Consider the following 56,107-nt stretch of genomic DNA (forward strand, 5'->3'; position numbering starts at 1 on the left):
TCTATTGAGAAAGAGCTGGAGTGGGTGCGTCAGGGCGCGAAAGGCCGTCAGTCTAAGGGCAAAGCCCGTCTGGCACGCTTCGAAGAGCTGAACAACACCGAATACCAGAAACGTAACGAAACCAACGAACTGTTTATTCCGCCTGGCGCACGTCTGGGGGATAAAGTGGTTGAAGTCAGCAACCTGCGCAAGTCCTACGGCGACCGCCTGCTGATCGACGACCTGAGCTTCTCCGTACCGAAAGGCGCTATCGTTGGCATCATCGGTCCGAACGGCGCGGGTAAATCAACCCTGTTCCGCATGATGTCCGGTCAGGAACAGCCTGACAGCGGCTCTATCACCCTGGGTGAAACCGTGAAGCTGGCTTCCGTGGACCAGTTCCGCGACGCAATGGATAACAGCAAAACCGTGTGGGAAGAGGTTTCCGGCGGTCTGGATATCATGCGTATCGGCAACACCGAGATGCCAAGCCGCGCTTACGTTGGCCGCTTTAACTTTAAGGGCACTGACCAGGGCAAACGCGTGGGCGAGCTGTCCGGCGGTGAGCGCGGTCGTCTGCACCTGGCGAAGCTGCTCCAGGTTGGCGGCAACGTTCTGCTGCTTGATGAACCTACCAACGACCTGGACATCGAAACCCTGCGCGCGCTGGAAAACGCCCTGCTGGAGTTCCCGGGCTGCGCGATGGTTATCTCGCACGACCGCTGGTTCCTGGACCGCATCGCAACCCACATCCTGGACTACCAGGACGAAGGTAAGGTGGAGTTCTTCGAAGGTAACTTCACCGAATACGAAGAGTACAAGAAACGCACGCTGGGCGCAGACGCGCTGGAGCCGAAGCGTATTAAGTACAAGCGTATTGCGAAATAAAAGCAAAACGGCAACTTCGGTTGCCGTTTTTTATGTTTGTACCCTCTCCCCGTGGGAGAGGGCCAGGGTGAGGGCATCAGGCCGCACAGTGTTTAGGCCGGGTAAGGCGAAGCCGCCACCCGGCTTTTTTATTTGCCCACGTAATACCGCTTCACCTCATCAAACTGCATCGCAAAGTCGATATAGCTCATCAGCGCAGGCGAATTGAGCTTACGGCTCGGGTAGGCCAGCCAGAGATCGTTTCCCTCAACGCTCCACGCCGGCAGCACCTTCACCAGCGCGCCCTTTTCGATCTTATCTTCCAGCAGGAATGCGGGTAACAGCGTGATCCCCGCCCCGGCAATGGCGCATTCCCGGGCGTACACCAGGTTATCCGTCATGTGGGCGTTATCCGGCAGGTAGCGGTAATCCTCATTCTCGCTTCGCAGAAGCCACTCTGACCATGCCCGGTGCGTAATGCAGCGGTGATCCACCAGCTGTCGGGGATGGATTAACGGCGCCCGACGCGCCAGGTAGTGGGGCGAGGCCAGCATGTAGCGCGGACAGTGCCCAATCATGCGGCCAATCAGGGAAGAATCCTGCGGTTTGCCGGTGCGCAGCGCCACGTCAAAGCCAGACTCGAACAGATCCACCACGTCGTCTGAGATCGACACATCCAGCGACACGTCCGGATAGCGAAGCTGGAACTCGGCATTCATATGCGCCAGCAGCGTCGCGCCAATTCCCGCCGGACAGGTGATCCGCAGCCGCCCGCTGGGGTTTTCGCGCAGCCGCTGAATGGCATACTCCGCGCGCTCGCTGGCCGCCAGCATCTCGCGACAGTGCACCAGATAGTGCTCGCCTGCAAACGTCAGGCTGATCCTGCGCGTGGTGCGATTCAACAGACGGATCCCCACCTGCTGCTCCAGCTGGCTAATCCGCTGGCTGACGCTGGATTTCGGCAGTTCCGCCTTCTGCGCCGCCGCGGTAAAGCTGCCCATCTCGGCCACCAGCGCAAACAGCGCCATATCCTGAAGCTGTTTAAACATGATTGTTCACCCTGTACGAACGCTGAGTTCTGGATTGTCCATCTTATCATGCAGCTGACCACTTAATAGACTAGCCTCAACAAAACGCATGCCATTGAGGAGCACACCATGTCAGTGAAAGCCATTGCCGTTAACCCGGAAAATCCGTCCACCTTCGTTGAAATCACTCCGCCGATGCCGCAGCCCGGTGAACACGATCTGCTGGTGGAGGTAAAAGCCGTCTCCGTAAACCCGGTGGACACCAAGGTACATGCAGGCATTGCCAAAAGCGGACTGAAGGAGCCGCGCATTCTCGGGTGGGATGCCAGCGGTATCGTACAAGCCGTTGGGGCTGGCGTCACCGGATTCAAACCGGGTGACGAAGTGTGGTACGCGGGGGATATCACCCGTCCGGGCAGTAATACCACGCACCAGCTGATCGATGCGCGCATTGTCGGGCACAAGCCTGCAAGCCTTGACTGGGCCGCCTCGGCAGCACTGCCGCTGACGGCGCTCACCGCGTGGGAAGGCCTGTTTGAACGGCTGAAGATTCAGGATGCCGACGCAGATAAAACGCTGCTGATAATTGGCGGCGCGGGTGGAGTCGGATCGCTGGCGATCCCGTTTGCGAAGCACAACAGCAAGGTGAAGATCGTCGCAACCGCTTCACGAGAAGATTCCGCCCGGTGGTGTCGCGATCGCGGGGCTGACATTGTTGTAAATTACCGCGACCTGAAGGGAGAACTGGCGAAACAGGGGCTCACCTTTGTGGATTACATTTTTATCCTCAACGATACCGACGGGCACTGGGATGCGGTCAGCGATCTGATTGCCCCTCAGGGAGACATTTGTTCCATCGTTGAAAACGCGCATCCGCTGAACCAGGACAAGCTGAAGTCCAAATCTGCCGCCCTGCACTGGGAGTTTATGTACACCCGCAGCATGTACCAGACTGCGGATATGGCGCGTCAGGGTGAGATTTTAGATGAGGTGGCGAAGCTGGTGGATAACGGCGTGGTGGAAAGCTCGCTCAGCGAAACGCTGCACGGGCTAAGCGTGGAAAGCATTACCGAAGCGCACCGCAGGGTACTGGAGGGGCATATGCGTGGGAAGGTGGTGGTTGAGTATTGAGTGGACTGATTCCCTCACCCCGGCCCTCTCCCTTTGGGAGAGGGAGATTAAAGTCCCCTCTCCTGGTGGGAGAGGGGAAGTTATTAACCCTGCTCCCCCATCATCTCCTTCACCAGCTCGACGCAGCGCAGGAAGCGGGAATCGTAGTCCGACTCTTCCACATGCACAAACTCAACGTTGTTCTCGTTAAGCATCTCTACCAGCATGGTCTGGAACTCCCGCCTGTCCACCGAGCTGCCCAGGCTGCGCATGCCGTCGGCAACCCATGGGGTGTTGTTTTCCAGCAGGATCACCAGATCAAAGCGGTATTCGTCAATCAGCGCCTGCACAAACGGGTGCTCGCGCCCTTCGTACTTTTTGCAGAACGCCTGCGTGGTGACGAAATCGGTATCAATAAAGGCGACTTTATTGGCGTATTTCACCGCAAAATCAATGTACTGGGCATGACCGAGCGCGATTTTATCGTAGTCGGAATACTGCAACGCCATCTCGTCGCCGCCAAGGTGTGAGAAGACGTAATCGCGGCCATACTCCCACGCACTGGTGGTATTGAAGATGTTAGCCAGCTTATTTACCAGCGTCGATTTCCCGCTCGACTCGCCGCCGAGGATCGCCACCGTACGCACGAAGAACGGCTTCACCTCGGTCGGGATGTAGTCCCAGTAACGGAACGGGTTCTCGCGGATCTGCGCCCCGCTGATGTTCATGAAGGTGCGTTTAGGATCGATCAGCACCGTCTCGATGCCCAGATGCTCGCGAAACTGCGGCGCGTCGGACTCTTCAGAGGTGTAGATCCAGTTAGGCGCAATGCCCTTCTCTTCCATAAACGCTTTGATGCCGTTGCTCCACACGTCCCAGCCGTGCGGATACGGCTCCATGCCCTCTTCGTTAAAGGCATGAATACGAATATTTTTCTGATATTTAAAGGTCTGAAGCAGCCAGCGCAGGCGGTCCGGCACGGTGGGCTGCTGCGACATGGCGCTGTCTTCAAACAGCTGGCGATCGCGGGTTTCATCATAACCCATGATGATATGCAGTTCGTCGACCTGGCTACAGGCGCGCTGGATCAGATAGATATGCCCGGTATGCAGCGGGTAGAACTTACCGAACACCACGCCAATGTTCTTTTGCATCCGCGGAAATTCAAGCCCCAGAAAACGGTGCAGCGCTTCCAGCTTCTGCGCGCTGGGGCTTTTGATTTTGGCGTTCAGCAGTTGGCTCAGGTAGCCCTTGGTCATGCCGCTGGCGTCCGCCACCTGCTGCAACGTGCAGCCCTTCTGGCGGATAGCGGTCTTGATGTAGTCAAATGATGACATAAATTACGGTGCCTCCTGCAAAATCGAATACGTAATTATAAGTCGTCAAAGACATTTAACGCATCTGCAAGTTTTTTAACGCCAAAAACCTGCATCCCTTCCGGAATTTTTTTCGGCACGTTGGCGGCCGGAACAATCGCGCGGCGGAAGCCATGTTTTGCCGCTTCGGAGATACGCTCCTGACCGCTCGGCACCGGGCGGATCTCGCCGGCCAACCCTACCTCACCAAATACCACCAGATCCTGCGGCAACGGTCTGTCGCGCAGGCTGGAGACCATTGCCAGCAGCAGCGCCAGGTCCGCGCTGGTTTCCGTAACCTTCACCCCACCAACCACGTTGACGAACACATCCTGATCCGCCATTTGCAGACCGCCGTGACGGTGCAGCACCGCCAGCAGGATCGCCAGGCGGTTCTGTTCCAGACCGACTGCCACGCGCCGCGGGTTGCCCATCATCGATTGATCCACCAGCGCCTGAATTTCAACCAGCAGCGGACGCGTCCCCTCCCACAGCACCATCACCGAACTACCGGACGTGATCTCGTCGCCACGGCTCAGGAAGATGGCCGACGGGTTGCTGACTTCGCGAAGCCCCTGCTCGGTCATGGCAAACACGCCCAGCTCATTCACCGCGCCAAAGCGGTTTTTATGGCTGCGCAGGGTACGAAAACGGGAATCCGCATCGCCATCGAGCATCACCGAGCAGTCGATACAGTGTTCAAGCACTTTCGGTCCCGCCAGCGAGCCGTCTTTGGTCACATGACCAACCATCACAATCGCCACGCCGCGCGTTTTGGCAAAGCGCGTCAGGTAGGCCGCGGTTTCACGCACCTGCGCCACGCTTCCCGGTGACGACTGAATGTCAGCCATATGCATCACCTGAATGGAGTCAATCACCATCAGCTTCGGCTGCTCTTCTTCGGCGATCATGCAGATCTGCTCGATGCTGGTTTCCGAAAGCATATTCAGATTGCCGGTCGGCAGGCCGAGGCGGTGCGCGCGCATCGCCACCTGCTGGAGTGATTCTTCCCCCGTGACGTACAGGGTTTTCATCTGTTCGGCTAGCTTGCAGAGCGTTTGCAGCAGCAGGGTCGATTTACCCGCGCCCGGGTTACCGCCGATCAGAATGGCGCTGCCCGGCACTACGCCACCGCCGAGCACGCGGTCAAATTCTTTGAATCCGGTGGAAAAGCGCGGCAGCGCCTCAAGGCTGATATCCGAAAGTTTTTGTACCTTCGACACGCCTGCATTGCCCGCATAGCCGCTCAGCCGTTCATTGCGGGCCACGCTCGGCGAAGCCGCCACACCACGCACTTCGGTGATGGTGTTCCAGGCATGGCAGGCGCTGCATTGCCCCTGCCAGCGCGGATAATCCGCACCACATTCATTACAGACAAATGCGCGTTTTGGAGCTTTCGCCACGGTTTACCTCGTTATTTCTGTGCGGTCTGCGCGCCGGGTGGCGCTGACGCTTACCCGGCCTACAAAAGCAGGCCGCTATTTTTGATTAATGCTGCCGGAGAGAATGCAGAACACCCCCATCAGATCAGCATGACGGATAGTGACTTCCGTCTTTTCATTCACTTTCGGCTTGGCATGGTAGGCAATACCCAGCCCGGCAACTTTGATCATCGGCAGATCGTTCGCGCCATCGCCGATGGCGACGGTCTGCTCGACCGGAATGGCATATTTCTCCGCCAGACGCGTCAGCGTATTGGCTTTGTACTGCGCATCCACGATGTCGCCGATGACCTGTCCGGTGAGTTTGCCGTCCATGATCTCCAGCTCGTTTGCCACCACGGTGGTCAGACGCAGCTTGTCACGCAGGTAGTCGGCAAAGAAGGTGAACCCGCCGGAGGCAATCGCCACTTTCCAGCCGAGCGTCTCCAGCTTGAGCACCAGCTGCGTCAGCCCAGGCATCAGGGGCAGTTCATCGCGCACCTGACGCAAAATGTTAGCATCGGCCCCCTTCAGGGTCGCCACGCGCTGTCTCAGGCTGGCGGTGAAATCCAGCTCGCCGCGCATCGCGCGCTCGGTGACTTCCGCCACCAGCTCGCCGCTGCCCGCCAGTTTAGCAATCTCGTCAATACATTCGATCTGAATGGCGGTGGAGTCCATGTCCATTACCAGCAGGCCGGGCGTTTTCAGGTGCGGAATTTTGCCGAGGGGGGCAACGTCCAGCCCGGCGTCGTGCGCCAGACGCGTGGCGCGCTGCGTCAGGGAACCCGCCAGGCGAATAACCTGATAATCTTCCACGCACCAGGCCGCAACGATGACCATCGCTGCGCCCAGTTTGGTTTGATACTGGGTGAGGCGTTGCTTATCCAGGCCGCGTCCGTACAGCAGCCAGCCGCTACGGCCAGCGTGGTAATCGAGAGGCATCACCTCATCGCCACTTAAAGAGAGCGGCAATCCTGGCCATAAAGAGACATCCGTTGGCAGGTCGCACCAGGTAATGTTCGGCATTGAAGCTCCTGTAATTTCGTTCGCGCCGGAAGGTTCCAGAGGGAAAATAACGCATGAGGCTACCCTGTAACCATCACTTCTGGCAACATTAAGCCGTAAATTTTAAGCAGGTGGAATATGGCTCGCGCAAAACTGAAATTCCGGCTTCATCGCACCGTGATTGTCCTGATCTGTCTCGCACTATTAGTGGCGCTGATGCAGGGGGCATCCTGGTTTAGCCAGAATCACCAACGACAGCGTAACCCGCAGTTTGAGGAACTGGCCCGGACGCTGGCGCGCCAGGTGACGCTCAACGTTGCGCCGTCTATGCGCACCGAAACGCCGGATGATAAGCGAATAGCCCAGGTATTGCGCCAGCTTACGGAAAACAGCCGCATTCTGGATGCAGGTGTGTACGATGAACAGGGCGACCTGATTGCCCGCGCGGGTGAGCATGTCGACGTGCGCGACAGGCTGGCGCTGGATGGCAAAAAAGCCGGTGGTTACTTCAACCAACAAATCGTCGAACCCATTCAGGGCAAGAATGGTCCACTCGGCTATTTACGTCTGACACTCGACACCCACACCCTGCCAACCGAAGCCAAACAGGTGGATAACACCACCAATATTTTGCGCCTGATGCTACTGCTCTCGCTGGCGATTGGCGTGGTACTGGCACGTACGTTGCTCCAGGGCAAGCGCACCCGCTGGCAGCAGTCGCCGTTCCTGTTAACCGCCAGCAAGTCGGTTCCCGAAGAGGAAGAGAGCGAGAAGAAAGAATAGTGATAAAGTAGGCGGATGATTCGGAAAAGGAACTCTGCCATGTCGACGTTACGCCTGCTAATCTCTGACTCTTACGATCCCTGGTTTAACCTGGCGGTGGAAGAGTGCATCTTCCGCCAGATGCCTGCCACCCAGCGCGTCCTGTTTCTCTGGCGCAACGCCGATACGGTCGTTATTGGTCGCGCGCAAAATCCGTGGAAAGAGTGTAACACCCGCCGTATGGAAGAGGACAACGTCCGCCTGGCGCGCCGCAGCAGCGGCGGCGGTGCGGTGTTTCACGATCTGGGCAACACCTGCTTTACCTTTATGGCGGGCAAGCCGGAATACGACAAAACCATCTCGACCTCCATTGTGCTTAACGCGCTCAATTCACTCGGCGTGACGGCTGAAGCCTCGGGACGTAACGATCTGGTCGTGAAAACGCCTGAAGGCGACCGGAAAGTGTCAGGCTCAGCCTACCGCGAAACGATGGATCGCGGATTCCACCACGGCACATTATTGCTGAATGCCGATCTGAGCCGTCTGGCAAACTATCTGAACCCGGACAAGAAAAAGCTCCAGGCTAAGGGAATTACCTCCGTGCGCGGTCGCGTGGCGAATCTGGTGGAGCTCCTGCCGGGGATTACCCATGAACGCATTTGCGATGCGATCCGCGAGGCCTTTTTCAGGCATTACGGTGAACGCGTAGGAGCCGAGGTGATTTCTCCGGATAAAACCCCGGATCTGCCAAACTTCGCGGAAACCTTCGCCCGCCAGAGCAGCTGGGAGTGGAATTTCGGTCAGGCACCGGCGTTTTCACACCTGCTGGATGAGCGATTTACCTGGGGCGGCGTTGAGCTGCACTTTGACGTCGAGAAAGGCCATATTTCTCGTACCCAGGTATTTACGGATAGTCTTAATCCGGCACCGTTAGAAGCGCTGGCTGCACGTTTGCAGGGCTGTCTCTATCGGGCAGATATGCTGCAACAGGAGTGTGACGCGTTACGTGTTGATTTTCCGGAACAGGAACAAGAGTTGCGGGAGTTATCGGCGTGGATTGCGCAGGCAGTACGCTAATAAAAAAGCCCGCTGGCGCTCTGCTTAGCGGGCCTGGAAAACCGCAGGCCGGGTCGAGCGAAGCCGCCACCCGGCACAACAGGTATTACTCTTTATCGCCCAGCAGAACGGATTCCAGCGCGATTTTGATCATGTCGTTGAAGGTGGTCTGACGCTCGGCAGCGGTAGTCTGCTCGTGGGTACGGATGTGGTCAGACACGGTGCAGATGGTCAGCGCTTTCGCACCGAATTCAGCCGCCACGCCGTAGATACCGGCCGCTTCCATTTCCACGCCCAGAATGCCGTATTTTTCCATCACGTCGAACATGTCACCTTCTGGCGAGTAGAACAGATCGGCAGAGAACAGGTTGCCCACGCGCGCGTCAACGCCCAGCGCTTTTGCCGCGTCAACCGCGTTACGCACCATGTCAAAGTCAGCGATGGCTGCAAAATCATGATCTTTAAAGCGAATGCGGTTGACTTTAGAGTCGGTGCACGCGCCCATGCCGATCACCACGTCACGCAGCTTAACGTCCATGCGCACTGCGCCGCAGGAGCCGACACGGATGATTTTCTTCACGCCGAAATCGGTGATCAGCTCTTTGGTGTAGATGGAGCAGGATGGGATACCCATGCCGTGACCCATCACGGAGATTTTGCGGCCTTTATAGGTGCCAGTGAAGCCCAGCATGCCGCGCACGTTGTTCACTTCACGCACGTCTTCGAGGAAGGTTTCTGCAATGTGCTTCGCGCGCAGCGGGTCGCCCGGCATCAATACGACGTCAGCGAAATCACCCATTTCTGCATTAATGTGAGGAGTTGCCATCTTCAGTTCCTTTTACATTGTTGTTTTTGCCGGGTGGCGGCTACGCCTTACCCGGCCTACATTCTGTTTCTCCCTCTCCCGGAGGGAGAGGGCCGGGGTGAGGGCATCAGGCCGCACCCAATCCGTTTAGAACATAGCCTTGCCATATTCCATGTCAGACGTACCAAAGTATTTCGCAATCGTCTGGCCGATGTCCGCGAAGGTTTCACGGTGACCCAGCGAGCCCGGTTTGACTTTCGGGCCGTACACCAGCACCGGAATGTGCTCACGGGTGTGGTCGGTACCGGTCCAGGTCGGGTCACAGCCATGGTCAGCGGTCAGGATCAGAATGTCATCTTCCCCCACCAGCTCCATCAGCTCTGGCAGACGGCGGTCAAACAGCTCCAGACCCGCAGCATACCCGGCGACGTCGCGACGGTGGCCCCAGGAGGAGTCGAAGTCCACGAAGTTGGTGAAGACAATGGTCTTATCGCCCGCTTCTTTCATCTCTTTGATGGTGGCGTCGAACAGCGCATCCAGACCGGTCGCTTTGACCTTTTTGGTAATGCCGCAGTTGGCGTAAATGTCCGCGATTTTACCCACGGAAACCACGTGGCCGTCTTTCTCGTCGACGAGTTTTTGCAGCACGGTCGGCGCCGGTGGCTCCACGGCCAGATCGTGACGGTTGCCGGTACGCTGGAAGTTACCCGCTTTGTCGCCGATAAACGGACGCGCGATAACGCGGCCAATGTTGTAGCCGCCTTCGGTCAGCTCTTCACGGGCGATCTCGCACAGCTCGTACAGTTTATCCAGGCCAAACGTCTCTTCATGGCAGGCGATCTGGAACACGGAGTCAGCAGAGGTATAGAAAATAGGCTTGCCGGTTTTCATATGCTCTTCGCCGAGCTGATCCAGAATCACGGTACCGGAAGAGTGGCAGTTGCCGAGGTAGCCCGGCAGGTTGGCGCGCTTCACCAGCTTATCGAGCAGCTCCTGCGGGAAGCTGTTCTCGTGATCGGAAAAGTAACCCCAGTCAAACAGCACCGGCACGCCGGCAATTTCCCAGTGGCCGGACGGAGTATCTTTCCCGGAAGAGAGCTCGTGCGCCCACGCGTAGGCGCCCACCACTTCCGCGTTACCGTCCATACCGGCTGCGATCTTACCGGTAGAGCCTTCATGCGCTTTTACCAGCCCCAGACGGGTCAGGTTTGGCAGGTTCAGAGGGCCTTTACGACCGTTGTCCGCTTCGCCTTTTGCACAGGCTTCCGCGATGTGACCCAGGGTATCGGAACCCACGTCACCAAATCGTTCTGCATCTTCGGTTGCGCCGATGCCGAATGAGTCCAGCACCATAATAAATGCACGTTTCATAATTGTTCTCCGTACTTAGTGCTTCATAAAAATGCGATCAGATCAGTATACCGCTATTCAGTGATACGACGATAGACCGTCGGTGTGGTTTCCGGTGCTTTATCGTCAAGAGATATTGCCGCCTTCACCGCTTTCGCCGCGTCCTGCCAGCTGGCTTCATCTTTCGCGTGGATCACCGCCAGCGGACGTTGGCCGTCAACGCTGTCGCCCAGACGGGCCATATCGGTAAAGCCGACGCTGTAATCAATGGTGTCCGATGCCTGACGACGACCGCCGCCCATAGACACAACAGCCATGCCGAGCGCGCGGGTATCCATAGCCGAGACAAAGCCTTCGCTGTCCGCATAGACCGCTTTGCTGAGCATCGCGGTGGGCAGGTATTTCGCGTAGTTTTCCACGAAGTCGGTCGGGCCTTTCTGCGCCGCCACCATCCGACCAAAGATCTCCGCCGCTTTGCCGTTGTCCAGCACCGCCTGAAGCTTCGCGCGGGCTTCCGCGTCGTCTTTGGCCAGCTTGCCGGAGATTAACATCTCAACGCACAGCGCCGTGGTGACATCGAACAGGCGCGGGTTACGGTATTCGCCTGTGAGGAACTGCACGGCCTCACGGACTTCAACCGCGTTACCGGCGCTGGAGGCTAGCACCTGGTTCATGTCCGTCAGCAGTGCAGTGGTGCGCACGCCCGCGCCGTTGGAGACGCCAACGATCGCTTCGGCCAGCGCCTCAGAGAGTTCATAGGTCGGCATAAACGCGCCGCTGCCCACTTTCACATCCATCACCAGCGCATCCAGACCTTCCGCCAGTTTTTTGGCAAGGATAGAGGCGGTGATCAGCGGGATGGAGTCTACGGTCGCGGTAATGTCACGCGTCGCGTAGAAACGCTTGTCAGCCGGAGCAAGAGAGCTGGTCTGGCCGATAATCGCCACGCCAACGTCTTTAATAATGTCGCGGAAGCGGTTGTCATCCGGGAAGATATCGAAGCCCGGAATGGCTTCCAGTTTGTCGAGCGTACCGCCGGTATGACCCAGGCCGCGCCCGGAAATCATCGGGATGTAACCGCCACAGGCCGCCACCATTGGGCCGAGCATCAGAGACGTCACGTCGCCCACGCCGCCGGTGGAGTGTTTGTCCACAATTGGGCCGTTAAGGTTGAGGCTTTTCCAGTCCAGAACGGTTCCTGAATCTCGCATCGCCATGGTCAGCGACACGCGCTCAGGCATCGACATATCGTGGAAGAAAATGGTCATCGCCAGAGCCGCAATCTGCCCTTCAGAGATGGTGTTATCACGAATGCCATTGATAAAAAAGCGGATTTCTTCGTCGCTTAATGCATGACCATCACGTTTTTTACGAATAATTTCTTGTGCGAGAAACACGGTAACCTCCATGCGGAATCGGGTGAATGGCGGCGGATATGTTGACCCGCCCTACGATCCTGTAGGCCGGGTTAGCGTAGCGCCACCCGGCAATTCAACTTAGTAGCTGCTTGCGCTCTTACCGTCACCGTGACCCAGCGCTTTCAGCAGGCTGGCCAGCAGGCTGGACGCGCCGAAGCGGTAGTGGCGGGAATCGGCCCAGTCGGCGCCGAACAGCTCGTCGGCAATCGCCAGGAACTGCTGCGCGTCTTCCGCGGTACGCACGCCACCCGCCGGTTTGAAGCCAACGGTTTTGGACACGCCCATATCACGGATGACTTCCATCATGATGCGTGCGCTTTCCGGAGTAGCGTTGACCGGCACTTTACCGGTAGAAGTTTTAATGAAGTCCGCGCCCGCTTTGATGGAGATTTCAGACGCCTTACGAATCAACGCCTCTTCTTTCAGCTCGCCGGTTTCGATGATCACTTTAAGCAGCACGTTTGCCGCCGCACACGCGTCTTTACAGGCTTTCACCAGGTCAAAACCGACCTGCTCGTTGCCGGCGATCAGCGCGCGGTACGGGAATACCACGTCAACTTCGTCCGCGCCGTACGCAATCGCCGCGCGGGTTTCTGCCAGCGCGATCTCGATATCGTCATTGCCGTGCGGGAAGTTAGTTACGGTGGCAATGCGCACGTCCGGCGTGCCCTGCTCTTTCAGCGTTTTGCGGGCAATCGGGATGAAGCGCGGATAGATACAGACGGCGGCGGTGTTACCCACTGGCGTTTTCGCCTGATGGCACAGGGCGATGACTTTTTCATTGGTGTCGTCATCGTTCAGGGTGGTCAGGTCCATCAGTTTCAACGCGCGCAGGCTGCTTGCAGTTAAATCGGTCATAACATTCTCCAACGGCAGTGCCGTATAAATTTTACCTTGCGGGTCTGTGAGTATTCTAACATTCACCCGCATCCACACTTCGACATTCATCACAGTTAATGAAAACTGTGTGCAAATTTGCATTACTGTAATGAGATCTTCTTCAAATTTTAGTGCGTTAATTGCTGACTAAATCGGCGATATCCCCTGTCTGATCAAAAGCGCCACCAGGCTGGCTTCCTACAATTCGTTCACCATCCGCAGAACAACCAAGGAAGTGAACATGCCCGACGCCCTGCAACAACGTTGCCAGCACATTGTGACCAGCCCGGTGTTAACCCCGGAACAAAAACGTCATTTTCTGGCGCTGGAAGCAGAGAACAATCTGCCCTATCCCGCTCTGCCAGAGGCGGCCCGGGCCGCGCTGGACGAGGGATTCATCTGCGACATGTTCGAAGGCCATGCGCCTTACAAACCGCGCTACGTGCTGCCGGACTACGCTAAATTTCTGGCTAACGGCTCAGAATGGCTGGAGCTGGAAGGGGCTAAAGATCTGGATGATGCCCTCTCGCTGCTCACTATCCTTTATCACCATGTTCCGTCCGTCACATCGATGCCGGTCTATCTGGGCCAGCTCGATGAGATACTCAGCCCCTATGTTAAAATTCTAACACAGGATGAAATCGATAGCCGAATAAAACGTTTCTGGCGTTACCTGGACAGAACCCTGCCCGATGCGTTTATGCATGCCAATATCGGCCCGGCGGATACGCCTGTCACCCGAGCCATCCTTCGTGCGGATGCAGAACTGAAGCAGGTTGCGCCGAACCTGACCTTTATCTACGACCCGGATGTAACCCCCGGCGATCTGCTGCTGAGCGTGGCGGAAAACATTTGTGAATGTAGTAAACCGCATATTTCTAATGGCCCGGTGAATGATAAAATTTTCACAAAAGGTCGCTATGGCGTGGTGAGCTGTTACAACTCCCTGCCGCTGGCGGGCGGCGGCAGCACGCTGGTGCGCCTTAACCTGAAAGCGATCGCGGAACACAGCCGCTCACCGGAAGACTTTTTCACCCGTACCCTTCCCCACTACTGCCAGCAAAAAATCGCGATCATCAATACGCGCTGCGATTTTCTATATGAACAATCCGGTTTCTTTGAGAATAGCTTCCTGGTGAAAGAGGGGCTGATTGATGCCGATCGCTTTGTGCCGATGTTTGGCATGTACGGTCTGGCCGAAGCGGTGAATGTGCTGTGCGAGAAAGCAGGCATTACGGGACGTTACGGTAAGAACGAACAGGCCAATGCGCTGGGCTACCGCATCAGTGAACAGCTTGCAGCGTTTGTTGAAAACACGCCGGTGAAACACGGCTGGCAGCACCGCGCGATGCTGCATGCCCAGTCTGGGATCAGTTCCGATTCTGGCACCACGCCGGGCGCACGTCTGCCGTACGGCGACGAACCGGACCCAGTCAGCCACCTGCTGGCCGTGGCGCCGCACCATAAACACTATCATTCGGGGATCAGCGATATTCTCACCCTGGAGGAAACGGTTAAACGCAATCCTCAGGCTGTGATGCAGCTGTGCCTGGGGGCGTTCAACGCCGGTATGCGTGAGTTCACCGCGAATGTAGCCGGAAACGACCTGGTGCGCGTCACCGGGTATATGGTGCGGCTCTCCGATCTGGAGAAATACCGGGAGGCCGGCTCGCGCACCAATACCACCTGGCTCGGCGAGGAGGCCGCGCGCAATACCCGTATTCTGGAACGTCAGCCGCGCGTGATAAGCCATGAACAGCAGATGCGCTTTAGTTAGTCAGGTCATACCCTTCTCCTGCGTGGACGGGCCGGGCAGCCGCCTGGCGTTGTTCCTCCAGGGCTGTAACCTGCGCTGCAAAACCTGCCACAACCCGTGGACGATAGGGCGCTGCAACGACTGCGGCGACTGTGTTCCCCACTGTCCTCATGATGCGCTGGCAATTCAGGCCGGGCGCGTCTGGTGGCAGGAGAGTCACTGTCAGCAGTGCGACACCTGTCTGCACCTGTGTCAGCAGCAGGCGACGCCGATGGCGCAGCGCTATAGCGTCGAGGAGATCCTCTCCCGGGTTCGCACGTCCGCGCCGTTTATTGAGGGCGTGACCGTCAGCGGGGGTGAGGCCACCACGCAGCTGCCGTTTTTGGTTGCGCTGTTCACCGCGATCAAAGCCGATCCGTCCCTGCGCCATCTGACGTGCCTGGTGGACAGCAACGGCCTGTTAAGCGAAACCGGCTGGCAAAAGCTGTTACCGGTGTTTGACGGCGCGATGGTGGATCTGAAAGCCTGGGGCAATGAACATCACCGTTTTCTGACCGGGCGCGAAAACACGCAGATCAAGCAGAGCATCCGCTGGCTGGCCGATCGTCATCGCCTGACGGAGCTGCGCCTGCTGGTGATCCCCGCTCGGTGTGATTATCTGCACCATCTGCCATCGCTGACCGCTTTTATCCACGCGTTGGGGAACGTTCCTGTGCGGATCAACGCGTTTCATGCTCATGGGGTTTACGGGGAGGCGGCGCGATGGCGGAGCGCCACGCCGGAGGACATCGAGCCGCTGGCGCAGGCCCTGGAACGGCAGCAAATCACGGTGATCCGCCCGGCTCTTTATCTATAGCGTGATGCCGAAGACCGCGCGGGTGTTTTCCAGCAGCGCGCTGGCAATCACATCTTCAGGCTCCTGACGCAGCTCACACAGCACATCAAAAACGCGCGCCGCCTGCTCCGGGCGGTTGGGCTGGCCCTGAAAACCATTCAGCGGCATGTCAGGCGCATCCGTTTCCAGCAGGAGCGAGGTCAGCGGGAGCTGCGCCATCACATCACGGGTTTTGCTGGCACGCGGATAGGTAATGGTGCCACCGACGCCAATCTTATAGCCCAGCTCAATAAAACGCTGCGCCTGCTGAAGGCTTCCAGCGAAACCATGGACCACGCCCCTGCGCGGCACGTCGATACGCTTCAGGTGCATCGCCAGTTTGTCATGGGTACGTCTGGAGTGGAGGATCACCGGCAGATCGTGGCGCTTTGCCAGCCGGAGCTGCGCATCCAGGATCGTCTGCTGGCGCTCAAACTGCGGATCTTCACGATAGAGATCGAGGCCGATCTCACCGATGGCAACCAGCTTCGTATCCGCATTTTGCAGCGTGGCATCCAGCCTGTCGAGATGGTCATCAAGATGGTGCTCAATAACGATCGGATGCAGACCCAGCGCGGCATACAGCGCATCGTGCTCCCGGGCAAGCGCCAGAACTTTGTCGAATCTCGCCGCTTCAATAGCGGGCACAATAATGGCTCTCACACCGGCCTCAGCCGCGCGCGCAATACTTGATGTTTCCTCCCCGCTAAACGGCGGGAAATCAAAGTGGCAATGGGTATCGATAAAGCAGTGCGTCACGCCAGATCCTCGTTATCGAGTAAGCCATCGTTGGCCTGCGGCGCGTCCACCAGCGGCATCGCCACCGCGTCATTGGCCACAACGGCAGGCGGCAAAATGATGCTTTTATGCCGATGAAGAGGCGGTTGCTCCGCCAGCATTTTCCCGACGGTCGCCAGGAAGTAACGCCCGCACAGCCGCCCCGTTTTGTAATCCATACGCAACGCAGGCAGCCGACTGCCCAGCGCCATGCTCAACAGCGGTTTAGGCGGATAAATTTCAAAGATGCGCAGCTTGCCCGGTGGTTTTTCAATAAAACGCTGCATCGCGCCGTAGGTGGTTTCATGCTGCTTCGCGATATTCACCAGCGGTTGCAGGCTGCTGTCGCCCAGCCAGCGTTCCATCCGCTTAAACCACTGTGGGGTGTAATACATCTGCGAAGGCACCGTGCGGATCACCACAATGGTTTTTGCCCCGCGCCGCGCCGCCTCCTGTACCGGCACCGCGTCGCTGATACCGCCGTCAAGATAGCTTATCCCCTCCAGCAGGGCGCCGGTGCGGTAGAATCCCGGGATCGCGCTGGACGCGCGGATGATATCCAGCCAGTTCTCTTTCTGCGGCGAAAAGTAACCCGGCGAATAGTCATCGCCACGGCTGGCGCACATCCAGAACTCTTTGCCGGTATCGAACAGACGTGACGCGGTATCCATGGCCAGCGGCATCTGGCTGGAGGTGGCATCCAGTAACCAGTCGAGATCGATCAGGTTCCCGCCGCGTACGAAGCGTACCGGATTGAAGAATTCTTTGGAGGTGGTGTAGCGCATAATCACTTTGCGCGCATAGCCGGGCTGGTTGCAGACATAGGCGGAGAGGTTCTGCGCCCCGGCAGAGGTACCGAAATAGAGATCGAACGGGTTGAATTGTGCGCGCATAAATTCGTCAAGCACGCCAGCAGTGAAAATACCGCGCTGCCCTCCCCCTTCACAGACCAGCGCAAGCTGGCCTGCATGAAACGGTTTTAACGTCAGCGGCGCAATATTGCCGAGCGTAACGGGAATTCGTTGCCCCACCTCTGCCTTCCTGTTTTCATTATTTTGATGAGACACAGTAACGCACTTCCCCGGTGGTTCTCAAACGAGAAAAAGCCAGTCACGAGGACTGGCTTGAGTTTGTTTAATAAATATTGCGTTTGCTACGGGCGACGTCGACCCGTAAACAGGCTGACCAGGAACAGAATAATACCGACGACGAAGACAATTTTCGCTGCCCATGCCGCGGTACCCGCCAGTCCACCAAAGCCCAATGCGGCGGCAATTAACGCGATAACCAGAAATATAATGCCCCAACGAAACATAAGCCTCTCCTTTACCATAGTTAATGTCGGCCGCTAAACGTGAGCGCTCAGGTCACTCACCGGCTTTTCCAGAATCGTTTTTATTTCGCCCGCGGTTTTCAGCCTGCGGGCGAATGGTACTGCTTTACTTCGTTTTCAGATCGTTTTTGACGCTTTTCACACCATCAATAGCTTTCGCAATTGACTCGGCACGATCGCTTTGTGCCTGATTCTCTACCGTACCGGACAGCTGGACCACACCATCGGTGGTTTCAACTTTCACCATACGGGATGGCACGATGTCGTCAGCTAACAGTTTAGCTTTGATTTCGCTGGTAGTTGCTGCATCTCCGGCATAGCCCTTCACCGACGATTCTTTGCTGTCACGTACGTGCAATTTGTCGCTGACGGAGCTTACGCCCTCAACGCCTTTTGCCACTTTAACGGCTTCTTCAGCCTGGGTCTGGCTTTCAACGAAACCGCTCAGGGTGACAACCTTGTTGTCGGTTTTAACAGAAATATCGGTGCTCTTGATGGATTCGTGATCCACCAGTGCGGCTTTCACTTTTGCTGTGATTGAGCTGTCATCCATGAAATTACCGACTTTATTCATAGAGCTATCGATTTTTTCCCCTGCGGTATTGGCGGAATTTTGCGCTTTATCCATGGTGCTGGTTTCCGCCAGAGCAGAACCGCTTACCAGGACACTACCCAATGTTACGGCCAGCAGAGTTTTAGAAATCTTCAGTCTTGTCATATTCATCGATTTATTCCTGTGTTTTGCCCATTATTTGGGCGACATACTTCCCTAATCTTGGTTTTATATATTGCGAATTAACACCGGGGCAAAATGGAGAACCAATGGACATGCATTGAACAGTTAATTCATCCACGCCCGGTGCTAAACACTGAGTTAAATATAGATCACAATCAGAGGGGTGCATTCAGAATTGGGGAAAAAACGAACGAATAGCGAAAAATTGCGGTGAATTAAGAACATTCCGCAAGGGTTTAATAACACAGGAATTAAAGAAGAGCACGGCGGCTGCCGTGCTCTGAAAGGAAATTAATGCTCGCGCGTTTTGCGGAACTGAACATCAGGATAACGTTCCTGCGTCAGGTTCAGGTTTACCATGGTTGGGGCGATATAGGTCAGGTTATCGCCACCGTCCAGCGCCAGCTGAACTTCGTTCTTACGTTTAAATTCTTCGAATTTCTTCACGTCAGAACACTCAACCCAGCGCGCCGTCGCCACGTTCACCGATTCGTAAATCGCTTCCACGTTGTACTCACTCTTAAGACGGGCAACCACCACGTCGAACTGGAGCACACCCACCGCGCCCACGATCAGATCGTTGTTGGCGATTGGGCGGAACACCTGTACCGCGCCCTCTTCGGAAAGCTGGACCAGGCCTTTCAGCAGCTGCTTCTGCTTCAGCGGATCGCGCAGGCGAATGCGGCGGAACAGTTCTGGCGCGAAGTTAGGGATACCGGTGAACTTCATCATTTCGCCTTGCGTGAAGGTATCGCCAATCTGAATGGTACCGTGGTTGTGTAAACCAATGATGTCACCCGGATAGGCTTCTTCTACATGCGAACGGTCGCCCGCCATGAAGGTCAGCGCGTCGGATATCACTACGTCTTTACCGATACGGACCTGACGCAGCTTCATGCCCTTTTCGTACTTACCGGAAACCACGCGCATAAAGGCGACGCGGTCGCGGTGTTTCGGGTCCATGTTGGCCTGAATTTTAAAGACGAAGCCGGAGAACTTCTCTTCCTTCGCTTCTACTTCGCGGGTGTCGGTTTTACGCGGCATCGGCTGCGGGGCCCACTCAACCAGACCGTCGAGCATATGGTCAACGCCGAAGTTGCCGAGTGCGGTACCGAAGAAGACCGGAGTAATTTCACCGCTCAGGAACAGCTCTCTGTCGAACTCATGCGACGCGCCTTTAACCAGCTCCAGCTCATCGCGCAGCTGGGCGGCCAGCTCTTCACCGACAGCGGCGTCCAGCTCCGGGTTGTCCAGACCTTTCACAATGCGGACTTCCTGAATGGTGTGGCCCTTACCGGTCTGGTACAGGTAGGTTTCGTCTTTATAGAGGTGGTAAACCCCTTTGAACAGCTTGCCGCAGCCAATCGGCCAGGTGATTGGCGCGCAGGCAATCTTCAGCTCGTTTTCCACTTCATCCATCAGCTCCATCGGATCACGGATGTCACGGTCGAGTTTGTTCATAAAGGTGAGGATCGGCGTATCGCGCAGACGGGTGACTTCCATCAGCTTGCGGGTACGATCTTCAACACCTTTCGCGGCGTCGATCACCATCAGGCAGCAGTCCACCGCCGTCAGCGTACGGTAGGTATCTTCGGAGAAGTCTTCGTGCCCCGGGGTGTCCAGCAGGTTCACCAGGCAGTCGTGATACGGGAACTGCATCACGGAGGTGGTAATCGAAATACCACGCTGCTTTTCCATCTCCATCCAGTCGGATTTAGCATGCTGGCTGGAGCCACGGCCTTTAACGGTACCCGCGGTCTGGATCGCCTGTCCGAACAGCAACACCTTCTCGGTGATGGTCGTTTTACCGGCATCCGGGTGCGAGATAATGGCAAAAGTGCGGCGTTTGGCCACCTCTTGCAGATAAGGAGACAACGTCATAATCAATTCTTCTTAGGTAAGCGCGGCAGCAGGCCGCGCATCATGGAATACGAAAAATGCGGCTATTTTACCCATCAACAGGGGGCAGGCAATCATTGTTTACACAGGAGCTGCTCCAGTTCGTTCAATGACGTAACGGTCCAGGTCGGCTCGATGCCTTCCGGCAGCGTGCGACCATGCGCATTCAGCCAGACGGTCGACAGGCCCGATCTCATACCTCCCAGAATATCAGATTCTGCCGTATCCCCCACCATCAGCACGCGATCGCGGTCAGGATTGCCCGCTTGCGCCAGCGCATAATCGAAAATACGCGGATCCGGCTTCGGTACGCCCACCTCTTCGGAGATCACCAGCGCGTCGAAATGATCGCGCAGGCCGGTGCGTTCAAGGCGGATCTGCTGAAGCGCGGTAAAGCCGTTGGTAATGATCCCAAGCTTCACCTTCCCTTTCAGCGAATCCAGCAGAGAAACGGCGCCGGGCAGCGGCGCGCAGATATCCGCCATCGCATTCAGGAAGGCCTCGTTCAGCGCCCCAGGACTGACGTTTAACCGTTCAGCCCACACGTCAAAACGCTGATGCTGAAGCTGTAACGCGGTGATGGCTCCGTTCTGGTAATCCACCCACAGCGGTTTGTTCACCGCCTGATAGTCCTGAAAATCTTCCGCGGTGAACGTCACGCTATAGTCGAGAAACATCCGCTGTAGGCCGCCGAACGAGTCAAACGTAAACAGCGTTTCGTCGGCATCAAAGAAAATCCAGTCCCATTTCATCGTTACAACCTTATTTTCGTTATCCAATCGGCAGAGCCATGATAATGGCGTCTTCACGTCCCTCTGCGGTGGGGTAGTAGTTACGGCGGATAGTCGCCTCGTTGAAGCCTAAGCTTTCATAGAGCGCGATGGCGGCGACATTGGACGCGCGCACCTCCAGCCACAGGGTGAAAACGTCACGGGTTTCCAGCTCACGAATGAGGTGCTCAAGCAGTTCCCTGCCCAGCCCGCGGCGCTGGTAAGCGGGATCGACCGCAATATTAAACAGCGTCGCCTCGTCCAGAACGACCTGCGTGATGGCGAACGCAGCCATCGCACCGTCAACGTCCAGGCGGAGATTTAAATAGCGTTCGCCCTGATTGCTGGCAAACGTCTTTTCGCTCCACGGAAAGGCATGGGCGCGGGTTTCAATCGCGAACGCGGTGGTCAGGTCAGCCGTCGTGAGGGAAGAAATCGTGTTCATATTCGCAAATTTGTTGCCATAGCGCGCTACGCGCTTTTGGGTTGGCTTTCAGTTCGTCCAGCGCTGGCGAACTGATCTGGCTTCCTTCAAGAGGTAGCTCGTCCACCGCCCCGATTCGCCAGCTGTTACAGCGGCTGTCAGGGGGAAGCATCGCGACGCTTTCAGGCGCCAGCTGTAATACCTGATCGCGGGTCACCTTCAGGGTGCGAAGGACATCCTCAATCAGGGGCTCGTTCAGGGCAGGCGGCGCTTCTGCCACCATCACCAGGCGGACATGCGCAGGTATGGAGATGGCTATTTCGCCCCGCAACGCCGTCGGGCGACGCAAAGCCCACTGGGTAATGCCCAGCTGCTGCAACTGCCAGTCTCGTCGGGATGTCATAGCGAAAACTCCTGTCTCTCAGGCGCGCAAATATAGCAAATGTGTCGAAACTGCGCCATCTACCTACTATAATCCCCGCCTGAGTTTATTGAGGAACAATTCATGTCTGCATTTACCCCGGCAAGTGAAGTCTTGCTGCGTCACAGTGATGATTTCGAAGAAAGCCGTATTCTGTTTGCCGGAGATATGCAGGATGACCTGCCCGCGCGTTTCGACTGTGCTGAAAGCCGTGCCCACACCCAGTACTATCACCACTGGCAGGTGCTGAGCCGCCAGATGGGCGAGCGCGCGCGCTTTAGCCTGGCGGCGGAGCAGAGCGATATTGCTGACTGCGATACGCTCATTTACTACTGGCCGAAAAACAAGCCGGAAGCCCAGTTCCAGCTGATGAACCTGCTTTCTCTGCTGCCGGTCGGCTGCGATATTTTTGTTGTCGGTGAGAACCGCAGCGGGGTGCGTAGCGCAGAGCAGATGCTCGAAGCCTGGGCGCCGCTGACGAAAATCGACAGCGCCCGTCGCTGCGGACTGTACCATGGTCGTCTGGAAAAACAGACCACCTTCGATGCCGACGCTTTCTGGGACGAGTACCAGCTCGACGGCCTGACCATTAAAACCCTGCCGGGCGTGTTCAGTCGTGATGCGCTCGATACGGGCAGCAAGCTGCTGCTGTCCACCCTGACGCCTCACACCAAGGGCAAGGTGCTGGACGTCGGCTGTGGCGCGGGCGTGCTGTCAACGGTTCTCGCCAGCCACTCACCAAAAGTGCGTTTAACCCTGTGTGACGTGAGCGCCCCGGCAGTAGAAGCCAGCCGCGCCACGCTTGCTGCGAATGGCATAGAAGGTGACGTGTTAGCCAGCAACGTCTTCTCCGACGTGACCGGTCGCTTTGACATTATCATCTCTAACCCGCCGTTCCACGACGGAATGGAGACCAGCCTTGAAGCGGCGCAAACGCTGATCCGTGGCGCAACCCGTCACCTCAACAGCGGCGGTGAGCTGCGTATCGTAGCGAACGCCTTCCTCGCGTACCCGAAAGTGCTGGATGAAACCTTTGGCTTCCACGAAGTGATCGCCCAGACGGGCCGCTTTAAGGTCTATCGCACCGTGATGACGCGCCAGGCGAAAAAGTAAACCCCCGGTCCGGCGATGGCTGACGCTGCCATCGCCCATTTTTGCAGCAATCAAAACAACGTGCGCAATTTTCTGTTGACGTAAAGCTGAAAACATCTAGAATGCGCCTCCGTGGTTACGATACTTTTACAGTGTCGATGGTATGCGAAGGTGGCGGAATTGGTAGACGCGCTAGCTTCAGGTGTTAGTGTCCTTACGGACGTGGGGGTTCAAGTCCCCCCCCTCGCACCATAAATCACGTTGATATTGCTCGCACTGGGCGAAGGTGGCGGAATTGGTAGACGCGCTAGCTTCAGGTGTTAGTGTCCTTAGGATGTGGGGGTTCGAGTCCCCCCCCTCGCACCAACGAGGCGATATCAAACCAGTAAGATGACTGTGCGAAGGTGGCGGAATTGGTAGACGCGCTAGCTTCAGGTGTTAGTGTCCTTACGGACGTGGGGGTTCAAGTCCCCCCCCTCGCACCAATTATCTTACATCCCCTCAGCAGTGCCTCCTGTTTTTCCCTTTTATTTCAAACTCATCAGAATCACCAGCAGTCCACTGATTAGCGCAACGCATGATGGCAGCAGCACGTAATGCCGTAACTGTTTGTGCCAGATCATTGCGGATGTCACCAGCAAGCCTGAAACAATCATTGCTTTCCAGACATCAATGGGGAGATCGGCAAACATTAGCCCACCGATAATGGAACCAGGCAGTAATATTCCCCACCCACTTCCCAGCGCTTTGCTCAACATGGTTTCACCTCTCGCACTGATAATGATAACCAGTATCATATGATAGTAATTATCACTTGTCAGCATACGACGTAAGAAATTGCGCCAGCAATTGCTTTCCCATAATGACAGAGAATGTGTAAGGTGATAAATTGCCCACCTGTTAACTTCCGATAAAGTTTTTCTGATAATAAAAATTCAATTTTGTAGCGCCCAATATTACACAACAACACCTTGCTCATTGTTTTAATTGAGTTTTAATAAAAACGCACGCATATGACATCACAATCCTGGCTGTCTTTAGTCAACAAGAAATATCAGCTATCTTTACGTTTGTTTTTATTTCTGAACGCCGCGTCAGCATTGTTCTCGGTAACAAACCCTCTCTATTCCGTGCGTGTGTTATCAGTCCCGCTCTTTGCCGTACTGACTATCAGCACAGGCTTACTTATCTGGCACTGGAAAAACAGCACGCGAAAAATAAATATCCCTGTTGTTTCAGCTATTTTTGGTCTTTTATGGGCCTGGCAGATCGTCTCTAAATTTCTGTTAATCACGCACGATCACGCGACCTATTTAATGATGGCGCTATTAACAGTGCTTTTTATAGGGTCTCTGGCGTTCGCGAGTAATATTAAAGCCTTTACGTTACATTCATTTCCCGCTTTTATATCCTGCCTGTGGCTTAGTCCGTCCGAAAACTGGCTGAGAATGGCCTATTTTTTCGCGCTGCCGGTGGTCGCCATTGGTATCCATCATGTTCTTCAGCGGCGCAATGACCGTTTCGCCCAGGAGCTGCTTTCCGAACTGCTGGAGGAGCGCGAAACCCTGACCGATCTCAGCATGATGGACCCGCTCACTGGCCTATATAACCGTCGCGGGCTGCAAAGCCGGCTGGAGAATCTCCCCAGGCCTGACGCTGGCGAGCACTTCGTGCTGCTGATGGATATCGACCACTTCAAAGCCTACAACGACCATTACGGCCATATGATGGGCGATCAGGCCTTGATCAGGGTCTCGGCTGCGATACGCGACGCCGTGCGCTCACGCGATGTTGTCGCCCGGTTTGGCGGGGAAGAATTTATGGTGCTGTTGAGTAACATCCCGCTGGAGCAAGCGCGACAGACGGCTGAACGCATACGTCAGAAGGTTTACGATCTTAAAATCCCCCATATGTTTAACGAAAGCGTCGCCACTAACGTGACCATCAGCATCGGCATCGCCATGTTCGAAGGTGAAGACGTTGAGGGCGCGCTGGCGAAAGCCGATAAAGCCCTCTATGAAGCCAAGCATATGGGACGTAACAGCATTCTGCTGAGCGAAGAGCTTCATACCGCCTGAAACCGCCTTCACAGCGCCAGGATAAAACGCTTGCGCTCGGTTTTATCTATAGTTAGGATTGGCAATCATTATCATTTAGATTTGTAATCCACGCTATGGCGACTCGTACCGCACACATCGTTGAGCCCCTGCTCTGGCGAGCTCCACTCTCCGCCGGGGAAACGACGCTTGCGGATGCCATTCGGGAAAAAATTGCCGTAACGCGCGCCCATCTGCTGGATTTCATCAAACTGGATGAAGCACCGCCGCATCATGCTCTGACGCTGACTGAGTGGCAACGCCCTGCGGAGCTGCGGTCACTGCTGGCAACCTATTCCGACCATATTTATCGTAACCAACCTACCCTGACGCGGGAAAACAAACCGCTGTTATCCCTCTGGGCACAGTGGTATATCGGGCTGATGGTGCCGCCTGTCATGCTGGCCCTGTTGACCCAGGAAACGATGCTCGATCTCTCGTCGGAACATTTCCATGTTGAGTTTCATGAAACCGGGCGTGCTGCCTGTTTCTGGATTGATGTACACGAAGATCCGAGCGCGAGACACCTGTCAGCGCAGGCGCGTATGGAACGGCTGATTACAAGAGCGCTGGTTCCGGTCATTGATGCGCTGGAAGCGACGGGAGAGATTAACGGCAAACTGATCTGGAGTAATACCGGGTATCTTATCCACTGGTATTTAACGGAGATGAAGCCGCTGCTCGGCGACGAGAAAGTGGATGCACTGCGTCAGAGCTGTTTCTTTGCCAGACAGCTGTCGGATGGACGGGATAACCCTCTTTACCGCACCGTGGTTCCGCGTGAGGGACTTCTGGTACGTCGTACCTGCTGTCAGCGCTACCGTTTGCCGGACGTCCAGCAGTGTGGCGATTGCACGCTTAAGTAGTCTGGCCCGGCCTGAAACCCGCAGAGAGAGGGAACAAACATTAAAAACGGCAACCTGCGTTGCCGTTTTGCTTTTACCTAAGCGACCTGCTGATTTTCCTCTTCTCCATTACGCTGTGCTTCTTCCGCTTCCTGCTGAAGCAACTGTTTCTCGTACACCTTGAAGAACGGGAAATAGATAATGGCGGAAACGCAGGCCAAAACCAGCACCAGAATGGCTGCACGGAAATCCCAGCCCAGCGCCCAGGCGGCACCAACCGGAGCCGGTGCCGTCCACGGCACAACGGAAATCACGCGGCCAATCAGATCAAACTTCATCGCTGCCCATGCCAGCACGGCATTAACCATCGGCGCCAGCAGGAAAGGAATAAAGAACACCGGGTTCATCACAATCGGCGTACCGAAAATCACCGGTTCATTGATATTGAAAATGCTTGGTACCACGCTCAGACGTCCAATGGAGCGCAGGTGCGCGGAGCGGCTACGCAGATAGCAGAACACCAGCCCCATCGTCGCCCCCGATCCGCCGATAACGATAAAGAACGTCCAGAAGGCTTCCATAAAGATGTGTGGCAAAGGCTGGCTCGCCGCCAGCGCGGTCTGGTTCGCCCCCAGGTTTGTCAGCCAGAACATTTGCAGCATCCCGGAGACAATCGCCGCGCCGTGGATCCCGGCAAACCACAGCAGGTGGCCAATCAGCACCGCCAGCAGGATCGCAGGCAGCGAGTCAGCCGCAGAGACCAGCGGTTTGAATATCGACATGATGGCCTGTGGGATCAGCATACCGAACTGCGACTGGATCAGCAGGCTCAGCGGGTATAGCGTGAGCACCACTACCAGCACCGGGATCAGCAGGTCAAACGAGTTTTTGATCATCGGTGGAACCTGGTCTGGCAGGCGGATCCCGATATTGTGTGCTTTCAGGAAACGCATCATCTCAACGCAATAGATCGCCACCAGAATCGCGGTGAAAATACCGGTCCCTCCCAGGCTATCCACCGGTAAAGCGCCTTTGGTTTTAGGGGCGGCGACCAGCAGGAACGCCATCAGCGACAGCATCGCGCACATGAACGGATCCAGCTGATGCGTTTTAACGTAATGTTTGCCCAGGTTGTAGGCAATAGCCGCACAGATATAAAGGGACATCACCCCCATTGTCATATCAAACGGCGTCAGAATTTGACCTTCAAACTGCTTCGCCATATCCAGCCAGGCGCGAGCAAAACCCCAGGTGGTATCTGGCGAAAAAGGCGGGTAAGCGAACACTAATAAAAACGAGCCTACAATCATAAACGGCATCGCTGAGATAAACCCGTCACGAATAGCCATAACGTGACGCTGGGAAGAGATGCGCCCGGCAATAGGGCTGACATAATTTTCAACGAAGCGGAAAATCAGATTAAATGCAGCGTGGTTGGCAGACATAGCAGATCTCCTGTCAGACGTTCGTTTTGGACGCTCTCACGTCACACGTTGTTCCATACATCAGCGTCACAACCTTGCCGGATCGTGTACCTGCGGTACTGCTCAAACGGAATGGTTTCATAATTAGCTCTTATTATTAGATACAGGGGAAGTTACACACTTAGTATTAATCTCTGCATCACGCTCTGCAACCGGTTACTGTAACCGGTTTCTGTGAATGTGAAGGCGATCCAGAAATCGCCCCTGACGGATATTTGTTACTTAAGGGATATTTACAGCGACTAAATTCTTATGACAGATTACGCAGGATATTTGTCAGGAGGAATCAATGAGTTTGCAGTCTGTACAACAGTTTTTTGCCGAACACGCTCCGGATATAGAGATCATTGAGCTTAACCAAAGCACAGCGACTGTTGCCCTTGCTGCTGCCGCGCACAACGTTGAACCCGGCCAAATTGCCAAAACGCTGTCACTGAAAATTAAAAATGACGTGATTCTGGTGGTTGCAAAAGGCGATGCGCGTCTGGATAACAAAAAGCTTAAAGAGACATTCGGCGCAAAAGCCCGCATGCTCAGCAGCGATGAGGTAGTCACCCTGACGGGTCATCCTGTTGGCGGCGTCTGCCCTTTCGGACTGGAAAATCCGCTCTCTGTTTACTGTGACATCACATTAAAACAGTACGCGGAAGTGTTACCCGCAGCGGGTGCCATCCACAGTGCGGTGCGTATATCGCCCGACAGAATGGCGGAGCTGACCGCAGCAAAATGGGTCGATGTCTGCATTTAAACGTTGCGCCAGAAGAACTCTGGCGCACCACTTAACGCTGAGAGAATGAAGGAACGGTGAGAGCTGAACGACGCACTTCCCGGGCAGGGAGATGCGCCAGGATATCCGCCGCATCCAGTAATCCCACGTCAGAATTGACGCCCAGCTTTACCATTGCGTTAAACTTATGCGCCCGGATGGTTTTAATATTGCGTTCAAGCTGCGCCGCAATTTCAGGGATTGAAAAACCCGATGACATATAACGTAGTATTGCCCTTTCGGTTGGGCTTAACATACGATTCTGGCTAACACACCAGTGATTGTACATGTTGTCATTCACCTGATGCGTTTCGCTGAGTAATGTCTCCAGCCCCTCCATCAGCTGCTTTAGCGGAACCGATTTACTGATTATCCCATGCAGGCGAGAAGGCGAAAGATGGCTGACCAGCCTCGCCTCCATTTCGTCAGAGGCCAGCACGATACGCTGGACGTCGCTGTGGGTGAAGGTAAGATCCCGTAAACAGGCCAGACAGTTTCTCCGCTCTTCACGCTCATCAGACAGTGAATAGATAACCGCATAGAATGAGATATCCGAGAGCGCCGCTTTAAAGCTGGCGAATCTGCTAAACAGGTGCACCTGGTAATGGCTCAGGGCGGGCATCGCAAAGAGATGCTTCAGCCCTACAGCGCTCATTGAGCAGCTTTCGATGACGGCGATATGTCTTGTTGCAGTGGTCTTTTCCATTCCTCAAACTCTCCATAAGCCGACATTAAACTGAGTTCTCGCATTCCCTGGGTACTGCTTATCCACGCGTACATATCGGCATTACTGCGAAGTGATAAGCGGCGCATTGCACTGTTTTTCTGTGCACTGATCGTTTTATTACTTTTATTCAGCAGCGTGGCTATTTGGTTGATTCCCCAACCTTTACCTAATAAACGCAACACCTTGCGTTCAGAGTGGGTGAGCGCAATCATTTGCTCACTCTCTTCTTCAATATCGGACGTTTCCGGTATTAATAACGTCTGGCTTATTCGCTCGGCACGTTCACTGCCCGCGCGAATAGCGTTAATAACGCCTTCGATCGGTTCCATATCCGAAAGCAGCGTGCTTTCCGGACGCATAAGAAGCTCTACTGCAAGTGGATAAAGGGGACGCGAGACAAGGAATATCCAGTGAATGTCCCGATACTGATTCATTAATCCATAATACTGCTCAAGCGTGCCGCGAGGATTACGATACTCACCTGAAATATCGGCAATAACAACCCCAGCGCGACGCAATTGTAGTAGCGTCAACTCCTGCATCGAACGGCAGTACGTTATTTCAAAATCAGGAAAATGACGCGTCATGACGCCACCTAGCCCATTTTGCATAACTGGCACTCTACTAATCACCACTCCGTGTTTACCATTCAATGGCAACATAGACCCTCCCTGTCATGAATTCATTATTTAAGAACGAACTAACCCTACGAGTTTAAACACGCTTGCATCCCTCAGTACAAAACGGCTTAATACTCGCAAATCAGAAGAAATATCACATGGGTTAAGAAACGCCCAATACTGGCTTAATATCGCATAAAGACCACAAAACTTTAATTAAGATTGCGTGAAAAGATTGAAAATATGAAATTAGAAATACTTAATATATTGTCTTTATAAATCTCTATTTTTATATTCATTAAACAAATAGAAAGTGCGGTTTTCTCCCCCTGCTCACGCGACTGATTGCACAAATGTTGATCTGGCCCAGCGCAAAGGGCCCTGCCCTTTGTGTTAAAAGTAAGCAATCTCTCTTCTCTTCAGGGCGTTTCATGCAGGCAGATCGGTCTAAGCAACGTGCTACCACGCGGCTATGTATTCAGTGCGGGCTTTTTCTCTTACAACACGGGGCAGAAAGCGCCCTCGTGGAAGAACTTTCCACACGCCTTGGGCTGGCGCTGGGGATGGACAGCGTTGAGAGCTCCATCTCGTCAAATGCCATTGTGCTGACCACCATTAAAGACGGACAGTGCCTGACCTCCACCCGTAAAAATCATGACCGCGGCATTAACATGCACGTCGTGACGGAAGTGCAGCACATCGTGATCCTTGCTGAACACAAGCTGCTCGATCTGAGGGAGATAGAGAAACGCTTCAACCAGATCAAACCTCTCCGGTATCCACGCTGGCTGGTTGTGCTGATGGTGGGACTCTCCTGCGCCTGCTTCTGCAAGCTCAACGCGGGCGGCTGGGACGGCGCTGTCGTGACCTTCTTTGCCAGCAGCATCGCAATGTATGTCCGCCAGTTGTTGACGCACAGGCAACTGCATCCGCAAATTAACTTCTGCATCACGGCGTTCGTGGCGACAACCGTATCCGGCCTGCTTTTGCGCCAGCCTTACTTCGCCAGCACGCCTACTGTTGCGATGGCCGCCAGCGTATTGCTGCTGGTGCCGGGTTTTCCCTTAATCAACGCCGTCGCTGATATGTTCAAAGGCCACATCAACACCGGTCTGGCGCGCTGGGCGATAGCCAGCCTGCTGACGCTGGCGACCTGTATCGGGGTGGTAATGGCCATGACACTCTGGGGGTTACGCGGATGGGCGTGATGGATTTTCTGCTCGCACTGGCGCAGGACATGCTCCTGGCAGCCCTTCCCGCCGTTGGCTTTGCGATGGTGTTTAACGTACCACAGCGTGCATTACCCTGGTGTGCGCTGCTGGGTGCCATTGGCCACGGCTCACGTATGATCATGATGACCTCGGGCTTTAATATCGAATGGTCGACGTTTATCGCCTCCATGCTGGTCGGCAGCATCGGTATTCAGTGGTCCCGCTGGTATCTGGCGCACCCGAAAGTGTTCACCGTGGCGGCAGTCATTCCTATGTTCCCGGGCATTTCAGCCTATACGGCGATGATCTCCGCCGTCAAAATCAGCCACTTTGGCTACAGCGAACCGCAGATGATCCTGCTTCTGAGCAATTTCCTTAAAGCCTCGTCGATTGTGGGCGCGCTCTCCATCGGCCTGTCGATCCCCGGATTATGGCTTTACCGCAAACGTCCACGCGTATAATAAAATCGCTTGCAATTATATCGTGCGCTATCTATATTCATTTCATGGACGCAAAAACGAACGACACTACCAACGCGCTTCTGCTGGATAACCAGCTCTGTTTTGCCCTCTATTCGGCAAATCTGGCGCTTAACAAGCTGTACCGGCAACTGCTGGCGCCGCTTAACCTGACTTACCCGCAATACCTTGTGATGCTGGTGCTGTGGGAGCAGGATGATATCACGGTGTCAGACATTGGCGAGCGGCTGTTCCTGGATTCCGCCACGCTGACTCCCCTGCTGAAACGCCTGGAAAGCGCAGGATTAATCTTCCGCCAGCGTTCCCGTCAGGATGAGCGTCAGGTCGCCGTCACCCTGAGCGACGCGGGTCGGGCGCTGCAACAGCAGGCCGTGACGATACCCCACGCCGTGGGCTGTGCAGCGCAGTGTGATACCGACACCATGTTGGCGCTCAAGCAACAGCTCGAACTTTTGCGCCAACAGCTTCATCGCGCGTAAGGCTATACTTTACGCGTCTGATTCTAACTTAATACATCGCGCGCTATTTAATAGTGCATATAAACGTAAGATGAGGAACCTGCCATGTCTTTAGAAAAAGTTGTCTACACTGCCAAAGCCAAAGCAACTGGAGGCCGTGATGGCCGCGCAACGTCTTCCGATGGCGTTCTGGATGTCAAACTGGGTGTGCCAAAAGAGATGGGCGGCATGGGGGGTGAAGTAACCAACCCTGAACAGCTGTTCGCTGCGGGCTACTCCGCCTGCTTCCTGGGCGCAATGAAGTTCGTTGCGGCACGCGACAAATTCGCTCTGCCAAAAGACGCCTTTATTGAAGGCGAAGTGGGGATTGGCCCGCTGCCAACCGGTTTTGGTATCGAAGCGAAGCTGAACATCCACGTTGAAGGGATGGACGCAGCGGAAGCCAAAAAACTGGTGGATGCAGCGCATATCGTCTGTCCGTACTCTAACGCGACGCGCGGCAATATCGACGTGACGCTGAACATCATCGCGTAAACTGCCGCCTGTGATTTTAGCCCCGGTAAGCGTAACGCCGCCGGGGAAATCCTCTCCTTTCCTCCCCCTCTCTCTGTGCTACCATAACCCTCAATCACGTCCGTAGTAATCAGTTGAGAAAGTGTTATGTCCTCCAGAATCCTGACCACCAGCATTGCTGGCATTGATGCCTTTATGCGCGATCCTCGCGGTGTGTTGACGCACGCCGAAGGCGGCACGCTCGCGGTATTTGCCGACAACGCCCCGGCGTTTTATGCGGTCACGCCGGAACGTCTGGCGCAGCTTCTGGAAATTGAAGCGAAGCTGTCGCGTCCGGCGAGCGATGTCATGCTGGATAATCAGTTTTTTGACGAACCCGCCAGCGCCCCGGTGGCCGTTCCAATGGGGAAATTTCCCATGTACGCCGGTTGGCAGCCGGACGCCGATTTTCAGCGGCAGGCGGCCTTATGGGGAATAGCCCTCGCGCAGCCCGCGACGCCAGAAGAGCTGGCGGCCTTTACCGCTTACTGGCAGGCTGAAGGAAAAGTCTTCCACCATGTTCAGTGGCAGCAAAAGTTCGCGCGCAGTCTGCAAATCAACCGCGCCAGCAACAATGGCCAGCCAAAACGTGATATCAATGCCTTTTCAGAACCGGACAAAAAAATCCCTGATGGATTCCGAGGTGCGAAATGAAAAACGTCGGCGACCTGATGAAACGTTTGCAGAAGATGATGCCCGCCAACGTGAAGCCCGCCTTCACCACCGGTGAAGAGCTGCTGGCATGGCAAAAAGAGCAGGGTAAAATTCGCGCGGCTGCCCTCGCCCGCGAAAACCGCGCGATGAAAATGCAGCGCACCTTTAACCGCTCGGGCATTCGCCCTCTGCACCAGAACTGCTCCTTCGAGAATTATAAGGTCGAGTCACAGGGGCAGATGAACGCCCTCAACCAGGCGCGCCAGTACGTGGATGAATTTGACGGCAACATTGCCAGCTTCATCTTTAGCGGAAAACCCGGCACGGGGAAAAATCACCTTGCGGCCGCTATCTGCAACGAGCTGCTGCTGCGCGGGAAGTCAGTGCTGATTATCACCGTTGCCGATATTATGTCCGCCATGAAGGACACCTTCAGTAACCGCGAAACCAGCGAAGAACAGCTGCTGAATGATTTGAGTAACGTGGATTTGCTGGTCATCGACGAGATCGGCGTCCAGACGGAGTCCCGCTACGAAAAAGTGATCATCAATCAGATTGTCGATCGCCGTTCGTCGTCAAAACGCCCAACCGGTATGCTGACGAACCACAATATCGACGAGATGACCCGACTTCTTGGCGAGCGGGTGATGGATCGCATGAAGCTGGGTAACAGCCTGTACGTCATCTTCGACTGGGACAGCTATCGCAGCCGCGTCACCGGCAAAGAGTATTAAGATATTTCCAGGGAGCACCGGAAGAGCAGAGGTATATACTGAACCCACTTTTGGCCCAAAACGGACCTTGTTGAGTAAATCATTATGAAAAAACAGTTCCTTATCAGCATCCTTACTGGCGCCCTGCTGGTGACTGGCGCAGCGCAGGCCGCATCATGGCAGGAGTCGCTCTCCAGCGCAGCAAGTGAGTTAACCAAAGAGAGCGGCACTTCCCAGGGCGGGCTGTCAGCCTCGTCCCTCACCGGCCTGCTGAGTAACAGCTCCCAAAGCCTGAGCGCCGGAACGATGAACAACGCGGCGGGCATTCTGGAATACTGCGCGAAGCAGAAACTGGCTTCCGTTACCGATACCGAAAACATCAAAAACCAGGTGCTGGGTAAACTGGGTCTGGACACCCAGGAGCAGAAAGCGGACACCAACTATATGGACGGTATTCAGGGTCTGCTGAACGCGCAAAATGGCCAGCAGCTGAACCTCAGCACCCTTGGAAATTCATCTCTGGCGAAACAGGTGAAAACGAAAGCCTGCGATCTGGTGCAGAAACAAGGCGTTAATTTCCTGTCCTGATCGCCTCCCATTTTCTGCCACAACACGCCGGGTTTATTACGTTAGTCTTACACCGCGGCGTGAAGTGCGTTTTTTTACCCCCTGCCACCACCTCAGCCTCCGTGTGCCACGATGCGACTGTATTCAAAAATCCGATTTTATAAACCAAATCCTAACAACAGCACACTTTCGTGACACTAAAATTGCAGCTAAGCGACATCGCAATTACATTGTATTACCCAAAAAATAAGCAATTAGCCGGCTAAGCGTCCGGCATGATGAGGATCTGCTGTTGTCAGAGTTAATGTCCCTTGTCCTTTTCCTGGCTTCCATCGGCATTTATGCCTGGAAAGCCGGTCGTCACACCTGGTGGTTTGTGGCCACCCTGGTGGTGCTCGGCATTTTTATTGTTTTAAACATTACGTTATATGCCAGCGATTACTTTACCGGCGACGGTATTAACGACGCGGTGCTCTACACGTTGACCAACAGCCTCACCGGCGCTGGTGTGGGTAAGTACATCCTTCCGGGTCTGGGGCTGGTGGTCGCCCTGGTGGGCATCTTCGCCGCGCTGGCCTGGGTTCTGCGCCGTCGCCGTCACCGTCCGCATCATCATGGCTACAGCCTGCTGGCGCTGTGCCTGGCGCTGGCCTCCGTGGATGCCAGCCCGGCATTCCATCAAATTACCGAGCTGGTAAAATCCCAGTCGCGCGATGGCGATCCGGACTTTGCGGCCTATTACAAAGAACCCTCGAAGAAGATCGACAATCCCAGACTCAACCTGGTCTATATATACGGCGAAAGTCTGGAACGCACCTATTTTGATAACGATGCTTTCCCGAACCTGACGCCAGAGCTTGGCGCGCTGAAAGACCAGGGCCTCGACTTCAGCCACACCATGCAGCTGCCCGGTACGGATTACACCATCGCCGGGATGGTGGCCTCTCAGTGCGGCATTCCGCTGTTCGCCCCGTTTGAAGGCAACGCCTCCGCCTCAATGTCGAGCTTCTTCCCGCAGAATATTTGCCTCGGCGATATCCTGAAAAACTCGGGCTATGAAAACTACTTTATGCAGGGCGCTAACCTGCGCTTTGCCGGGAAAGATGTGTTCCTGAAATCTCACGGTTTCGATCACTTGTATGGTTCCGAAGAGCTGAAAACCACGGTGGCCGATCCGGCCTACCGCAACGACTGGGGCTTTTACGACGATACCGTTCTGGATGAAACCTGGAAGAAATTCGAGGAGCTTTCCCGCGCCGGTAAACGCTTCTCGCTGTTTGCGTTGACCGTTGACACGCATCATCCGGATGGTTTCGTCTCACGCACCTGTAAACGTCAGGGCTATGACATTGACGGTAAAAACAACAAGTCGTTCAGCGCCGTGACCTGTAGCCAGGAGCATATCGCGGCGTTAATCGAGAAAATCAAAGCGTCGCCGTATTTCAAAAATACGGTCATCGTCGTCTCATCTGACCATCTGGCGATGAAAAACAGCGCCTGGGATGAGCTGAATAAGCTGGATCGCAGCAACCTGTTCTTTGTGCTGCGCGGCGATAAACCGCAGCAGGAGATCATTGCCGCTAAACGTAACTCGATGGATAACGGCGCTACCGTGCTGGATATTCTGGGTGGCGATAACTTCATTGGCCTGGGCCGCAGTACGCTGTCGGGCCAGTCCCTGTCGGAAATTTTCCTCAACATGAAGGAAAAAATCCTCGCCTGGAAGCCGGATATCATTCGTCTGTGGAACTTCCCGAAAGAGATAAAAGACTTTACCATCGATCAGGATAAAAAAATGATCGCGTTCTCCGGCAGCCATTTCCGCCTGCCGCTGCTGCTGCGCGTGTCGGATAACCGCGTCGAGCCGCTTCCGGAAAGCGAATACTCCGCGCCACTGCGCTTCCAGCTGGCGGAATTTGCCCCGCGCGATAATTTCGTCTGGGTCGACAAATGCTACAAAATGGGCCAGCTCTGGTCGCAACAGCTGTCGCTGTCCACCGACTGGTGCGTTTCTCAGGGGCAACTCGGCGGCGAGCAGACCGTGCAACACGTTGACAAACCGCAGTGGCAGGGAAAAACCGCGTTTAAAGATACGGTTATTGATACCGCACGCTATCAGCGCAACGTAGACCTGCTGAAAATCGTCGACAACGACATTCGTTATAAAGCAGACAGCTTCATCTTTAATGTTGCCGGCGCACCGGAAGAGGTGAAGCAGTTCAGCGGTATTTCACGGCCGGAATCCTGGGGGCGCTGGTCTAACGCGCAGTTGGGCGATGAGGTGAAAATTGAGTATACCCATCCGCTGCCGGAGAAATTCGATCTGGTGATCACCGCCAGGGCATTTGGTCCCAACGCAAACCGTCCTATACCGGTGCGCGTCGGTGATAAAGAACAGACGCTGACGCTGAGCAATGACGTCACCACCAGCACGCTGCACTTCGATAACCCAACGCGCAGCAATACGCTGGTCATTGTGCCACCCGATCCGCAGTCCACTAACGAAGGGAATATTCTCGGTCACGCTCCGCGCAAGCTGGGGATCGGCATGGTGGAGATTAAAATTGTGAGCAGCGCTGGCTGATGACGGCGTTAACTCTTCGCCCGACGCGCATCGACGACGTCGCTGCCCTGCCCGCCATTGAACGCGCGGCGGGGCAGCGGTTTCGCGACGTTCCTGAGCTGGCCTGGCTGGCAGACAATGAGGTTATTTCTGTTGAAGATCACCTCGGTTACGCCGGACGCGGATTAAGCTGGCTGGCGCTGGCTGACGACAGGCCCGTGGGCTTTATTCTCGCCGAAGCTCATCCATCGACGCTGTTTATTGTGGAACTGTCGGTTCACCTGGACTGGCAGGGACGAGGTCTTGGACGCCAGTTAATCGCCCGTGCCGCCGCGCATGCCCGCAGTCTGGGGCTGAACTCGCTGACGTTAACGACGTTTCGTGATGTCCCGTGGAATGCGCCCTTCTACAGGCGATTAGGGTTTGAAATGATGACGACGCTGACGCCGGAACTGCGCCAGAAACGCGAGGAAGAGACGGCGCACGGTTTAGCGTATGGTTCCCGCTGCGCCATGCGCCTGCCTCTGTAAAATCGCCCGGTGGCGCTGCGCTTACCGGGCCTACAAAACCCAATTCCGCAGCCGCCACCCGGCGAAACGCACAATCCGTAGGCCGGGTCAGGCGCAGCCGCCACCCGGCAAAACGCACAGCGTCAGAACGTTTCCCAGTTATCGCCCGCATCTGCGGTAGCCGGTTTACGCGCTACTACCGGTGCGGCAACGCTTTTCGCCGAGGCGAACTCGCGCGCCTTCATCTGTTCCTGCTGAATACGGAACACCGCAACGGCCTGCGTCAGACGGCTCGCCTGCTCTTCCAGTGCCGCGGCCGCCGCCGCAGACTCTTCCACCAGCGAGGCGTTCTGCTGCGTCACGCGATCCATCTCAGCCACCGCCAGCCCAACCTGGTCAATACCGCGGCTCTGCTCGTCAGACGCAGACGCGATTTCGCCCATGATATCCGTCACGCGCGTTACCGCATTCACGATCTCACCCATGGTTTCACCCGCGCTTTCAACAAGCGTTGAACCAATTTCCACGCGCCCCACGGAGTCTTCAATCAGGCTCTTGATCTCGCGAGCCGCCTGGGCGCTGCGCTGCGCCAGGTTTCGGACTTCACCTGCAACCACCGCAAAACCACGCCCCTGCTCGCCCGCACGCGCCGCTTCTACCGCCGCGTTCAGCGCCAGAATATTGGTCTGGAAGGCAATCCCGTCGATCACGCTGATGATATCGGCGATTTTCTGCGAACTGCCGGCGATGTCACGCATGGTCTGCACCACGTTATCCACCACCTTGCCGCCTTTCTGCGCGGTTTCAGACGCGCTCAGCGCCAGGTTGCTCGCCTGACGGGCGTTCTCGGCGTTCTGCTTCACGGTGGCAGTCAGCTGTTCCATGCTGGCGGCGGTCTCTTCCAGAGAGGCAGCCTGCTGTTCGGTACGGGATGAGAGATCGTTATTGCCCATCGAGATTTCGCTCGCACCGCTGTAAATAGCGTTGGCGCCGTTACGCACGTCACCCACGGTACGCACCAGCTCGCCCTGCATATGGCGCAGGGAGTCAGCCAGTACCCCCATCTCGTTGGAGCCTTCCACGTCGATGCGCTTCACCAGGTCGCCGCTGGCGATATGACGAATGCTGTCAATCAGACGGTTCAGCGGCGAAATCAGCGCCTGACGAATACCCAGCCAGACGGCAACAATCACCACCAGCACCGCAGCCAGCACGCTAATCAGCACCCAGATAGCCTGGCGGTAAGAGCTGTTGCTGTCTTCAACCGCGGTCTGATACAGCGCGTCGTTCTGTTGCAGATAGTTGACGTACTGCTTCTCAAAGCCATCCTGATAGCTCTGGGTCGGCTGGTCGAAGAACTCATTGATTTTGCCCGCCCCCAGCAGCTGGATCAGCTCAGCCAGCGCGCCATGGTAAATATCGTAATTACGTTTGATTTCCAGTGCCGCAGCGTCGCTCTGACGCGGGTCGCGCGGCAGCGCTTCGTAATCCGCCCAGTTTTTTTCCGCCTGTTTCAGAGACGCAGAGGCAATCTGCATCAGCTCGGCGACGGTTGAGCCGCTGCCGATATTGTTCTGATCCATCATATAGCGGATACCCGCGCGGTTCAGGGTGTTACGGGTTTGCAGCAGCGCCACCCAGCTACCGTTCAGGGTGGATTGTTGCTGGCGAATGGTTTGCAGGATGGTGAAATTCTCTTTGTCATGCTTCAGGGCATTGAAGAAAAGACCACCAGACGTGAGTTGTAAAAGGCCAAATATCGCTAAAACCAGCAGTAAGCTGGTGACAATCTTGATTCGGTTTAACATGTTTTCTCTTTCCTCAGGCAGATACAGAATATTCGGCCTGGCATGAGAAAACTTTACGAAAATCATCCTGGAATTTAGGGTTTTTACGCTTCGTCCCTCGCGGCGATATGTCGGTTTCCAAGTTCAATAAACTCTTCCAGCAGCGCCGTGAGCTGCTTCATCTTCTCAGGCGTATATTCCGCCTCTATCTGCTGGTACGCCTCTTCCACCTGAGCCTGAGCACGCTGGTACAGCGCGTTGCCTTCTTTCGTCAGCGACACGTACAGCTTGCGCTGGTCAGTCACCGGTTTTAAGCGCAGCACCAGACCGTCGCGCTCCATCCGCGTCAGAATGCCGGTCAGGCTTGGGCGCAAAATACAGGTGCGGAACGCCAGATCGTGAAAATCCATGGAGGGATGCTCGGCCAGCACGCGGACGATACGCCACTGCTGCTCGGTCAGATTATGCCGCTTCACTATCGGGCGGAAGTAGCCCATCGCCGCTTCACGCGCCTGCAACAGCGCGATGGTTAATGAGTCATGCATCATCTACCCCTTACATCATTAACAAATAAACAATTAAAAACAGATGCTTTTATAGACAACACGTTTTAACCCAAAAAGTCTAACAGAAACAAAGCTATTTTTTTAACTTATTGATTTAAATATATATTAACCCTTTTATGTAAATTTATTGTTATTTGCATCACAAATTATTCACTTCTGATTGCGAAACGAACAGCAAAAGCATAAAACCAGATCATTAACATATTAATGAAATCAAAACCGGACAGCCGGTTTGAGGAGTATGGGAATGAAAGGTACTGTTTTTGCCGTAGCGCTAAACCACCAAAGCCAGCGTGTGGCCTGGGCTGAGGCGTTTGAAAAAGCCCCCTATAACGCGCCGCCAAAAACGGCGGTGTGGTTTATCAAGCCACATAACGCTGTTATCCGCGCAGGCGAACCGATTCCCTTCCCGCAGGGAGAAACCGTGTTAAGCGGCGCGACGGTGGCGCTGGTGGTGGGCAAAACCGCCAGCAAAGTACGCGTTGAAGAGGCAGCGGCGTACATCGCCGGCTACGCGCTGGCTAACGAAATCAGCCTGCCGGAAGAGAGCTTCTACCGTCCGGCGATCAAGGCCAAATGCCGGGATGGATTTTGCCCGCTCGGCGAACCTGTCGCCGTTGATAACGTGGATAATCTGACCATCATCACCGAGATCAACGGCCGCGAAGCGGACCACTGGAACACGGCCGATCTGCACCGCAACGCCGCCGAACTGCTGAGCGCCCTGAGCGAATTTGCCACCCTGAACCCCGGCGATGCGATATTGCTCGGCACTCCGCAAAGCCGCGTCGAAGTTCGCCCGGGCGATCGGGTACGTATTCTGGCAGAAGGATTTCCGCCGCTGGAAAACCCGGTGGTGGAGGAACGCGACGTTGCCATCGCTTCGCGCACGCCGCCGCACGCCACGCTGTTCGCCCTCGGCCTGAACTACGCCGATCACGCCAGCGAGCTGGACTTCAAACCGCCCACCGAGCCGCTGGTGTTTATCAAAGCGCCAAACACCTTTAACGGCGACAACCAGACCTCGGTGCGCCCAAACAACATTGAATACATGCATTACGAAGCCGAGCTGGTGGTGGTCATCGGCAAAACCGCGCGCAAGGTCAGCGAAGCCGAGGCGATGGAGTATGTTGCGGGCTACACGGTGTGCAACGACTACGCCATCCGCGATTATCTCGAAAACTACTATCGCCCGAACCTGCGGGTGAAAAGCCGCGACGGGCTGACCCCCATCAGCCCGAACGTAGTGCCAAAAGAAGCCATTCCTGACCCGCACAACCTTCGTCTTCGCACCTACGTCAACGGTGAACTGCGTCAGGAAGGCACCACGGCAGACCTGATCTTCAGCATCCCCTACTTGATTGCGTATCTGAGTGATTTCATGACCCTGCAACCGGGCGACATGATTGCCACCGGCACGCCGAAGGGGCTGTCCGACGTGGTGCCGGGCGATGAGGTAGTGGTGGAAGTGGAAGGCGTAGGCCGTCTGGTAAACCGAATTGTCAGTGAGGAGACTGCAAAATGAAAAAGATTAACCACTGGATCAACGGTAAAAACGTCGCCGGAAGTGAGTACTTTCAAACCACTAACCCGGCCTCCGGCGAGGTGCTGGCAGAAGTGGCCTCAGGCGGCGAAGCCGAAATCCATCAGGCCGTTGCCGCCGCCAAAGAGGCGTTTCCGAAATGGGCCAACCTGCCGATGAAGGAGCGCGCGCGCCTGATGCGTCGCCTGGGGGATCTGATTGACCAGAACGTACCGGACATTGCCGCGATGGAAACCGCCGACACCGGCCTGCCGATCCACCAGACCAAAAACGTGCTCATTCCGCGCGCCTCGCACAACTTCGAGTTCTTCGCCGAGGTGTGCCAGCAGATGAACGGCAAAACCTACCCGGTCGACGACAAGATGCTCAACTACACCCTGGTGCAGCCGGTGGGTGTCTGCGCGCTGGTGTCGCCGTGGAACGTGCCGTTTATGACCGCCACCTGGAAGGTCGCGCCGTGCCTGGCCTTAGGGAATACCGCGGTGCTGAAGATGTCTGAACTCTCCCCGCTGACCGCTGACCGTCTGGGCGAGCTGGCCCTCGAAGCGGGCATTCCGGCGGGCGTGCTCAACGTGGTGCAGGGCTATGGCGCCACGGCGGGCGACGCGCTGGTGCGTCATCATGACGTGCGCGCCGTCTCCTTCACCGGCGGTACCGCCACCGGGCGCAACATCATGAAAAACGCCGGGCTGAAGAAGTATTCCATGGAGCTGGGCGGCAAATCGCCGGTGCTGATTTTCGAAGACGCAGACATCGAGCGCGCGCTGGACGCCGCCCTGTTCACCATTTTCTCCATCAACGGCGAACGCTGCACCGCCGGCTCGCGCATCTTCATCCAGCAGAGCATCTACCCGGAGTTCGTCAAACGCTTTGCCGAGCGCGCCAACCGCCTGCGCGTGGGCGACCCGACCGATCCGAACACCCAGATTGGCGCGCTCATCAGCCAGCAGCACTGGGAAAAAGTCTCCGGCTATATCCGCCTCGGCATTGAAGAGGGGGCAACCCTGCTGGCGGGCGGCCCGGACAAACCGACCGATCTACCTGCGCACCTGAAGGGCGGCAACTTCCTGCGACCAACCGTGCTGGCGGATGTCGATAACCGCATGCGCGTGGCGCAGGAGGAGATCTTCGGGCCAGTGGCCTGCCTGCTGCCGTTTAAGGATGAAGCGGAAGGCCTGCGCCTGGCGAACGACGTGGAGTACGGCCTGGCATCTTACATCTGGACCCAGGACGTCAGCAAAGTGCTGCGTCTGGCGCGCAGCATCGAAGCGGGCATGGTGTTCGTCAACACCCAGAACGTGCGCGACCTGCGCCAGCCGTTTGGCGGCGTGAAGGCCTCCGGCACCGGGCGTGAGGGCGGCGAGTACAGCTTCGAGGTCTTCGCGGAGATGAAGAACGTCTGTATCTCCATGGGTGACCATCCGATTCCAAAGTGGGGGATCTGACCATGGGTAAATTAGCGTTAGCGGCAAAAATCACACACGTTCCGTCAATGTATCTCTCTGAACTGCCGGGCAAAAACCACGGCTGCCGCCAGTCGGCCATCGACGGGCATAAAGAGATCAGCAAGCGCTGCCGCGAGCTGGGCGTGGACACCATTATCGTCTTCGACACCCACTGGCTGGTGAACAGCGCATATCACATCAACTGCGCGGACCATTTTTCGGGCGTCTACACCAGCAACGAGCTGCCGCATTTTATTCGCGACATGACCTACGACTACGACGGCAACCCGGAACTCGGCCAGCTGATTGCCGACGAAGCGGTGAAGCTTGGCGTTCGCGCCAAGGCGCACAACATCCCGAGCCTGAAGCTGGAGTACGGCACGCTGGTGCCGATGCGCTACATGAACGCGGATAAGCACTTCAAAGTGGTCTCCATCTCGGCGTTCTGCACGGTTCACGACTTCGCCGACAGCCGCAGGCTGGGCGAGGCCATCATCAGTGCCATCGAAAAATACGACGGCACCGTGGCGGTGCTTGCCAGCGGCTCGCTCTCGCACCGCTTTATCGACGACCAGCGCGCGGAGGAAGGGATGAACAGCTACACCCGCGAGTTTGACCGTCAGATGGACGAGCGCGTGGTGAAGCTGTGGCGCGAGGGTCAGTTCAAGGAGTTTTGCAGCATGCTGCCGGAGTACGCCGACTACTGCTACGGCGAGGGCAATATGCACGACACGGTGATGCTGCTGGGGATGCTCGGCTGGGACAAATACGACGGTAAGGTGGAGTTTCTCACCGAGCTGTTCGCCAGCTCCGGCACCGGCCAGGTCAACGCCGTTTTCCCGCTGCCCGCGTAAGGAGCCGCCATGCCGCACTTTATTGCTGAATGTACCGACAACATCCGCGAGCAGGCCGACCTGCCAGGGCTGTTCGCCAAAGTGAACGAGGCGCTCGCCGCCACGGGCATCTTCCCCATCGGCGGTATCCGCAGCCGCGCCCACTGGCTGGACACCTGGCAGATGGCAGACGGTAAGCACGATTACGCCTTTGTGCATATGACGCTGAAGATCGGCGCGGGGCGCAGCCTGGAAAGCCGGAAAGAGGTCGGTGAAATGCTGTTTGCGCTGATCAAAACGCACTTCGCGGAGCTAATGGCGGGCCGTTATCTGGCGCTCTCTTTCGCCATGGAAGAACTCGATCCGACGCTGAACTACAAACAAAACAACGTGCACGCGTTGTTTAAGTAGACATCTTTTTCGCCCGGTGGCGCTTCGCTTACCGGGCCTACAACGGCTCGAACGTAGGCCGGGTAAGCGAAGCGCCACCCGGCAACAGCCGCACAAAGGATACGCCATGCTCGACAAACACACCCATACCCTGATCGCCCACCGCCTGCATCAGGCGGAACAATCCCGGGAGCAGATCCGCGCGATCTCGCTGGAGTACCCGGAGATCACCATTGAAGACGCCTACGCCGTCCAGCGCGAATGGGTGAGCCTGAAAATCGCCGAAGGCCGCGTGCTGAAAGGCCACAAGATCGGCCTCACCTCCAAAGCGATGCAGGCCAGCTCGCAGATCAGCGAGCCGGACTACGGCGCGCTGCTGGACGATATGTTCTTCCACGACGGCAGCGACATCCCCGTGGATCGCTTTATCGTCCCGCGCATTGAAGTGGAGCTGGCCTTCGTGCTGGCAAAACCGCTGCGCGGCCCGAACTGCACGATCTTCGACGTCTACAACGCCACGGATTACGTCATCCCCGCCCTGGAGCTGATCGACGCCCGCTGCCATAACGTTGACCCGGAAACCCAGCGCCCGCGCAAGGTGTTCGACACCATCTCCGATAACGCCGCCAACGCGGGCGTGATCCTCGGCGGCCGCCCGATTAAACCCGACGAGCTGGATCTGCGCTGGATCTCCGCCCTGCTCTACCGCAACGGTGTGATCGAAGAGACCGGGGTCGCCGCAGGCGTGCTTAACCACCCGGCAAACGGCGTGGCGTGGCTGGCGAACAAACTCGCGCCATACGACGTGCAGCTTGAGCCAGGCCAGATCATCCTCGGCGGCTCGTTTACCCGCCCGGTTGCCGCCAGCAGAGGCGACACCTTCCACGTCGACTACGGCAACATGGGCTCCATCAGTTGCCGCTTTGTGTAGGAGTGCACCATGGAAAACGCATTTAAGACCGCGCTGAAAGCCGGAAAGCCGCAAATCGGCCTGTGGCTGGGGCTGACCAGCAGCTACAGCGCTGAGCTACTGGCCGGGGCCGGTTTTGACTGGCTGCTGATCGACGGAGAGCACGCGCCGAACAGCGTGCAAACCATCCTGACTCAGCTACAGGCCATCGCCCCTTATCCCAGCCAGCCGGTGGTGCGCCCGTCGTGGAACGATCCGGTGCAGATCAAGCAGCTGCTGGACGTGGGGGCGCAAACCCTGCTGGTGCCGATGGTGCAAAACGCCGACGAAGCCCGTCTGGCGGTCAGCGCCACCCGCTATCCGCCTGCCGGCATTCGCGGCGTCGGCAGCGCGCTGGCGCGGGCGTCGCGCTGGAACCGCATCCCGGAGTATCTGCATCAGGCTAACGACGCCATGTGCGTGCTGGTGCAAATCGAAACTCGCGAGGCGCTGAAAAACCTGCCGCAGATCCTGGACGTGAAAGGGGTGGACGGCGTGTTTATCGGCCCGGCGGATCTGAGCGCCGACATGGGCTTCGCCGGTAATCCGCAGCACCCGGAGGTGCAGGCCGCCATTGAACAGGCGATCGCGCAGATCCTCAGCGCGGGCAAAGCGCCCGGCATCCTGATGGCGAATGAACAGCTGGCAAAACGCTATCTCAGCCTCGGCGCGTTGTTTGTCGCGGTCGGCGTGGATACCACCCTGCTCGCCCGCAGCGCCGAAGCGCTGGCGGCCCGCTTTACCGACGTCACCACAGCAGTTGATAACAATAAATCCGTCTACTAAACGTACGATGTGGAGCGCAACATGACGACCTCAACCCTGCATAATAAAGCTGTTGAACATCGCGTTATTAATAAGCTGTTCCGTCGTTTGATCGTGTTTCTTTTTATCCTGTTTGTTTTCTCGTTTCTCGATCGCATCAACATCGGCTTTGCCGGGCTGACGATGGGCAAAGATCTGGGCCTCACGTCAACCATGTTTGGCCTGGCCGCGACGCTGTTTTACGTGACCTACGTGCTGTGCGGTATCCCCAGCAACATCATGCTGGCGAAGGTCGGCGCCCGCCGCTGGATCGCCGGGATCATGGTGGTGTGGGGCATCGCCTCTACCTGCACCATGTTCGCCACCAGCCCCGAAACGCTCTACGTCCTGCGCATGCTGGTGGGCATTGCCGAAGCCGGTTTCCTGCCGGGCATTCTGGTCTATCTCACCTGGTGGTTCCCGGCGTATCACCGCGCCCGCGCCAACGCGCTGTTTATGATCGCCATGCCGGTGACCATGATGCTCGGCTCGATCCTCTCCGGGTACATTCTGGCGATGGACGGGCTGTGGAACCTGAAGGGCTGGCAGTGGCTGTTCCTGCTGGAGGGGCTGCCATCGGTGGTGCTCGGCGTGGTGACCTGGTTCTACCTTAACGACACCCCGGCACAGGCCACCTGGCTGGATGATGACGAAAAGCAGGCACTCAAAACGATGATCGCCCGCGAGCAGGAGCTGGCCATTGCGCATACCGCCACGCCGCGCTCGACGCTGCGCGAGGTGCTGACGCCCGCCGTGCTGCTCTACACGCTGGCCTACTTCTGCCTGACGAATACGCTGAGCGCGATCAACATCTGGACGCCGCAGATCCTGCAAAGCTTCAACACCGGCAGCAGCAATATCGTGATTGGCCTGCTGGCGGCGATTCCGCAGTTTTGCACCATCCTCGGGATGATCTGGTGGAGCCGCCGCTCCGACAGGCTGAAAGAGCGAAAAAAGCACACCATCCTGCCGTATCTGTTTGCAGCGGCGGGATGGATGCTGGCCTCGGCGACCGATCACAGCCTGATCCAGCTGCTTGGCATCATCATGGCCTCAACCGGATCGTTTACCGCCATGGCGATATTCTGGACCACGCCGGATCAGGTTATTAGCCTGCAATCCCGCGCGGTGGCGCTGGCGGTGATCAACGCCATCGGCAACGTCGGGTCTGCCGTCAGCCCATTGCTGATAGGTATTCTGCGCGACGCGACCGGCAGCTTCAGCTCGGGACTGTGGTTCGTGGCGGGTCTGCTGGTGGTGGGCGCGCTGGTGCTGACGCGCATTCCGATGACGCAGCGGGATCAACAGAGGAACGATCATGTGCCAGAGCCCCATCGCCAACATTGATATCAGCAAGGATTACGACGAAAGTCTGGGCACCGACGATGTGCACTACCAGTCGTTTGCCCGCATGGCGGCCTTTTTTGGCCGCGACATGCAGGCGCACCGCCACGACCAGTATTTTCAGATGCATTTTCTCGACACCGGGCAGATTGAGCTCCAGCTCGACGACCACCGTTACTCGGTGCAGGCGCCGCTGTTCGTGCTAACGCCACCGTCGGTGCCGCACGCGTTTATTACCGAATCCGACAGCGACGGCCACGTGCTGACGGTGCGCGAGGATCTCATCTGGCCGCTGTTAGAAGTGCTCTACCCCGGTACGCGGGAAGCGTTCGGCCTGCCGGGGATCTGCCTGTCGCTTGCCGACAGGCCTGACGAGCTGGCGGCGCTGAAGCACTACTGGCAGCTGATTGCCCGGGAATCCACGGAACAACTGCCCGGTCGCGAGCATACGCTGGTCCTGCTGGCCCAGGCCGTTTTTACCCTGCTGCTGCGCAACGCGAAGCTCGACGACCACGCGTCAGGCGGCATGCGCGGTGAGCTGAAGCTTTTTCAGCGCTTTAACCAGCTGACAGATGCTCATTACCACGAGCACTGGACGGTGCCGGAGTATGCAAGCGAATTGCATCTCACCGAATCTCGCCTGACCGATATCTGTCGCCGCTTCGCCAACCGCTCGCCGAAACGGCTGATCTTCGACCGCCAGCTGCGGGAAGCCAGGCGTTTGCTGCTGTTTTCCGACAGCACAGTGAGCGAAATTGCCTGGCAGCTGGGGTTTAAAGATCCGGCCTATTTCGCCCGTTTTTTTAACCGACTGACGGGGTGCTCACCCAGCGCATACCGGGCGCAGAAAGTACCGGTTTCCTGAACGCATAACGGTTCGTAGGGCGGGTAAGCGCAGCGCAACCCGCCGAAAAGCCGCACAGATCACAAAACCACATCTCACCCGAAAAGTACCTGCCGTTGTCCCAATCGTCCCTTCACGTTCCGCCCGTCTCAAGCTTCAATTAAACAACAAAAACAAAACATAAATTTAACAACCATCTTCCGATACGAGGTCCCTATGAAGCCTGAAGATTTCCGCGCTGATGCCAAACGTCCGTTAACCGGTGAAGAGTATTTAAAAAGCCTGCAAGATGGCCGTGAGATTTATATCTACGGCGAGCGCGTTAAGGACGTCACTACCCACCCGGCATTTCGCAATGCGGCGGCGTCCATCGCCCATATGTACGATGCCCTGCACAAGCCAGACATGCAGGATACCCTCTGCTGGGGTACCGATACCGGCAGCGGCGGCTACACCCATAAATTCTTCCGCGTGGCGAAAAGTGCCGACGATCTGCGCCAGCAGCGTGACGCCATCGCCGAGTGGTCGCGCCTGAGCTACGGCTGGATGGGGCGTACGCCGGACTACAAAGCCGCGTTCGGCTGCGCGCTCGGCGCTAACCCTGCCTTCTACGGTCAGTTCGAGCAGAACGCCCGCAACTGGTACACCCGTATTCAGGAAACCGGCCTGTACTTTAACCACGCCATCGTCAACCCGCCGATCGATCGCCATAAACCGGCGGACGAGGTGAAAGACGTTTACATCAAGCTGGAGAAAGAGACCGACGCCGGGATCATCGTCAGCGGCGCGAAAGTGGTGGCCACCAACTCGGCATTGACCCACTACAACATGATCGGTTTTGGTTCTGCGCAGGTGATGGGCGAAAACCCGGACTTCGCGCTGATGTTCGTCGCGCCGATGGATGCCGAAGGGGTGAAGCTGATCTCCCGCGCCTCATACGAGATGGTGGCAGGGGCGACAGGCTCTCCGTACGACTACCCGCTCTCCAGCCGCTTTGACGAGAACGACGCCATTCTGGTAATGGATCATGTGCTGATCCCATGGGAAAACGTGCTGATCTACCGCGATTTCGACCGCTGCCGTCGCTGGACGATGGAAGGTGGCTTCGCCCGCATGTACCCGCTTCAGGCCTGCGTGCGTCTGGCAGTGAAGCTCGACTTCATCACCGCTCTGCTGAAGAAGTCGCTGGAGTGTACCGGCACCCTCGAGTTCCGCGGCGTGCAGGCGGATCTCGGCGAAGTGGTGGCGTGGCGCAACATGTTCTGGGCGCTGAGCGACTCCATGTGCTCCGAAGCCACTCCGTGGGTAAACGGCGCGTATCTGCCTGACCACGCGGCGTTACAGACTTACCGCGTGATGGCACCCATGGCCTATGCGAAGATCAAGAACATCATCGAACGTAACGTGACCTCCGGGCTGATCTACCTGCCGTCCAGCGCGCGGGACCTGAACAACCCGCAGATCGACCAGTACCTGGCGAAGTACGTGCGCGGCTCCAACGGGATGGATCATGTCGAACGCATCAAGATTCTGAAACTGATGTGGGATGCCATCGGCAGCGAGTTTGGCGGACGTCACGAGCTGTACGAAATCAACTACTCCGGTAGCCAGGATGAGATCCGCCTGCAATGCCTGCGTCAGGCGCAAAGCTCCGGCAACATGGACAAGATGATGGCGATGGTTGACCGCTGCATGTCCGAGTACGACCAGCACGGCTGGACCGTACCGCACCTGCACAACAACACTGATATCAATATGCTGGATAAGCTGCTGAAATAACGCAGCGGGAGGTTTCAATGCAATCTGAAGAACGCCTGCGTTTTCGCGACGCGATGGCCAGCCTGTCGGCGGCGGTGAATGTGGTCACCACCGAGGGCGATGCGGGTCGCTGCGGCATTACCGCCACCGCCGTCTGTTCGGTCACGGACACCCCGCCCTCGGTCATGGTCTGCATCAACGCCAACAGCGCCATGAACCCGGTCTTCCAGGGCAACGGCAAACTGTGCGTCAACGTGCTGAACCACGAGCAGGAGATCATGGCCCGCCACTTTGCCGGGATGACCGGCATGGCAATGGAGGAGCGCTTTGCTCTCTCCTGCTGGCAGAAAGGACCGCTGGCGCAGCCGGTGCTGAAAGGCGCTCTGGCAAGCCTGGAAGGTGAGATAACCCAGGTGCAAACCATCGGCACCCATCTGGTCTACCTTGTGGAGATTAAGAACATCATCCTCAGCAGCGAGGGGCACGGCCTGATCTACTTCAAACGCCGTTTCCACCCGGTGATGATGGAGATGGAAGCCGCGATTTGATCCCGTTGCACAAAAAAACGCTAAGGTTTCCGCAAAGGTGCGCCGTTAACTATCCATAAGATAAATTTTCCGGGGCGGCTGGCAACGTCGTCAGCCGCCCCCTTAACGCTGGAAAGTCTTATGGCCCCTTCACCCCGAAGCCGCTCGGCTGAACGTCTGGTTGAAATCATTATTGCCCTGCATCGCAACGGAAGCGTTAATCGCCGCGATCTGATGCAAAAATTTGGCATTACCGAACGCACGGTGTACCGCGATTTACAGGCGCTTTCCCCGATTATTGAACACGACGGCAAAGGGCGCTATCAGCTGCTGCCCGCGTATCAGCCCTGCCGCTGCGTGCACTGCCCTGAAGCGAACGACAAAAGCCCACAGGGCTAAATTATTCTCAGTGATCTCAATCACATATTTTCTCCCACCGGGGGTGAGCCTTAACCACTCACCCTCGCTTTTGACCGCTCACGCATCGCTTTCAACCACTCACCCATTTACCGTGCTTTACACGCGCGAGGATCTGGCACGATCGCTCCAGCATTAATCAATACCTCCTCACAACGAACCCTGACCCTTTTTTCTTTACATAAAAAACCAGGTCTTATTATGGATACTAAAAAACTACTTAAGCACGTGCCCTGGGCCATCCTCGGGATCATCGGTGCTTTCTGTCTGGCGGTTGTCGCATTACGCCGGGGCGAGCACGTCAGCGCCCTGTGGATCGTGGTCGCGTCGGTTTCCGTCTACCTTGTGGCTTATCGCTACTACAGCTTGTACATCGCGCAGAAGGTTATGAAGCTCGACCCGACGCGCGCCACCCCGGCGGTTATTAACAACGACGGCCTGAACTACGTGCCAACCAACCGTTACGTGCTGTTTGGTCACCACTTCGCCGCCATTGCAGGCGCGGGTCCGCTGGTCGGTCCGGTGCTGGCTGCGCAGATGGGCTACCTGCCGGGTACGCTCTGGCTGCTGGCGGGCGTGGTGCTGGCGGGAGCGGTGCAGGACTTTATGGTGCTGTTTATCTCCTCGCGCCGTAACGGTTCGTCGCTGGGCGAGATGATCAAAGAGGAGATGGGCCGCGTGCCAGGCACGATCGCTCTGTTCGGCTGCTTCCTGATCATGATCATCATCCTGGCGGTGCTGGCCCTGATCGTGGTGAAAGCGCTGGCCGAAAGTCCGTGGGGCGTCTTCACCGTCTGCTCTACCGTACCGATTGCGCTGTTCATGGGCATCTACATGCGCTTCCTGCGCCCTGGCCGCGTTGGCGAGGTGTCGATCATCGGTATCGTGCTGCTGGTCGCCTCCATCTACTTCGGCGGCGTGATTGCGCACGACCCGTACTGGGGTCCGGCGCTGACCTTTAAAGACACCACCATCACCTTCGCGCTGATCGGCTACGCATTCATCTCAGCGCTGCTGCCGGTGTGGCTGATTCTGGCTCCGCGTGACTACCTGGCAACCTTCCTGAAAATCGGCGTTATCGTCGGGCTGGCCATTGGTATTGTGATCATCAACCCGGAGCTGAAAATGCCGGCGGTGACGCAGTACATTGACGGTACCGGTCCGCTGTGGAAAGGCGCCCTGTTCCCGTTCCTGTTTATCACCATTGCCTGCGGTGCCGTGTCTGGCTTCCACGCGCTGATCGCCTCCGGCACCACGCCGAAGCTGATGGCCAACGAAACCGACGCGCGCTTCATCGGTTACGGCGCGATGCTGATGGAATCCTTCGTGGCGATCATGGCGCTGGTTGCGGCGTCGATTATCGAGCCTGGCCTGTACTTTGCGATGAACACCCCGCCGGCGGGTCTCGGCCTTACCATGCCAAACCTGCATGAGATGGGCGGCGAAAATACCGCGCTGATCCTGGCACAGCTGAAAGACGCCAGCGCGCACGCGGCGGCGACCGTCAGCTCCTGGGGCTTCGTGATTTCGCCCGAGCAGATCATGCAGACCGCAAAAGACATCGGCGAACCGTCCGTGCTGAACCGCGCAGGTGGCGCGCCAACGCTGGCGGTGGGTATCGCACACGTGTTCCACAAAGTGCTGCCGTGGGCGGACATGGGCTTCTGGTACCACTTCGGCATTCTGTTTGAAGCGCTGTTCATCCTCACCGCGCTGGATGCCGGTACGCGTGCAGGCCGCTTCATGTTGCAGGATCTGCTGGGTAACTTCGTGCCATTCCTGAAGAAAACCGACTCTCTGGTGGCCGGCGTTCTGGGCACTGCGGGCTGCGTAGGCCTGTGGGGTTATCTGCTGTATCAGGGCGTTGTTGACCCGCTGGGCGGCGTGAAGAGCCTGTGGCCGCTGTTCGGTATCTCTAACCAGATGCTGGCGGCTGTGGCCCTGGTGCTGGGTACCGTTGTCCTCGTGAAGATGAAACGCACCAAATACATCTGGGTCACCGTGGTGCCTGCGCTGTGGCTGCTGCTCTGCACTACCTGGGCGCTGGGTCTGAAACTGTTCAGCACCAACCCGCAGCTGGAAGGCTTCTTCTTCATGGCTAACCAGTACAAAGAGAAGATTGCCGCAGGCGGCGCGGATCTGACCGCGCAGCAGATTGCCAACATGAACCATATCGTGGTGAACAACTACACCAACGCGGGTCTGAGCATTTTGTTCCTGGTGGTGGTGTACAGCATTATCTTCTACGGCATCAAAACCTGGATGAAAGTGCGTAACGTTGAGGGCCGTACGGACAAAGAGACCCCGTACGTACCGGTGCCGGAAGGCGGCGTGAAGACCTCCTCACACCATTAATTAAGCATGTTACTGTAGGCCCGGTAAGCGTAGCGCCACCGGGCTTCTTCTATCTGGAACCCTCAATGTTTGGTAACTTAGGCGAAGCAAAAAAATACCTCGGTCAGGCGGCGAAAATGCTGATTGGCATTCCGGACTATGACAACTACGTTGAGCATATGAAGACCAACCATCCGGATAAGCCGTACATGACCTACACTGAATTCTTCCGCGAGCGTCAGGAAGCGCGCTACGGCGGAAGTGGAGAAGGCGGCGTCCGCTGCTGCTAAAGGAGAAACCATGACCCCGATTGCCGTTACCCTGCTGACCGGTTTCCTCGGCGCCGGTAAAACCACCCTGCTGCGCCACATTCTGAACGAGCAGCACGGCTTCAAAATCGCCGTCATCGAAAACGAATTTGGCGAAGTCTCCGTTGACGATCAGCTGATTGGCGACCGCGCCACCCAGATCAAAACCCTGACCAACGGCTGCATCTGCTGCACCCGCTCTAACGAATTAGAAGACGCCCTGCTGGACCTGCTCGACAGCCGCGATCGCGGTGACATCGACTTCGACCGACTGGTGATCGAGTGCACCGGCATGGCCGACCCCGGCCCGATTATTCAGACCTTTTTCTCCCATGAGATCCTCTGCCAGCGCTACCTGCTGGACGGCGTCATCGCTCTGGTGGATGCGGTACACGCCGACGAGCAGATGAACCAGTTCACCATCGCCCAGTCCCAGGTTGGCTACGCCGACCGCATCCTGCTGACCAAAACCGACGTGGCGGGTGAAAGTGAAAAACTGCGCGAGCGCCTGACGCGCATCAACTCGCGTGCGCCCATTTACACGGTGACGCATGGCGATATCGATCTCGCTCAGCTGTTCAACACCAACGGCTTTATGCTGGAAGAGAACGTCACCGCGAAACCGCGCTTCCACTTTATGTCCGACAAGCAAAACGACGTGGCGTCGATTGTGGTGGAGCTGGACTACCCGGTGGACATCAGCGAGGTCTCCCGCGTGATGGAGAACCTGCTGCTGTCATTTGCCGACAAGCTGCTGCGCTATAAAGGGATGCTGTGGATCGACGGCGAGCCGAACCGCCTGCTGTTCCAGGGCGTGCAGCGCCTGTACAGCGCCGACTGGGATCGCCCGTGGGACGATGAAGCGCCGCACAGCGTGATGGTGTTTATTGGAATACAGCTGCCGGAAGAGGAAATTCGGGCAGCGTTTGCGGGGCTGAAAAAATAAGATACATCAGGGCCAATTTTTAATGGCCCTGATTTAATTACTGTCTCACATTTTCGATTTTTTTATTCTCATCTCTCTGGCAGAGAAGTAAGATTACAGCACAAGCACCAATTACCATTGCTGTATTTCGTTGGATAAAGAGGACATCTGTCAATCCCATAAGAAATAGCGCTGACATATAAAGCAGCAACCCAACATTAAACTTATTCTTTTTTTCGCAGGAAGCTAAAAAACCAGTGACATAAAACAATATAATAGCAATGACGCCTAAAAGGCCCTGTAAGCTAAAGCTTTCAATTATATCATTATGGAAATGATATTTTATAGCCCTGACTGCTTCCGCGCTTTTATAGTTTTGTTCAATATATTCTCTTGCATTATTATAACGCTTTTCTGCATCCTGACCAAAAAGTGATAAACTCGCTACGTGCTGTCCTGCGTCAAGCATAACAAAACGTGCTCCTAAAGATGTGTTAGCATTATTTTTTTGTAATTGTTGGATGTTATCATAAGCCTCAACAATTCTCTTTTGCATCTTATAAGCTATACCTCCGCCAATGATGGATATTGCCAGTAATGCTAAAAACCAATAACGAGGCTTTACATTTCTCAATTCAAAACATGCCAGGACGAAGCAGACAATGAAAAAAGTGCCTATAGCGCCTCTGGTTTCTGTCATCAGTAATAAATAAGAGAATATGAAAAATGTAGCAATGTTAAATACAGTACGGTAAAGCTGATTTGAAACTGCTTTTTTAATAAGAGAAAAACACAGAACTGACTGAACAACCATTATATAAGCAGTAGTCGTAGCAGCATCGGCTAGTAATTTAATTCTGGTTATACCAGTCGCTTGCTCCTGGTAACCAAACCAAACGGTGATTAAACCTAGAACAACGCTAGTGCAAGCAGCGAATTTCCAGCTTTGGATTGAAATTACATTTACGGATTTAAGCAAATAAAATGCCATTACTCCTGACAGGATGAGCAACTTTCCGCCAGCATAATAATTATCTTTAATATCCTGTAAATGTGTCGATGGAAATATCATCGACCAAATTAGCTTACTGGCACCGAGAAGCACAATGCTCAACAAAAATGCTATTGCGATTTTATTACTCAATAGCCATTGACGAAAACCCTTCCAACTTTCCAAAAAAAGAAGGCCAAAAATAGAAAGATAACAACCCATGTAAAATAGCTTTCTTGGATAAGCCTCTATAAAAAGATCGCTTCCAACTGTAAACACAACAAGAATGAAAATAATGTTAACATTTAACCTTTTAATGTATTCACGACTTAACATGTTTAGTTTGCCTTTTTTCCAAGAAACGAGCCAAATGATAACGAACAAACATACAGAAAGCTTCAATAAACTGTTTCTTATTATTAAGCGTTTTATAGCATTTCTTTAGTTCTTTCGCACAACGTGGACTAACATCTTCAACATCACACCAGGGTGACATTTTTTTATATTTACGATAGTAGGTGCTTATTTGCTGTTGATTCCATAACTGCCATGGTTTATCGCTACCAACATAATGTAACAAAACTGTTTCATTGGGTGGTTCACGCATGAAATCTACCTTTTTGTGTCCCGCCTTTATTTGGCAATTATACTTTCCATCTATAAACATTATTTTTTCGTTCAGGACAACATTAAGAGCATCTTGATCAAAATACTTAAAGTCAGCCCCGCGCTCCAGTAAGCATTCAAAAACTTTTTGCGATATTTTATTTTCATTCCACGTTCTGGCATCAACATAAAGAACGCCAGAATTAAAATAATCGCAACCAGACATATTAATAGATTCTGAAAGAGCAATCTGATGCTCCGGCTCCCTGACAGCACAACAAATATTATTTATCGGCTTATGGTTTTCTAATAGATCATAAATACTATCCAGCGCTATAATATCGGCATCAACATATAAAAAATAACGATATTCTT

The 56,107-nt window shown here is 55.8% G+C and carries 57 protein-coding genes and 3 tRNA genes (2 of these 60 cut by a window edge); 36 read left to right on the forward strand and 24 right to left on the reverse strand.

Translation table 11 applies throughout. The annotated features are described in order from the left end of the window. Positions 1 to 867 carry the 3' portion of an energy-dependent translational throttle protein EttA gene (gene ettA / locus ACOTYH_RS13210; protein ID WP_032660788.1) on the forward strand. It extends 801 nt beyond the left edge of the window, so 867 of the gene's 1,668 nt are visible here — the last part of the coding sequence; its start codon lies beyond the left edge, outside the window; it ends in the stop codon at positions 865 to 867. A 128-nt stretch (positions 868 to 995) separates the two neighbouring features. On the opposite strand, the gene ACOTYH_RS13215 is transcribed toward ettA, so the two are convergent. Continuing rightward, positions 996 to 1,895 carry a LysR family transcriptional regulator gene (locus ACOTYH_RS13215; RefSeq protein WP_421637775.1) on the reverse strand — a complete coding sequence of 300 codons (900 nt, stop codon included), beginning with the start codon at positions 1,893 to 1,895 and terminating at the stop codon, positions 996 to 998. 108 nt (positions 1,896 to 2,003) lie between these two features. Here ACOTYH_RS13215 and ACOTYH_RS13220 point away from each other — a divergent pair, with 108 nt between their 5' ends. Continuing rightward, positions 2,004 to 3,005, forward strand: a complete 1,002-nt coding sequence (locus ACOTYH_RS13220; RefSeq protein WP_032670593.1) for a zinc-binding alcohol dehydrogenase family protein — start codon at positions 2,004 to 2,006, stop codon at positions 3,003 to 3,005. An 83-nt stretch (positions 3,006 to 3,088) separates the two neighbouring features. On the opposite strand, the gene nadR is transcribed toward ACOTYH_RS13220, so the two are convergent. The 3 genes from nadR to serB form a co-directional block, all read right to left on the reverse strand. After that, positions 3,089 to 4,321 carry a multifunctional transcriptional regulator/nicotinamide-nucleotide adenylyltransferase/ribosylnicotinamide kinase NadR gene (gene nadR, locus ACOTYH_RS13225; protein WP_015572616.1) on the reverse strand — a complete coding sequence of 411 codons (1,233 nt, stop codon included), beginning with the start codon at positions 4,319 to 4,321 and terminating at the stop codon, positions 3,089 to 3,091. A gap of 35 nt (positions 4,322 to 4,356) precedes the next feature. Then, positions 4,357 to 5,742, reverse strand: a complete 1,386-nt coding sequence (radA, locus tag ACOTYH_RS13230; protein WP_017383829.1) for a DNA repair protein RadA — start codon at positions 5,740 to 5,742, stop codon at positions 4,357 to 4,359. A gap of 75 nt (positions 5,743 to 5,817) precedes the next feature. Next, a complete protein-coding gene (gene serB, locus ACOTYH_RS13235; RefSeq protein WP_003856524.1) occupies positions 5,818 to 6,786 on the reverse strand; it encodes a phosphoserine phosphatase in 969 nt (322 codons plus the stop codon). 117 nt (positions 6,787 to 6,903) lie between these two features. On the opposite strand from serB, the gene ACOTYH_RS13240 reads away from it, so the two are divergent. Together ACOTYH_RS13240 and lplA are read left to right on the forward strand one after the other, a co-directional pair. Beyond that, entirely contained in the window at positions 6,904 to 7,548 is a 645-nt protein-coding gene (locus ACOTYH_RS13240; RefSeq protein WP_045344443.1) for a YtjB family periplasmic protein, read from the forward strand. A gap of 39 nt (positions 7,549 to 7,587) precedes the next feature. After that, entirely contained in the window at positions 7,588 to 8,604 is a 1,017-nt protein-coding gene (lplA, locus tag ACOTYH_RS13245; protein ID WP_086626102.1) for a lipoate--protein ligase LplA, read from the forward strand. An 85-nt stretch (positions 8,605 to 8,689) separates the two neighbouring features. On the opposite strand, the gene deoD is transcribed toward lplA, so the two are convergent. From deoD to deoC, 4 genes are all read right to left on the reverse strand, one after another. Next, the gene (gene deoD / locus ACOTYH_RS13250) at positions 8,690 to 9,409 is read right to left on the reverse strand and encodes a purine-nucleoside phosphorylase (RefSeq protein WP_003856538.1); all 720 of its coding nucleotides are present in this window, start codon (positions 9,407 to 9,409) and stop codon (positions 8,690 to 8,692) included. 126 nt (positions 9,410 to 9,535) lie between these two features. Further along, the gene (deoB, locus tag ACOTYH_RS13255; RefSeq protein WP_003856540.1) at positions 9,536 to 10,759 is read right to left on the reverse strand and encodes a phosphopentomutase; all 1,224 of its coding nucleotides are present in this window, start codon (positions 10,757 to 10,759) and stop codon (positions 9,536 to 9,538) included. Between the two features lie 53 nt (positions 10,760 to 10,812). After that, positions 10,813 to 12,135: a thymidine phosphorylase gene (gene deoA / locus ACOTYH_RS13260; protein WP_045350103.1), complete on the reverse strand. Its 1,323-nt coding sequence runs from the start codon at positions 12,133 to 12,135 to the stop codon at positions 10,813 to 10,815. A 99-nt stretch (positions 12,136 to 12,234) separates the two neighbouring features. Next, positions 12,235 to 13,014: a deoxyribose-phosphate aldolase gene (gene deoC / locus ACOTYH_RS13265; RefSeq protein ID WP_003856543.1), complete on the reverse strand. Its 780-nt coding sequence runs from the start codon at positions 13,012 to 13,014 to the stop codon at positions 12,235 to 12,237. A 262-nt stretch (positions 13,015 to 13,276) separates the two neighbouring features. Here deoC and ACOTYH_RS13270 point away from each other — a divergent pair, with 262 nt between their 5' ends. Continuing rightward, the gene (locus ACOTYH_RS13270; RefSeq protein ID WP_421637776.1) at positions 13,277 to 14,812 is read left to right on the forward strand and encodes a YjjI family glycine radical enzyme; all 1,536 of its coding nucleotides are present in this window, start codon (positions 13,277 to 13,279) and stop codon (positions 14,810 to 14,812) included. Continuing rightward, a complete protein-coding gene (locus ACOTYH_RS13275) occupies positions 14,787 to 15,647 on the forward strand; it encodes a YjjW family glycine radical enzyme activase (protein ID WP_017694551.1) in 861 nt (286 codons plus the stop codon). The genes ACOTYH_RS13270 and ACOTYH_RS13275 overlap by 26 nt, the downstream gene beginning before the upstream one ends. Here the strand turns inward: ACOTYH_RS13275 and ACOTYH_RS13280 are convergent. The 8 genes from ACOTYH_RS13280 to ACOTYH_RS13315 all read right to left on the reverse strand — a co-directional run bounded on the left by ACOTYH_RS13280 (position 15,642) and on the right by ACOTYH_RS13315 (position 22,007). Next, entirely contained in the window at positions 15,642 to 16,424 is a 783-nt protein-coding gene (locus ACOTYH_RS13280; RefSeq protein WP_032652508.1) for a TatD family hydrolase, read from the reverse strand. The two genes, ACOTYH_RS13275 and ACOTYH_RS13280, sit on opposite strands and share 6 nt — an antisense overlap. Beyond that, on the reverse strand, positions 16,421 to 17,473 hold the full coding sequence (locus tag ACOTYH_RS13285; RefSeq protein ID WP_003856550.1) for a patatin-like phospholipase family protein: 1,053 nt from the start codon (positions 17,471 to 17,473) through the stop codon (positions 16,421 to 16,423). The genes ACOTYH_RS13280 and ACOTYH_RS13285 overlap by 4 nt, the downstream gene beginning before the upstream one ends. Positions 17,474 to 17,595: 122 nt before the next feature. Then, the gene (locus tag ACOTYH_RS13290; RefSeq protein WP_003856556.1) at positions 17,596 to 17,757 is read right to left on the reverse strand and encodes a DUF1328 domain-containing protein; all 162 of its coding nucleotides are present in this window, start codon (positions 17,755 to 17,757) and stop codon (positions 17,596 to 17,598) included. 124 nt (positions 17,758 to 17,881) lie between these two features. Continuing rightward, on the reverse strand, positions 17,882 to 18,499 hold the full coding sequence (gene osmY / locus ACOTYH_RS13295) for a molecular chaperone OsmY (protein ID WP_015572610.1): 618 nt from the start codon (positions 18,497 to 18,499) through the stop codon (positions 17,882 to 17,884). Between the two features lie 303 nt (positions 18,500 to 18,802). Beyond that, positions 18,803 to 20,392 (reverse strand): peptide chain release factor 3, encoded by a 1,590-nt coding sequence (gene prfC, locus ACOTYH_RS13300; protein WP_006810210.1) that lies wholly within the window; start codon positions 20,390 to 20,392, stop codon positions 18,803 to 18,805. 92 nt (positions 20,393 to 20,484) lie between these two features. Beyond that, positions 20,485 to 21,162 carry a pyrimidine 5'-nucleotidase gene (gene yjjG, locus ACOTYH_RS13305; protein ID WP_017383835.1) on the reverse strand — a complete coding sequence of 226 codons (678 nt, stop codon included), beginning with the start codon at positions 21,160 to 21,162 and terminating at the stop codon, positions 20,485 to 20,487. A gap of 19 nt (positions 21,163 to 21,181) precedes the next feature. Beyond that, positions 21,182 to 21,625, reverse strand: coding sequence for a ribosomal protein S18-alanine N-acetyltransferase (gene rimI, locus ACOTYH_RS13310; RefSeq protein ID WP_003856565.1), 444 nt, complete (start codon positions 21,623 to 21,625; stop codon positions 21,182 to 21,184). Beyond that, positions 21,594 to 22,007, reverse strand: a complete 414-nt coding sequence (locus ACOTYH_RS13315) for a DNA polymerase III subunit psi (protein ID WP_023295888.1) — start codon at positions 22,005 to 22,007, stop codon at positions 21,594 to 21,596. The genes rimI and ACOTYH_RS13315 overlap by 32 nt, the downstream gene beginning before the upstream one ends. 102 nt (positions 22,008 to 22,109) lie before the next feature. On the opposite strand from ACOTYH_RS13315, the gene rsmC reads away from it, so the two are divergent. The 4 genes from rsmC to ACOTYH_RS13335 all read left to right on the forward strand — a co-directional run bounded on the left by rsmC (position 22,110) and on the right by ACOTYH_RS13335 (position 23,602). Further along, a complete protein-coding gene (rsmC, locus tag ACOTYH_RS13320; protein WP_063946161.1) occupies positions 22,110 to 23,138 on the forward strand; it encodes a 16S rRNA (guanine(1207)-N(2))-methyltransferase RsmC in 1,029 nt (342 codons plus the stop codon). A 144-nt stretch (positions 23,139 to 23,282) separates the two neighbouring features. Beyond that, positions 23,283 to 23,369 (forward strand) — tRNA-Leu (locus ACOTYH_RS13325). 28 nt (positions 23,370 to 23,397) lie between these two features. Further along, positions 23,398 to 23,483 (forward strand) — tRNA-Leu (locus tag ACOTYH_RS13330). 32 nt (positions 23,484 to 23,515) lie between these two features. Beyond that, positions 23,516 to 23,602, forward strand: a tRNA-Leu gene (locus ACOTYH_RS13335). 42 nt (positions 23,603 to 23,644) lie between these two features. Here ACOTYH_RS13335 and ACOTYH_RS13340 read toward each other — a convergent pair. Then, positions 23,645 to 23,914, reverse strand: a complete 270-nt coding sequence (locus ACOTYH_RS13340) for a DUF1435 domain-containing protein (protein ID WP_026080652.1) — start codon at positions 23,912 to 23,914, stop codon at positions 23,645 to 23,647. Between the two features lie 216 nt (positions 23,915 to 24,130). On the opposite strand from ACOTYH_RS13340, the gene ACOTYH_RS13345 reads away from it, so the two are divergent. Continuing rightward, complete coding sequence (locus ACOTYH_RS13345; protein ID WP_003856569.1) at positions 24,131 to 25,195, forward strand: GGDEF domain-containing protein; 1,065 nt, start codon at positions 24,131 to 24,133, stop codon at positions 25,193 to 25,195. 95 nt (positions 25,196 to 25,290) lie between these two features. Further along, positions 25,291 to 26,079, forward strand: coding sequence for a siderophore-iron reductase FhuF (gene fhuF, locus ACOTYH_RS13350; protein WP_003856570.1), 789 nt, complete (start codon positions 25,291 to 25,293; stop codon positions 26,077 to 26,079). A 77-nt stretch (positions 26,080 to 26,156) separates the two neighbouring features. Here fhuF and ACOTYH_RS13355 read toward each other — a convergent pair whose 3' ends face one another. Beyond that, positions 26,157 to 27,503, reverse strand: coding sequence for a PTS cellobiose transporter subunit IIC (locus ACOTYH_RS13355; protein WP_003856571.1), 1,347 nt, complete (start codon positions 27,501 to 27,503; stop codon positions 26,157 to 26,159). Between the two features lie 328 nt (positions 27,504 to 27,831). On the opposite strand from ACOTYH_RS13355, the gene ACOTYH_RS13360 reads away from it, so the two are divergent. After that, on the forward strand, positions 27,832 to 28,290 hold the full coding sequence (locus ACOTYH_RS13360) for a YbaK/EbsC family protein (RefSeq protein WP_003856572.1): 459 nt from the start codon (positions 27,832 to 27,834) through the stop codon (positions 28,288 to 28,290). 31 nt (positions 28,291 to 28,321) lie between these two features. Here ACOTYH_RS13360 and bglJ read toward each other — a convergent pair whose 3' ends face one another. Continuing rightward, on the reverse strand, positions 28,322 to 28,963 hold the full coding sequence (gene bglJ / locus ACOTYH_RS13365) for a DNA-binding transcriptional activator BglJ (protein WP_017383840.1): 642 nt from the start codon (positions 28,961 to 28,963) through the stop codon (positions 28,322 to 28,324). Further along, entirely contained in the window at positions 28,960 to 29,697 is a 738-nt protein-coding gene (locus tag ACOTYH_RS13370; protein ID WP_017383841.1) for a helix-turn-helix transcriptional regulator, read from the reverse strand. Before ACOTYH_RS13370 ends, bglJ begins: the two co-directional genes overlap by 4 nt. Positions 29,698 to 30,086: 389 nt before the next feature. Here ACOTYH_RS13370 and ACOTYH_RS13375 point away from each other — a divergent pair, with 389 nt between their 5' ends. The 9 genes from ACOTYH_RS13375 (at position 30,087) to ACOTYH_RS13415 (ending at position 37,382) form a co-directional block, all read left to right on the forward strand. After that, positions 30,087 to 30,863, forward strand: coding sequence for a threonine/serine ThrE exporter family protein (locus tag ACOTYH_RS13375; RefSeq protein ID WP_047637732.1), 777 nt, complete (start codon positions 30,087 to 30,089; stop codon positions 30,861 to 30,863). Continuing rightward, entirely contained in the window at positions 30,854 to 31,327 is a 474-nt protein-coding gene (locus ACOTYH_RS13380) for a threonine/serine exporter (protein ID WP_015572605.1), read from the forward strand. Before ACOTYH_RS13375 ends, ACOTYH_RS13380 begins: the two co-directional genes overlap by 10 nt. 44 nt (positions 31,328 to 31,371) lie before the next feature. Further along, positions 31,372 to 31,824, forward strand: a complete 453-nt coding sequence (locus ACOTYH_RS13385) for a MarR family winged helix-turn-helix transcriptional regulator (RefSeq protein WP_015572604.1) — start codon at positions 31,372 to 31,374, stop codon at positions 31,822 to 31,824. 84 nt (positions 31,825 to 31,908) lie between these two features. After that, positions 31,909 to 32,337 (forward strand): organic hydroperoxide resistance protein, encoded by a 429-nt coding sequence (locus ACOTYH_RS13390; RefSeq protein WP_003856578.1) that lies wholly within the window; start codon positions 31,909 to 31,911, stop codon positions 32,335 to 32,337. 126 nt (positions 32,338 to 32,463) lie between these two features. Then, positions 32,464 to 33,009, forward strand: coding sequence for a primosomal protein DnaT (gene dnaT / locus ACOTYH_RS13395; protein WP_003856579.1), 546 nt, complete (start codon positions 32,464 to 32,466; stop codon positions 33,007 to 33,009). Further along, on the forward strand, positions 33,006 to 33,743 hold the full coding sequence (gene dnaC / locus ACOTYH_RS13400; RefSeq protein ID WP_003856580.1) for a DNA replication protein DnaC: 738 nt from the start codon (positions 33,006 to 33,008) through the stop codon (positions 33,741 to 33,743). Before dnaT ends, dnaC begins: the two co-directional genes overlap by 4 nt. Before the next feature lie 84 nt (positions 33,744 to 33,827). After that, positions 33,828 to 34,310 carry a DUF2501 domain-containing protein gene (locus ACOTYH_RS13405; RefSeq protein ID WP_063946165.1) on the forward strand — a complete coding sequence of 161 codons (483 nt, stop codon included), beginning with the start codon at positions 33,828 to 33,830 and terminating at the stop codon, positions 34,308 to 34,310. A gap of 271 nt (positions 34,311 to 34,581) precedes the next feature. Then, positions 34,582 to 36,873, forward strand: coding sequence for a phosphatidylglycerol--membrane-oligosaccharide glycerophosphotransferase (opgB, locus tag ACOTYH_RS13410; protein ID WP_421637777.1), 2,292 nt, complete (start codon positions 34,582 to 34,584; stop codon positions 36,871 to 36,873). Beyond that, the gene (locus ACOTYH_RS13415) at positions 36,873 to 37,382 is read left to right on the forward strand and encodes a GNAT family N-acetyltransferase (RefSeq protein WP_045330226.1); all 510 of its coding nucleotides are present in this window, start codon (positions 36,873 to 36,875) and stop codon (positions 37,380 to 37,382) included. Before opgB ends, ACOTYH_RS13415 begins: the two co-directional genes overlap by 1 nt. A gap of 122 nt (positions 37,383 to 37,504) precedes the next feature. Here ACOTYH_RS13415 and tsr read toward each other — a convergent pair whose 3' ends face one another. Next, positions 37,505 to 39,169 (reverse strand): methyl-accepting chemotaxis protein, encoded by a 1,665-nt coding sequence (gene tsr, locus ACOTYH_RS13420; RefSeq protein WP_017383845.1) that lies wholly within the window; start codon positions 39,167 to 39,169, stop codon positions 37,505 to 37,507. An 83-nt stretch (positions 39,170 to 39,252) separates the two neighbouring features. Continuing rightward, positions 39,253 to 39,693, reverse strand: a complete 441-nt coding sequence (hpaR, locus tag ACOTYH_RS13425; protein WP_017383846.1) for a homoprotocatechuate degradation operon regulator HpaR — start codon at positions 39,691 to 39,693, stop codon at positions 39,253 to 39,255. Positions 39,694 to 39,961: 268 nt separating this feature from the next. Here hpaR and hpaG point away from each other — a divergent pair, with 268 nt between their 5' ends. From hpaG to yjiA, 14 genes are all read left to right on the forward strand, one after another. Next, entirely contained in the window at positions 39,962 to 41,239 is a 1,278-nt protein-coding gene (gene hpaG, locus ACOTYH_RS13430) for a 4-hydroxyphenylacetate degradation bifunctional isomerase/decarboxylase (RefSeq protein WP_017694558.1), read from the forward strand. Next, a complete protein-coding gene (gene hpaE, locus ACOTYH_RS13435; protein ID WP_017383848.1) occupies positions 41,236 to 42,702 on the forward strand; it encodes a 5-carboxymethyl-2-hydroxymuconate semialdehyde dehydrogenase in 1,467 nt (488 codons plus the stop codon). The genes hpaG and hpaE overlap by 4 nt, the downstream gene beginning before the upstream one ends. Positions 42,703 to 42,704: 2 nt before the next feature. After that, the gene (gene hpaD / locus ACOTYH_RS13440; protein ID WP_032661486.1) at positions 42,705 to 43,556 is read left to right on the forward strand and encodes a 3,4-dihydroxyphenylacetate 2,3-dioxygenase; all 852 of its coding nucleotides are present in this window, start codon (positions 42,705 to 42,707) and stop codon (positions 43,554 to 43,556) included. Positions 43,557 to 43,565: 9 nt separating this feature from the next. Beyond that, entirely contained in the window at positions 43,566 to 43,946 is a 381-nt protein-coding gene (locus ACOTYH_RS13445) for a 5-carboxymethyl-2-hydroxymuconate Delta-isomerase (protein WP_023295876.1), read from the forward strand. Between the two features lie 106 nt (positions 43,947 to 44,052). Continuing rightward, entirely contained in the window at positions 44,053 to 44,856 is an 804-nt protein-coding gene (gene hpaH, locus ACOTYH_RS13450) for a 2-oxo-hept-4-ene-1,7-dioate hydratase (protein WP_015572593.1), read from the forward strand. Positions 44,857 to 44,865: 9 nt separating this feature from the next. Then, positions 44,866 to 45,660, forward strand: coding sequence for a 4-hydroxy-2-oxoheptanedioate aldolase (gene hpaI / locus ACOTYH_RS13455; protein WP_032670605.1), 795 nt, complete (start codon positions 44,866 to 44,868; stop codon positions 45,658 to 45,660). A gap of 21 nt (positions 45,661 to 45,681) precedes the next feature. Then, positions 45,682 to 47,025 (forward strand): 4-hydroxyphenylacetate permease, encoded by a 1,344-nt coding sequence (gene hpaX / locus ACOTYH_RS13460; RefSeq protein WP_045906503.1) that lies wholly within the window; start codon positions 45,682 to 45,684, stop codon positions 47,023 to 47,025. After that, the gene (gene hpaA, locus ACOTYH_RS13465; RefSeq protein WP_017383853.1) at positions 46,997 to 47,887 is read left to right on the forward strand and encodes a 4-hydroxyphenylacetate catabolism regulatory protein HpaA; all 891 of its coding nucleotides are present in this window, start codon (positions 46,997 to 46,999) and stop codon (positions 47,885 to 47,887) included. The genes hpaX and hpaA overlap by 29 nt, the downstream gene beginning before the upstream one ends. A 195-nt stretch (positions 47,888 to 48,082) precedes the next feature. Beyond that, complete coding sequence (gene hpaB, locus ACOTYH_RS13470) at positions 48,083 to 49,645, forward strand: 4-hydroxyphenylacetate 3-monooxygenase, oxygenase component (protein ID WP_193360900.1); 1,563 nt, start codon at positions 48,083 to 48,085, stop codon at positions 49,643 to 49,645. Between the two features lie 17 nt (positions 49,646 to 49,662). Further along, on the forward strand, positions 49,663 to 50,172 hold the full coding sequence (locus ACOTYH_RS13475; protein WP_017383854.1) for a 4-hydroxyphenylacetate 3-monooxygenase reductase subunit: 510 nt from the start codon (positions 49,663 to 49,665) through the stop codon (positions 50,170 to 50,172). Positions 50,173 to 50,292: 120 nt separating this feature from the next. Continuing rightward, the gene (locus tag ACOTYH_RS13480; protein ID WP_017383855.1) at positions 50,293 to 50,550 is read left to right on the forward strand and encodes an HTH domain-containing protein; all 258 of its coding nucleotides are present in this window, start codon (positions 50,293 to 50,295) and stop codon (positions 50,548 to 50,550) included. 219 nt (positions 50,551 to 50,769) lie between these two features. Next, entirely contained in the window at positions 50,770 to 52,923 is a 2,154-nt protein-coding gene (locus ACOTYH_RS13485; protein ID WP_058688950.1) for a carbon starvation CstA family protein, read from the forward strand. Positions 52,924 to 52,988: 65 nt separating this feature from the next. Continuing rightward, positions 52,989 to 53,192, forward strand: coding sequence for a YbdD/YjiX family protein (locus ACOTYH_RS13490; RefSeq protein WP_003856610.1), 204 nt, complete (start codon positions 52,989 to 52,991; stop codon positions 53,190 to 53,192). 10 nt (positions 53,193 to 53,202) lie between these two features. Continuing rightward, positions 53,203 to 54,156, forward strand: coding sequence for a GTPase (gene yjiA / locus ACOTYH_RS13495; RefSeq protein ID WP_058688949.1), 954 nt, complete (start codon positions 53,203 to 53,205; stop codon positions 54,154 to 54,156). A gap of 37 nt (positions 54,157 to 54,193) precedes the next feature. Here the strand turns inward: yjiA and ACOTYH_RS13500 are convergent, their stop codons facing one another. Beyond that, on the reverse strand, positions 54,194 to 55,462 hold the full coding sequence (locus tag ACOTYH_RS13500; protein ID WP_421637778.1) for an O-antigen ligase family protein: 1,269 nt from the start codon (positions 55,460 to 55,462) through the stop codon (positions 54,194 to 54,196). Continuing rightward, positions 55,449 to 56,107, reverse strand: partial view of a glycosyltransferase family 8 protein gene (locus ACOTYH_RS13505; RefSeq protein WP_086626538.1) — the 3' portion only. It continues 364 nt past the right edge of the window; the window shows 659 of its 1,023 coding nt (coding positions 365–1,023); its start codon lies beyond the right edge, outside the window — the gene reads right to left on this strand; it ends in the stop codon at positions 55,449 to 55,451. Before ACOTYH_RS13505 ends, ACOTYH_RS13500 begins: the two co-directional genes overlap by 14 nt.

Source organism: Enterobacter cloacae complex sp. SHL001 (assembly GCF_049236825.1).
GTDB lineage: Bacteria > Pseudomonadota > Gammaproteobacteria > Enterobacterales > Enterobacteriaceae > Enterobacter > Enterobacter hormaechei_C.

Excerpts from the sequence above, each read along its gene's own strand:
- deoD (WP_003856538.1), bottom strand. The coding sequence starts at position 9,409 with ATGGCAACTCCTCACATTAATGCAGAAATGGGTGATTTCGCTGACGTC.
- ACOTYH_RS13405 (WP_063946165.1), top strand. The coding sequence starts at position 33,828 with ATGAAAAAACAGTTCCTTATCAGCATCCTTACTGGCGCCCTGCTGGTG.
- ACOTYH_RS13370 (WP_017383841.1), bottom strand. The coding sequence starts at position 29,697 with ATGTTGCCATTGAATGGTAAACACGGAGTGGTGATTAGTAGAGTGCCA.
- deoC (WP_003856543.1), bottom strand. The coding sequence starts at position 13,014 with ATGACCGATTTAACTGCAAGCAGCCTGCGCGCGTTGAAACTGATGGAC.
- ACOTYH_RS13375 (WP_047637732.1), top strand. The coding sequence starts at position 30,087 with ATGCAGGCAGATCGGTCTAAGCAACGTGCTACCACGCGGCTATGTATT.
- hpaB (WP_193360900.1), top strand. The coding sequence starts at position 48,083 with ATGAAGCCTGAAGATTTCCGCGCTGATGCCAAACGTCCGTTAACCGGT.
- hpaH (WP_015572593.1), top strand. The coding sequence starts at position 44,053 with ATGCTCGACAAACACACCCATACCCTGATCGCCCACCGCCTGCATCAG.
- yjiA (WP_058688949.1), top strand. The coding sequence starts at position 53,203 with ATGACCCCGATTGCCGTTACCCTGCTGACCGGTTTCCTCGGCGCCGGT.
- ACOTYH_RS13220 (WP_032670593.1), top strand. The coding sequence starts at position 2,004 with ATGTCAGTGAAAGCCATTGCCGTTAACCCGGAAAATCCGTCCACCTTC.
- nadR (WP_015572616.1), bottom strand. The coding sequence starts at position 4,321 with ATGTCATCATTTGACTACATCAAGACCGCTATCCGCCAGAAGGGCTGC.
- ACOTYH_RS13240 (WP_045344443.1), top strand. The coding sequence starts at position 6,904 with ATGGCTCGCGCAAAACTGAAATTCCGGCTTCATCGCACCGTGATTGTC.
- ACOTYH_RS13340 (WP_026080652.1), bottom strand. The coding sequence starts at position 23,914 with ATGATACTGGTTATCATTATCAGTGCGAGAGGTGAAACCATGTTGAGC.
- deoB (WP_003856540.1), bottom strand. The coding sequence starts at position 10,759 with ATGAAACGTGCATTTATTATGGTGCTGGACTCATTCGGCATCGGCGCA.
- ACOTYH_RS13270 (WP_421637776.1), top strand. The coding sequence starts at position 13,277 with ATGCCCGACGCCCTGCAACAACGTTGCCAGCACATTGTGACCAGCCCG.
- hpaD (WP_032661486.1), top strand. The coding sequence starts at position 42,705 with ATGGGTAAATTAGCGTTAGCGGCAAAAATCACACACGTTCCGTCAATG.
- ACOTYH_RS13380 (WP_015572605.1), top strand. The coding sequence starts at position 30,854 with ATGGGCGTGATGGATTTTCTGCTCGCACTGGCGCAGGACATGCTCCTG.
- rimI (WP_003856565.1), bottom strand. The coding sequence starts at position 21,625 with ATGAACACGATTTCTTCCCTCACGACGGCTGACCTGACCACCGCGTTC.
- ACOTYH_RS13385 (WP_015572604.1), top strand. The coding sequence starts at position 31,372 with ATGGACGCAAAAACGAACGACACTACCAACGCGCTTCTGCTGGATAAC.
- ACOTYH_RS13445 (WP_023295876.1), top strand. The coding sequence starts at position 43,566 with ATGCCGCACTTTATTGCTGAATGTACCGACAACATCCGCGAGCAGGCC.
- lplA (WP_086626102.1), top strand. The coding sequence starts at position 7,588 with ATGTCGACGTTACGCCTGCTAATCTCTGACTCTTACGATCCCTGGTTT.
- serB (WP_003856524.1), bottom strand. The coding sequence starts at position 6,786 with ATGCCGAACATTACCTGGTGCGACCTGCCAACGGATGTCTCTTTATGG.
- ACOTYH_RS13480 (WP_017383855.1), top strand. The coding sequence starts at position 50,293 with ATGGCCCCTTCACCCCGAAGCCGCTCGGCTGAACGTCTGGTTGAAATC.
- fhuF (WP_003856570.1), top strand. The coding sequence starts at position 25,291 with ATGGCGACTCGTACCGCACACATCGTTGAGCCCCTGCTCTGGCGAGCT.
- ACOTYH_RS13290 (WP_003856556.1), bottom strand. The coding sequence starts at position 17,757 with ATGTTTCGTTGGGGCATTATATTTCTGGTTATCGCGTTAATTGCCGCC.
- ACOTYH_RS13415 (WP_045330226.1), top strand. The coding sequence starts at position 36,873 with ATGACGGCGTTAACTCTTCGCCCGACGCGCATCGACGACGTCGCTGCC.
- ACOTYH_RS13315 (WP_023295888.1), bottom strand. The coding sequence starts at position 22,007 with ATGACATCCCGACGAGACTGGCAGTTGCAGCAGCTGGGCATTACCCAG.
- ACOTYH_RS13475 (WP_017383854.1), top strand. The coding sequence starts at position 49,663 with ATGCAATCTGAAGAACGCCTGCGTTTTCGCGACGCGATGGCCAGCCTG.
- ACOTYH_RS13275 (WP_017694551.1), top strand. The coding sequence starts at position 14,787 with ATGAACAGCAGATGCGCTTTAGTTAGTCAGGTCATACCCTTCTCCTGC.
- bglJ (WP_017383840.1), bottom strand. The coding sequence starts at position 28,963 with ATGAGCGCTGTAGGGCTGAAGCATCTCTTTGCGATGCCCGCCCTGAGC.
- dnaC (WP_003856580.1), top strand. The coding sequence starts at position 33,006 with ATGAAAAACGTCGGCGACCTGATGAAACGTTTGCAGAAGATGATGCCC.
- ACOTYH_RS13500 (WP_421637778.1), bottom strand. The coding sequence starts at position 55,462 with ATGTTAAGTCGTGAATACATTAAAAGGTTAAATGTTAACATTATTTTC.
- hpaA (WP_017383853.1), top strand. The coding sequence starts at position 46,997 with ATGTGCCAGAGCCCCATCGCCAACATTGATATCAGCAAGGATTACGAC.
- ACOTYH_RS13215 (WP_421637775.1), bottom strand. The coding sequence starts at position 1,895 with ATGTTTAAACAGCTTCAGGATATGGCGCTGTTTGCGCTGGTGGCCGAG.
- osmY (WP_015572610.1), bottom strand. The coding sequence starts at position 18,499 with ATGAATATGACAAGACTGAAGATTTCTAAAACTCTGCTGGCCGTAACA.
- hpaR (WP_017383846.1), bottom strand. The coding sequence starts at position 39,693 with ATGCATGACTCATTAACCATCGCGCTGTTGCAGGCGCGTGAAGCGGCG.
- prfC (WP_006810210.1), bottom strand. The coding sequence starts at position 20,392 with ATGACGTTGTCTCCTTATCTGCAAGAGGTGGCCAAACGCCGCACTTTT.
- rsmC (WP_063946161.1), top strand. The coding sequence starts at position 22,110 with ATGTCTGCATTTACCCCGGCAAGTGAAGTCTTGCTGCGTCACAGTGAT.
- ACOTYH_RS13360 (WP_003856572.1), top strand. The coding sequence starts at position 27,832 with ATGAGTTTGCAGTCTGTACAACAGTTTTTTGCCGAACACGCTCCGGAT.
- hpaG (WP_017694558.1), top strand. The coding sequence starts at position 39,962 with ATGAAAGGTACTGTTTTTGCCGTAGCGCTAAACCACCAAAGCCAGCGT.
- ACOTYH_RS13345 (WP_003856569.1), top strand. The coding sequence starts at position 24,131 with ATGACATCACAATCCTGGCTGTCTTTAGTCAACAAGAAATATCAGCTA.
- hpaE (WP_017383848.1), top strand. The coding sequence starts at position 41,236 with ATGAAAAAGATTAACCACTGGATCAACGGTAAAAACGTCGCCGGAAGT.
- ACOTYH_RS13490 (WP_003856610.1), top strand. The coding sequence starts at position 52,989 with ATGTTTGGTAACTTAGGCGAAGCAAAAAAATACCTCGGTCAGGCGGCG.
- dnaT (WP_003856579.1), top strand. The coding sequence starts at position 32,464 with ATGTCCTCCAGAATCCTGACCACCAGCATTGCTGGCATTGATGCCTTT.
- hpaX (WP_045906503.1), top strand. The coding sequence starts at position 45,682 with ATGACGACCTCAACCCTGCATAATAAAGCTGTTGAACATCGCGTTATT.
- ACOTYH_RS13485 (WP_058688950.1), top strand. The coding sequence starts at position 50,770 with ATGGATACTAAAAAACTACTTAAGCACGTGCCCTGGGCCATCCTCGGG.
- yjjG (WP_017383835.1), bottom strand. The coding sequence starts at position 21,162 with ATGAAATGGGACTGGATTTTCTTTGATGCCGACGAAACGCTGTTTACG.
- hpaI (WP_032670605.1), top strand. The coding sequence starts at position 44,866 with ATGGAAAACGCATTTAAGACCGCGCTGAAAGCCGGAAAGCCGCAAATC.
- ACOTYH_RS13390 (WP_003856578.1), top strand. The coding sequence starts at position 31,909 with ATGTCTTTAGAAAAAGTTGTCTACACTGCCAAAGCCAAAGCAACTGGA.
- tsr (WP_017383845.1), bottom strand. The coding sequence starts at position 39,169 with ATGTTAAACCGAATCAAGATTGTCACCAGCTTACTGCTGGTTTTAGCG.
- ACOTYH_RS13355 (WP_003856571.1), bottom strand. The coding sequence starts at position 27,503 with ATGTCTGCCAACCACGCTGCATTTAATCTGATTTTCCGCTTCGTTGAA.